This window comes from Leifsonia sp. Root112D2, from assembly GCF_001424905.1.
GTDB lineage: Bacteria > Actinomycetota > Actinomycetes > Actinomycetales > Microbacteriaceae > Root112D2.
Window position 1 is genome coordinate 113,960 of record NZ_LMCU01000002.1, and the last position, 57,671, is coordinate 171,630.

Consider the following 57,671-nt stretch of genomic DNA (forward strand, 5'->3'; position numbering starts at 1 on the left):
TCTGCACGCGGTCACGCAGAGCGAGTTTGCGCAGGATGGCGCCCACGTGCGTCTTTACCGTCGATTCGCCCAGAAAGAGCGCGGCGGCAACCTCGGAATTCGACGCCCCGCGAGCGACAGCGTCGAATATCTCCCGCTCCTTCTCCGTGAGGCTGGCGAAGACCTGCGGGACCGCCACCTGAGCCGAAAACTGGCCCTCGAGCAGGCTCGACAGGTCGTTGGGTGCCAGCACCGCGTTGCCCCCGTGCACCGTGCGGATGGCATCGGTCAGCATCGCGGGCGTCGTGTCTTTGAGAATGAATCCGCTGGCACCGTGTCTGATCGCCGTGGCCGCGCGGTCGTCGAGAACGAAGGTCGTGAGCACCAGCACGCGTACCGCATTCGATCGCCGCTCAACGCGCGCAGGAAGGAAGATCTGCCGGGTGGCCTCGACACCGTCGAGTTCGGGCATCCGTATGTCCATCAGCACGACATCGGGCGAGAGTGAGTCGACGAGCTCGACCGCCTCGGCGCCATCCCGCGCCGCACCCACCACCTGCATGCCCTCCTGCGCGTCGATGATCACGCGCACACCCTCGCGAAAGAGGTCCTGGTCGTCTGCAAGAAGCACGCGAATCGGCTCGGTCACGCGCCAACCGTTCCCACGAGGCGGCCGGCACGCAGAGGCAGAGAGGCGGATGCCACGAAGATCGCGCCCGGTTCGGCGGCAATGTGCACCCGCAGGGACCCGCCCACCGACGCCAGCCGGCGCCTCATGCCGTCGATACCATTGCCTCTCGACGGCTCTGGGTCATCCGCGCCGGGCTCGGCATGGTTGGTGACGGCAATTCGCAGCTGATCACCCCAGTCACGCGTGATGGTGATTGCCGTGTCGCGCCTGCCGTGCTTGATGGCGTTGGTGAGCATCTCCTGCAGCACGCGGAATGCCACGGTTGCCAGCTCGGGTGGAAGCGGACGAGGCGCACCGGAGTCGGTGACAGTGATGTCGTTGCCACTCGCCCGGGTGGCCTCGATGAGGGTGTCGAGGTCGGTGCGGTACTCGAGGTCGCCGTCGGGCGAGGCGAGCACGGCCCGCACCTCCTGCAGCGACGATCGCGCAGATCGTGCGATGTTGGCCATGGTCGCCTTGAGAGCCTCCGAATCCGCGCTGTCGACGAACTGGGCCGATTCCGCCTGCGCGAGGATGACCGTGAGCGAATGTCCGACGACGTCATGTACGTCTCGGGCCAGACGGGCCTGCCCCTCGCGAAGCGTCGCGATCTCTTCCATCTGCGTGCGTTCGTGGTGTGCGGCGAAGGCCTCAGCCTCAGCCTCGGCCTGCGAGAGTCGCGAGTCACGTGCGGTTCCCCAGTATCGCGCCGCCAGGCCCGCAAACCAGGGCAGGGCGAGCATGCCGGCGATCATCGGCAAGATGACAAGCGGCCACGAGATGCCGCCGTCGAGCAATGGCACTATCAGGTTGCGCGCAATACGCGTGCGCCAGATGCCACCGGCAAGCAAGCCGATGTACCCCAGCGTAAAAAAGGTGGCGATGGGAATGGACAGCCCGCTCGTCCACAGGAGCGTTTTCGAGCCCCACCTCGCCAGCCCGAACGCGACACCCACTATCGCGAGTTCCACGATCATCACATCGGTCATCGTGGTCGCCTGCACGATGAGCAGCAGCCACAGGATCGCCAGCGACCACCATCCGGCCTTGCGTACGAGGGTGACCGCCGTGGCCGTTCCGAGAACCACGATCCACGGAATGACCGTCGTGTCGAAGTCTGAGTAGAGGTTGGTTGAGGCTTCCCAGAGGCCGAACAACAGCACGACGAACCCGACGGAAAGATCGGGTATCCACGTGCGGATGATTGTCGCGTGCATCGTCATCCCTTCGACGGTACAGGCAGTGCTGCGGCCGCCGCCTCAATCAAAGGTGCCGATGGTTACACCGCGCGGATGATTTTCAGTATTGCGATTCTGCGGTAGTCAGCGTTACTATCTAGTGGTACTCAGCATAACTAAGTAGCTAAAGGAGCCTCCGTGGCCAAGCAGATGACCGAGATGCTCAAGGGCACGTTAGAGGGCATCGTTCTTGCGATAGTGGGCGCGGAGCCGGCCTACGGCTATGAGATCACGGCACGGCTGCGAGAGCAGGGCTTCTCCGACATCGTCGAGGGCACCGTCTACGCGCTCCTGATCAGAATCGAGCAGCGCGGCCTCGTGGATGTGGCGAAGGTTCCCTCCGAGAAGGGGCCGCCGCGCAAGGTCTACTCGCTGAACGCACAGGGCAGCGAGTACCTCGACGAGTTCTGGGGAACCTGGAGCTTTCTCGCCGAACGGATCGAACAGCTGCACCACACCATCGAACAGACACAGAAAGACGGAGACAACTGACATGGCCGCAAAGTGGATCGAGGCCCTCACCGGCTCGCTCGAACAGAAGAAGCAGTACAGGCAGTCCATGGCCCGGGTCGCGGCCCTCGCCGAGCCCTACCGCAGCGCCGCCAAGGCGTACAACCGGTACTTCATGTACTACGGAGGGTTCACCGACGGCGACACCCTGGTCACGATGATCGGCGATCACGTCGACCTGTGGGAACGGGCAGCCGTCGATGAGACGCCGATCCGAGACATCGTCGGGGACGACCCGGTGGAGTTCGCCGAGGAGTTCGCCCGGGCGTACTCCGGAACGCAGTGGATCGACAAGGAGCGCGCCCGCCTCACCAAGGCAATCGACGATGCGGCCCTGCAGGATACGAAGGAGACGGATGCATGACCGCCGACCAGGCCGTCGCATCCGCCATCCGGGTGCAGGGCATAGAGAAGTCCTTTAAGGACGTTCAGGTGCTCCGCGGAGTCGACTTCGACGTGAAGGCGGGCAGCATCTTCGCCCTGCTCGGCTCGAACGGCGCCGGCAAGACGACACTCGTGCGCATCCTGTCGACGCTGCTGAAGTCCGACGCCGGAACCGCAACGGTCTACGGCTTCGACGTCGCAGAGAAGCCGGGCGAGGTGCGGGAGTCGATCAGCCTGACCGGACAGTTCGCCGCCGTCGATGAGGTGCTCACGGGTCGCGAGAACCTGGTGCTGGTCGCCAGGCTGCGGCACCTGACGAGCCCCGGGCCTATCGCCGACGAGCTGCTCGCCCGGTTCTCCCTCACCGACGCCGGCAACCGCAAGGCGGCCACGTACTCGGGCGGCATGCGCCGCCGGCTCGACATCGCGATGAGCCTGATCGGCAACCCACCGGTCATCTTTCTCGACGAGCCGACCACCGGGCTGGATCCTCAGGCGCGCAACGAGGTGTGGCAGACGATCAAGACGCTCGCCGGGCAGGGCACGACGGTACTGCTCACCACGCAGTACCTCGACGAGGCCGAGCAGCTCGCCGACCGTATCGCGATCCTTCATCAGGGCACGATCATCCAGAACGGCACCCTCGCCGAGCTGAAGCAGTTGTTGCCCGCCACCCAGGTCGAATACGTAGAGAAGCAGCCCACCCTGGAGCAGGTCTTCCTGGCTCTCGTCGGTGACACCGGCGAGGCCGTTGTTGCCGCACGAAAGGAATCACGATGACCGCCCACGTACTCGGCGACACGGGCGTGCTGACCGGCCGCTCGCTGCGCCACATCCTCCGCAGCCCCGACACCATCATCACCACCGCGGTCACCCCGATCGCCCTGATGCTGTTGTTCGTGTATGTTCTCGGCGGCGCAATCCACACCGCAAGCAACGGGCCTTACGTCAACTACCTGCTCCCCGGCATCCTGCTCATCACCATCGCGTCCGGCGTCGCGTACACCTCGTACCGGCTCTTCCTCGACCTGCAGGGTGGCATCTTCGAACGCTTCCAGTCCATGCCGATCGCTCGATCGAGCGTGCTCTGGGGGCACGTGCTCACCTCGCTCGTCGCGAACATCGTGTCGGTGGCGCTCGTCGTCGGCGTGGCTCTCATCATGGGGTTCCGCACCGGGGCATCCGTGGGGGCGTGGATCGCCGTCGCCGGCATTCTGATCCTGTTCACCCTCGCACTGACCTGGCTCGCCGTGATCGCCGGGCTCTCGGCGAAAACCGTCGACGGCGCCAGCGCGTTCAGCTATCCGCTGATCTTCCTGCCCTTCATCAGCTCAGCGTTCGTGCCCACCGAATCCATGCCCGGCCCCGTCGCCTGGTTCGCCGAGAACCAACCCGTGACCTCCGTCGTGAACACCGTGCGTGCGCTGTTCACCCAGGAGCCCGTCGGCGGTGACATCTGGGTTGCCCTGGCCTGGCTCATCGGCATCCTCGTGGTCGCCTATGCCTTCGCGATCGCCATCTACCGTCGCAGGCTCAACTGAGGCGAGGCCTCGCTTCGGGTCGCGAGGGCGTCGGCGATGAGCAGATCGAGCAACTCGGCATAGGGCACGCCGGCGGCCTCGAACATGCGGGGCACCTGCGACTGCGCGGTGAAGCCCGGCGTGGTGTTCACCTCGTTCAGCACCAAGCCCTCTGGCGCGAGAAAGAAGTCGATACGCGCCACGCCGCAGCACCCGAGTGCCTCGTACATGCGCACCGCTGCACTCTCGATGATCGAGCGGGCATCATCGTCGAGCACAGCCGGTATGTGAAAGACCGCATCCCCGCCGTATTTCGCGTCATGGTCGAAGAGTCCGACTGCCTCAATCTCGAGGGCGGGTGACACGACAACCGATCCGTCGGCGCCTCGCATCACGGCAATGTCGATCTCCCGGCCGACAATCACGTCTTCGACGAGAACCTGGGTATCGGTCGCCAGCGCCTCAGCCATCGCGGCGGGCAACTGCATGGCCTCGGTCACGAGGGAAACGCCGACGCTCGAGCCGGCCGAGTTGGGCTTGACGACCACCGGATGGCTGAAGCGGTAGTCCAGCGCCGAAGCGCTATCGAGCAGCACGGCCGGCGCGGTGCGGATGCCGAGCGACTCAGCAACGAGCTTGGTCACGTGTTTGTTCATGCCGATCGCGCCTGCGCCGGCGCCCGAGCCCACATAGGGCACACCGATGAGTTCGCAGAGAGCCGCGAGAGTTCCGTCTTCCCCGTTCCGTCCGTGCACCAGGGGAATGACGAGATCGCAGCCGCGCAGCACCTCGATGACGTCGGAGATGCCGGTGACGTCGCCGGAGGCATCCTGCCAGCCGCCGTCGCGGTCGATCGTGATGCGAACGACGCAGTACCGGGAGGCATCGAGGGCTGCGGCAACGGATGCCGCCGAAGCGAGCGAGACGTCATGTTCGACAGTGCGGCCGCCGCCGATCACCGCGACGCTGAGGCGGCTCATGCGGCCGAGCTCACGCGGGAAGGGCCGCCGACCGTCGAGCGACGTACCCGCGTACCCACCCCGGCGCCCACCCTCGTAACGATCTCGTGCTCTATGGTTCCTGACCACTCTGCCCACTCCTCCACCGTCGGCTCCCCCGCCGCCCCCGGCCCGAACACAACCACAGAGTCCCCCACCGCGGCTCCCGAATCGGCGAGGTCAATCACGAATTGGTCCATCGACATGCGGCCGACGATCGCGTGCCGCCGCCCATTCACCAGCACCTCAGCCTTGCCCGAAGAACTGCGTGGAAGCCCATCGGCGTAACCGAGGCCGACGAGCCCGAGGTGCGTCGAGCGCGGCGCAACCCAGTCGTGTCCGTAGCCGACGGCGGTACCTATCGCCACCGCGCGCACACTCACGATGGGCGCCGTGAGAGTCATCGGCGCCTTCAGCGTGGCCGTTCGCGAGAGATCGATGCCGACAAGTCCGGCGCCGATGCGGGATGCCGTGAAGCGCGTGCCGGGAAGAGTGAGCGTCGCCGACGTCGCAGCGAGGTGAACGATGCTCGGATGCAGCCCGCTGAGCCGGGCAACATCGAGCCCCCACTCGAATAGCGCGAGGCCGAGACGGTTGCTTGCGGCCCCCGGATCGTCGGCGTCCCCGAGATGTCCCATCACCCCGACCACGGAAATGCGGCCGCCAAGCTCGGCCTCCCTGGCGCGTTGGCAGAGCCCGATCCATCCCGTCGGTTCGCAGCCGTCACGCGCCATTCCGGTGTCGAGGTGCAGATGCACTCGCGCGCATCCACGGGTCGCCGTGACGGCATCAAGATGCTCGATGCTCGGCACGGCAATGTCGATATCTTCATCGACGGCGCGTTGAAAGTCAGCCCCACCCGCGTGGTTCAGCCAACTGACGATCGGTGCGGCGATTCCGACACCGCGCAGGGCGAGAGCCTCGCCGATGCTCGTGACCCCGAGCCGAGTCGCCCCGTTCGCCAGTGCCGTGCGCGCGACATCGGCGGCGCCGTGACCGTAACCGTCTGCCTTCACCACGGCCATGAGTTCACCGGTTACGCGCGCGGCAAAGAATCGTGTGTTGGCCGCGACGGCGTCGAGATCGATCGTGCGCAGCGGCCCCGTCGTCGTACGCGAGGGAGAGATCAGCATCGTCATGCTTTCGACGGTATGGCCGGGCGTCCTCTCGCCGCCTCCGCCGCAAGTGCCTCCGAATACTTCTTCAGGATGATCTCAGCGGATGCTCCTTCCGCGGCCGGTCCCCCGCGTCATCTGCCGCGTTACCCGCCCCGGCGTCCCCCGAACAGCGCGGCCGCGAGAGGCACCGCCGATGCGATCATCAGCACCGTGCCCAGCACCACATCGTTTGAGCGAACCAGCGAGCCGGCAACTATCACCGCACCGAAGACGAGAGCCAGCACCATCCGTCGTAGCGTGCGATCCAGCCGGGCGATCCGCCGCTCCAGTCGCGGGGTAGACACCTCAACGGTGCCGTCCTCGATGCGGGTGGCGAGCGCATCCAGTCGTTTCGGCAGGCGCCAGGCGAGCCCGGCCATCTCCACAGCCTGCTGTGCCAGGTCTTGCACTACGTTGCCGCGCTCGTCGCGCAGCAACTGGGTCGCATACGGTTCGATGGAATCCCAGACGTTGAACTCGGCATCCAGTGCACTGCACACGCCCGACGTCAGGGACATCGCACGGATGATCAGCAAAAAATGCTCCGGCAGCTGAAACGGCAACGAGCGCACCACGTCGCCGAATTGCTGGGCGAAGTCGCGAAATTCGCGTTGATCCACCTGGCGCAGCTGGGCAAAGCCCATGCCGCCGAAGCGAGCGAAGAGCTGCGACATCGCGCGTTCCAGCTCCGCCGTTTCAGAGGAGGGCAGCAGCACGCCCACCTCGCGCATCGCGTTCACCAACCCCTTGCCGTCGCGTGACGCGGCGGCGATCAGCAGTTTGCGCAGGCCGCTGCGCGTGCCGGACAGAACCTCGCCCATCATGCCGAAGTCGATGAAGGTGAGCTTCCACCCAGGGCCTCCGGCTTCGCCCTCGCCTCCCTCGCCTCCACTGCGGACCGGCGTGACAAAAATATTGCCCGGGTGCGGGTCGGCGTGGAAGAACCCGTTCGTGAACAACTGATCGAACATCACGGATGCGAACACCGGTGCCACCTGCGCCGGGTCAATGCCCGCCGCGCGCAGCCCCTCCGCATCGGTGATCTTGATCGCCGTCACGTCCTCAAGAGTCAAAACGCGCCGGGTCGTGCGCTCCCAGACCACGGCCGGTACCGCCACCCGCTCGTCGTCGGCGAAGTCAGCCGCAAATCTCTCACAACTCGCCGCCTCGTGCAGATAATCGATCTCCTCGAGGCTCGTCTTCGCGAACTCGTCCACGAGCGCGGGCATGTTGACGCGGTGCGAGACGGGTCGTACCCTGCTGAGCCATCCGGCCACCTTGCGCAGCGCCGTCAGGTCGACGTCGACGATCTCGTCGATACCGGGTCGCTGCACCTTGATGACTACTCCATCGAGCCCGGTCTCGGCCGCATCGAACGCGGTGAGGTGGGCCCGATGCGCCTGCCCGAGGGATGCTGCGGCAACCGGTGTCTCGTCGACCGTCGTGAAAGCCCGCTCGAGCGGCACGCTCAATTCCGCCTCGGCCAAGGTGCGGATCGCCGCGAACTCGACAGGCGGCACCTCATCCTGCAGCCCCTCAAGCTCGGCGGTAATCTCGGGCGGAAGCACGTCGAGTCGCGACGACATGAATTGACCGACCTTGATCATCAGCCCGCCGAGCTCCACCGCGAGCGCGTGGAATCGCTGCGCGAAGCGTCGCATCCGCTTGGATCGCGTGCGCTCGGCAAAGCTTTCGAGGCCGATGCGCGGCAGAAAGAGCTCGTACCACCAGATCACGCTGAGATGCCAACCGGCGAATCGCAGGATGCGACGGTAGCGGGCGCGCGCGGCGCCTGCGTGCGGCGAGTCCGCCGGACCCACACGCTCTGACGACACCCGCGTCAGTCCTGGGCGAGGATCGAATAAAGCCGACGACGCGCCTCGTCGAGCACCGTTGCGGCCTGCTGAATCTGCTCGGGAGTGCCGGTGCGGCGCACCTGGGCCGCAGCGTGCGCGAGGTCGATGCCCGCCTTGGGCAGGGTGCCGAACCGCGTGCTGTCACCGGCGCCCGCAGTCTCCCACGGGGCCGTCGTGCCTGCACCGGCGACTTCCTCGCGTCCAGCATCGGTCAACGCGTAGGTTTTGCGCCCGTTCGATTCTTCGGCGATGAGGATGCCTTCGTCGGCCAACAACTGCAGCGTCGGGTATACCGAGCCGGCACTCGGCTTCCAGTGGCCACCGCTGCGCTCCTCGATTTCGTGGATGATCTGGTAGCCATGCATCGGCTTCTCGACGAGGAGCGCAAGCACCGCCGCGCGCACATCGCCACGGCCCATGCGCGTGCCCACGCGCTTCTCAAATGTGGAACGCAGCTGATCCATCGCCTGCCACATGCCCTCGGCGCTCATGCCGGTGCCGAAGCCGCCGGCGGGGAACGAACCGCCCATGATGCCCTCCTCCGTGATTTGTCAACGATACTCAACGATATAACGCTGAGGCGAGAATTGCAGACCTCTTTTTGAGAACTCTCACATGTCACGTATCCGTGCGGCAGGCCTTTCTAGCGAAGCACCCGGATACTGTCGATCTGAACATCGCCCGTTGAGTTGAGCGGGTCGAACCGCAGAGTGGCGAGCGGGCTGCTTTGCGGTGGAATGGTCACCCGGTAGGTTTTCGATGGACCCGACTCAACCGTGAACCTGGCGCTCCGTGCCTCCGCGGGGCCGGGCTCATTCGCCGTGCCCCAGAAGAGCTGCGCCTCGCTCGTGTTCGACGTTGTCATGGTGATCTCCACCACCGCCCCGGAAGACGCGTCCAGAGACATCGGCCCGGTGAACCCCATGTTCGGGTCTGACCCGGTGGATGTCGCCTTGAGCGCGCCGTCCGCCACCGTGAAGCCCGTGAGTTGGCCCGTCGCCTTCCAGCCCTCAGTATCGCCCGCCGTATCGAAGTTCCACGCCTTCATCAGCGAGGTGATGCGCACCTCGGAACGGCCGCCCACGGTCTTGGCGTCGCCATACACGGCTGCGACCTTGACAGTGCCGACTGGAAGCTTCGCGTCGGACGGCGGCGTCACCGCGGCCGTGACGCCCGCCGTGGCGCCTGCAGCGAGGTTGAACGCCACGGTCGCAGGGTCCAGGCTCCAGCCATCCGGCGCCGTGAATTCGACGACGCCGGTCAGCGGCGCCTCGGTTCGACGATTGCGGAGAGTAACCGTCACCGCCGTGGAGCCGCCTGGCTTCTCAAGCACCGCGGGATCGGCCACCGTCGAGACGATCTCGACCGGAGATACCACGTTCACTATCGCCGATACCGGAACGGTGATCGTCGCCTGTGCCCTGTGGAAGGTCACGGTGCCGGCGACAGCCACATCAGTGGCGATCGATTCGTCTGCCGCGACCGTCACCGTCAGCGGCAGCACCGCGGACTCGCCGGGCTTCACCGTCTTCGGGCTTGTACCGGGCTTTGCAGACCACCCCGCGGGCAGATCGAGCGAGACTGTTGGAGCAGTCAACGTCTGGTCACCGGTGTTCTTGATCGTCGCCTTCACGGTGGCGGGGGAACCGGGAACCACATCGGGGCCGGCGAACGACAACGACGCATTCACACCGAGCAGCAACGTACTCGTGGCCGACAGTTGGGTCTCGAGCCGCTGCAGCGACGCGATCAGCGCGGCAGCATCGGCGCTCGGAACCGACCCGTCGGCGCCCCACTCCTTCAGCAGCTCCCGCAGGCTCGTCGTCTTGGCCAGAGCCTTGCTTGCGGCATCCAGGCCGGCTCCCACCTCGCCGGCGACGATGTGATCGCGGCTCGAATCGACGGCGCGGGCGAGCACGGATGCCTGCGCAAGCAGCCGGCCACGCACGTTGCGTGCCACGTCGCCCGACTCGACAAGGTCGGCCACCTTACTGTGGAAGGCCGCAGCTTCATCCGCCGCCAGGCCGATGTGGCCGCGAACGTCGTCCGAATCGAACGCGTAGCTTCCCGATCCGACCTTGTAAACCGCGGCGCCGTCCTGCATCTTCACGAAGCTCACGCCCGGCGCATCGGCGGCGCTGATACCGCCCTCGTTCACAGCGTGTTCGCTGACCGCGGGAACGTGGATGAGGGCGGTAGTGTTCGCCGGAACCTTCACGTCGAGGGTGAGCCTGTGATCGGTCACCTGCTTCCACGAAGAGAGGATCGTGCCATAGGGCGAGTCATGGGTGATGGAGGCGTGGGTCAGGCCGCCGCCGGGTCGTGGGGCGATATCGAACGTCGAGTACCCAGGGCTGGTCGCCTTGATCCCGGCGATCGCGGAGTACATCCACTCGCCCACCGCACCGTAGGCGTAGTGATTGAATGAGTTCATGCCGGGGTCCTGGAACGAGCCGTCTGGCCGGATGGCATCCCACCGCTCCCATGTCGTGGTCGCGCCCATCGCGACCTCGTACAGCCACGACGGATAGCCCTTTTGAAGCAGCAGCCGGTAGGCCACATCGTCGCGTCCGACGGCGGACAACGCCGGCAGAAGGTGCGGCGTTCCGAGGAATCCTGTGGACAGGTGCCAGCCTTTGGCCTTGATCGCCTCGACGAAGCGGTCACCAACCGCGCTGAGGCGGTCCTGGGGAACAAGCCCCATCCCGATTGACATCGAATACGCCGCCTCCGAACCATTGTCGATCTTTCCGTCTGCGGCGATGAATCGCTTGACATAGGCGGCACGGATGCTGTCGAACAGTGCGCTGTACGTGTCGGCTTCCTGGTCGCGGCCCGTGGCCCTGGCCATCTCACTGAGCAATCGGGCATCGTAGGCGTAAAAGGCCGTGGCGATCAGGCTGTTGGAGGTGGGGTCGTCGACATTCAGCCAGTCGCCGATGCCGTGGCCGTCGGGCACGATTCCGTTGGGTGCAACCGATGTCCAGTATCCGACGAGACCGACCATCATCTTCCAGTTGTCCTCGATGACACTGGCGTCGCCGTACTGCTTCCACAGCGCATAGGGAACGGTCACCCCCGCGTCGCCCCATCCGGCCGAGACACCACTTTCACCGACCCCCGGCTCGGTACCGGGCGCGACGCCTGGCAGCGCCCCGTTGGGGGCCTGCCGGAGCCGCAAATCCCTCAGCCATTTGGTCAGGAAGGCATACGCGTCCACGTTGAAGGTCGCAGTGTTGACGATGGCGTTGAGGTCGCCGGTATACCCCAGCCGCTCGTCGCGAGCGGGGGTGTCGGTCGGGACCGAGAGAAAGTTTCCGCGCACGCTCCACTCGATATTCGACTGCAACTGGTTCAGCATCGGGTCGGACGTGTCGAACGTGGAGATCGGCTGGTTGTCTGTACCCACCACGATTCCCGTGACATCCTTGGCCGCGGGTGCGGTTTTCAGGCCGGTGATTTCAACGTACCGAAAGCCGTGAAAGACGAAGCTCGGACTGTACTCGACGGTCCCGTCTTTGCCCAGGGTCACCGTCTCGGTCGCCTTCGCGGTGCGCAGATTGGCGGTGTAGAGCGTGCCATCGGGGTTGAGAACTTCGCCGTGACGAATCGTCACCACGTCGCCGGGCTTGCCCGTCAGTCGAACCCGCACCCAGCCGACCATGTTCTGGCCCATGTCGTAGATCGTCACGCCGTCGGCCGGAGTTGTCACGGTCTCGGTGGGCCGCTCTTCCGTGATTCGCACCGGCGGATCGGTCTGCGCATGCAACTCACCGACGACGGGGGTGTACACGTGGGCGGCAGACCAGCCGTCAGCCTTTCCGGGCTCGCTCCAGCCGTCGATTGCACGCCGGAAGTCGTACGTTTCACCCATCAGAAGGTCCGACTCGATGATGGGGCCAGGTGTCGTCTTCCACGACGCGTCAGAGGCCACGACAGTGGTCGTGCCGTCGTCGTGGGTGATCTCCAGCCTGCCGAGGAAGGCTGGGTCGGTTCCATAGCGGTGCGGTCCGATCCAGGCCAGGTTGCCCGCATACCAGCCCTCGCCCAACTCCGCACCGATGGTGTTGTCGCCCTGTCGCAGCAGGTCGGTCACGTCGTAAACCTGGTACTGCACCAGCTGGCTGTAGTCGGTCCACCCGGGCGCGAGCTCCTGATTTCCCACACGCTTGCCATTGATCTCGGCGCGGTAGACGCCGAGTGCGGTGGAGTACAGCCGTGCCGAGCGCACGGGCTTGTCGACCCCGAAATCTTTGCGCAGCAGCGGAAGCGAAGAACGGGCGACGGTCGTGAACACGCCGGTCTCGACAACACCGGAGACGTTCAGGTGCCCATCGCTCACGGTGCCGATCGCGAACGGATTCACTCCGTCGGAGAAGTCCGTGTGAAAGAGCGTCTCGCCGCCCTTCGTGACCGTCACTTCGTTGACGGTGCCTGACTCCCCCTGCGCCGTCCTGAATCCAACGGTGCCTGCCGATCGCAGCGGGATGGCACGAGTGTCGATGACGTTCCCGTCGATGCTTGTGGTAGCCGTGCCCGCATCCAGTTTGATGGTGGTCTCGTGCTCGGCCGCGAAACCGCCGGGCAGATCCTTGTCGGCAATCGCGACGTCACCAAGCGCCGCCCAGCTGCCGTTGACCTTGCTGAGCGGATGCAGATTGGGCGCCCCACGCGCAGAAAGCTGCCACATGTAGGTGTTCTTCACTTCGCTGGAATCGGCGTAGAAGATGATCCCGAGGGCATCGGTGATGTTGCTGGTGCGTACTCGCAGCGTGTAGTCGCTCCACCCGATCCCGAGAGTTCCCTCGGGTGGGCCGCCGACCCACTCCGCGCCCCACAATTTGGCCGTCGTGGCGTCGGACTTGAGCGCTGTCTCGAATGTGCCCGGTTTGCTCCACTGGGTAGGAGCTCCCGCGCCATCCCAGACGCGAACACGCCACTGGTAGCTCGTTTTCGCCTGAAGATCGTCACCGGTGTATCGCACATTCACCGAATCGCTGCCCTTGACGCGTCCGCTGTCCCACACGTCGGGATTGTCGAATCCGTGGCCAGCGGTCGCGACCTGAATCTGTCGCGCCGTCTGTACTACACCGCGCTGCGGTCCCGTGAGCTGCCAGGAGAATTCCGGCGGCGCCGTGGGGATGCCCAGTGCTTTCTCGAGATGGTTCACCGTCAGCGACCCGACTGAAACGTCACTGGTCTTGACTTGGCTGGTCTTGACCTGGCCGAGGGCCACGGTGCCGTTGAGTGAGGCGATCACCAGAAGTGCGGCGATGGCCGGCCCCAGCGCGCGTCCCAGTGTTGTTCGGATACTCGAAAATCGCACAGTCGTCCCCCTTGACGAGAATTGAAACGTTTCGATTCAAACTTGTCAGAGGCTATCGTTCTCGGCTGCGTGCGTCAACCCCCTCCATGCTCCCAGCCGGGATACGCGAGGGAAGCTGCCTGTCGAGGAAGTCGACAACCGCACCCCGCATAACAGCGGCACCGAACCCGGGGCAGGTCACTGACGCTGAACCTCGCCACCGATTTACCAACCCCAGAAACCACAAAAGCTCCTCCCAAGGGAAGAGCTTTTATGAACCATGTCCCGAGACATCTATGAACGATGTCCCGAGACATGACACTGTGGGCTGTTTACGAAACCCGTCAGGACGCGGATCGGGGTTCACTCGAGACCACGTTTTCCTCCAACGCCCTCTCGATTTTCCTCTGCCCAGACGTTTCTGGCCGCTCTAAACGCTAGCCCGCAGGACTCCCAGGCGGCAGAAGAGACCACTATCCGCGATTCTCCGGGGCTCCAGGGGCTTTCTGGGCCTCATTTCAAGTCATTCGATGCATGGATCGCATGGGTCTGGTCCCCCTTTGGGTCCCCTCTTCCGCGTCTCTGAAATACGCGCTGTAGAACCCAGACACCTCGTTCTGTCCCGCCGAAGCAACTCCTCCCGAAGTCGGCTACCTGACCAGTCAAGGGGTCTGGATCGAGAACGAGCGGTGGGTCCGGGCGTGGGTTAGCGATCTTGGTCCCTGCCCAAGGTGCGGCGATGCTCACGCCGGCCGCGGAGCCGGCAGGTAACCAGGCGAGTCCGGTGGCTACGAAGTGAAGCGACTGCTCGGCTTCCTCGAGGATCGAGGGGCGTTCGACAAGCTCGTCCCGCTTCAGGCGACTCCTTGTCCGGCGTCATCGGAATTTGAGTTCTCAACTGCTGAGATGCAAAGGTCATCGTTCATCTTGATCACCAGCGCCAAGATCAGGCGCAGTGCGACGAGGTAGGTCTTGAAGTGCGCCCCCTCGCCGTCGGCGCCGGCCTGGGATCCGTGCAGGTACCGATTGCGCAGGTTCGGCCCGTCGCTGAACCCCACGCGATTGAGGAAGTAGTTGAAGTAGTCCCCCTCCGCGTCAGTCAGCAGCGTGGAGTGGCGCGTCACCCAGCCCCTTGCGACCATGGCCTCCACTTCCGCGCGTCCCATTTTCGAGAGGTGGTAGTAGTTCGCTGCTTGAGTGTTGAACAGCGACCCGAGGATGAGCAACTGCTCCACATTCGCGAACCGGACACGCTTGCCGGTGTTCTCGAGGACGCCGAGTCGGATCAGATGGTCGACGTTCGCCTTCTGGTATTCGTGGAAGTCACCGTAGGCCACTTGGTTCTTTAGGAGGAGTCCGGCTGCGTTTTCAGCACGCAGCCCCTTGTCGATGTAGTTCAGCCTCGATTGGTCGGAGAACAGAAGGTGAAGGATGCCGGCTATCTCTTGGCCTTCGGACGAGTAGACATACTTGCCCTCGAGGAGGCCGGGTATCTCCTTGTATCGAACCTGGTCCGACCCGATGGTGAGCAGATCTCGATCGAGTTCACCGTTCTCGACGAACAGGCCGAATTGGTTTGCGACGCTTTCCATCTCAGCGAAGAGATGCCGAACTTTCTGAAGGTACGACGTACCGCCGCCAGACGGAGCGAACGAGAAGTTCGAGACTCCAAATTCCTCGACAAGATACGTCTCGAAGAACCAGGAGATGACCTGCTCCAGGTCAACATCGTGCGACTCTAGGAATCGGCGATACATGAGCGTCTGAAGTAGCGAACTCGTGTCCACGTTTCGAAATGCGACGCCCACCTTGTACTCGGCATGCCCAGTGAGGCCCATCACCCGTTCCATCACACCCAAGTGCGCTGGGTATGACGGAAGCGTCAGGAGCACTTGGCGATCGGCGAATTCAAATAGGTGCTGAAAGTTGTTGAGAATGCTCGGATTGTCGGCGGTCTCCTCGAGCCAGCGGCTGCTGTACGTGTATCGCCAGACCGATCCATCTGAGGAGTCCACCTCGAGCGCGACTGGTTCATCCTGGTCGTCGGAGATGCCAACCTCGCAACCGGTCTTGAACCCCTCGTTCTGGTCGAAGATCTTCGTGTTCAATTCTTCGCTGCGTCGCTTCGCCCGCAGCTTGAGCTTGGCGTCGATGCCAGCCTGAGCATGATCATTTGCGTTCGCAATCAGCCGCACATAGTTCAGGTTCGCGTCCTCGCCGTCGATATAGCGCTCAAGCAGATTGCGGGCGTCCATCGATGTGAAGCTCCGTGGAAGATGTATCGCACCTCGCGCGTCCTTCTCCAGGTACTTGTGAACGAGGTACTCGGCACCGCGAGGTGAAGTGAGCAACTCGTCCCGTATTTCGGTGTCATAGGCCTGCACGACGCTCCTGCTCGCGAGCATCTCGCCGAGGTGCACACCTGCCGCCTTCAGCGCGGGAAGGGCTGTCGCGCTATAGCAACGCTCGAAGGCCTTGTTGCGACCGAGAAGGTCAAGTAGATCCCCGTGAAACTCGTGGTCAACCTCGGCTACAATTGCGGTGAAGTTCGAACTGTCAACCGCTGTAAAGAATCGCGCAACAGCACTGCGAATCTGCGGAGCCCGTGCCACGAGCTGATCGCGTTCTTCCTCAGTGCAGGAGTTCGGGAGCAATCGATGTTCGAGGTATTGCTGCACGTTGTGAAGCTCGAGAATGCCCATGACGTTTGTCGGAGCATTATTCGGATCGAATTGTGTGGCAAGTTCGACTACGCGCGGGGCATGCCAGCCGGCCGCCAGGTCATGCGCGCCATAGAACCGAACCCGTCGTAACTTCTCGTCCTCCTCGCTCACTTGCCTACCCCTCTTAGTCGCGCAATCTGAAGCAACTTCATCGCTGCGCACCTCTAGTTAAGTGTCACAATCACGGCGATGATCGCCACCACCATCGATGCACCGGCGATGGCGAGCGACGCGATCGCGATGCCAGTGCTAAGGCGTTGCGCACGGTCTGCGTCCTCCTTGGCATTGCGAGCGACCTCAAGGCTGGCGTTCAGCGCGAGTATGACGCGCTCGAGCTCCTGCGCTGTGCGCATAGTCGCCTTCGCAGTGTTCTTCCGATGCTTGTCTCGCGTAGCGGCAGCCCTGACGATGCCGTCGGAGATTCCAGAGAGGTCAGGCGTGTTCAACGCGCCTCCGTCGAAGAAGCTCATACGCCCATCATGGCTGCCTAGCGGGCTCTCGTCGAGGGCCGTTGGGGTACCGGCTGGGGTTTGGGGAACGCGAAAGCCCCGCTGAGAGAATCGCGACTTGGGCGATGGATTGCGTCCCTACATCGTTGCACGGCACGACCCATCAATGTGCGTACTCAAGAAGGGCCATCATTAGAGGATGTTGAAGATCAAGCCAGAGGGACGGAACCTGACCGCGACACAGGCCAAGGTTCTAGACGATGAGTTCTTTACCTCGCGGCCGTTTCAATACTTCAACTCGCGAATCAGTTCGGTGCTCGACGCCGAAGAAGGGCCAGCCCACGCCAATGCGAAGGCGGCCGAAAAGTTCTTCAGGGTCCTGAACCTGTCTGACACGAACCGCGTTCTTGAATTTGACGAGCGAGACCGCAGGCTCCAGGTCGCCGCCGATGCCTTCGCTCTTCGTCACCACGTTGCCGAGGGTCTAATCCGGTTCCTTCATGCCCTGACCGTGTTTGTGGAACCGACGGGCGACGCCCGCTGCACTTGGCGAGCGATCGCTGATGGCCCGATCAACCTTCTGGACGTGGCTAAACAACTCGTCGAGCGCATGAACACAGACCAAGGCCTGTTCGCGCCGCTCTTTCTCGCCACCGGGATTGAGGACTCGGAGGCATCGCGTGGCGCAGTGGAGAACGCACTAGCCTGGGCCAATCACGCCATCAGGTTGCTCACCGATGAGGAACTGACAACTAATACGGCCCACAACAAGTTCAAGCACGGTCTAGCCGTTAGAGGGCGAGACGATCTACGGCTGGAATTCCTACCGGCAGATGCGATCCCCGATGGTGGCGGAGATATTCCGCTGAGCGCGTTCCAAGGCTCCATTCCCGTATTCGACCGCCCTCTAGTGACGTACCTCGGCCGCCCGAACGGCAAGCCGAAGCTCGGGCTGGAGGTGACGACCCTCCGGATCGACGTCCCATCAGTTCTGGCTGAAGCTTGGATGATGGCGAATGTCTATGGAGCGCTGTTTCATGTTGCCGCCGCCAAGCACTTCGCTGGGACCGATGTCGAAATCGCGCCATACCCCACACTGCCCGCCGGGCGACGGCCCGACCAGCTCCTGAACGGTCAGGTTCTCGGGCTCCGGCAATCGGTGACAACGCCACCAGACGGGACCTCAGCCGCTCGCGACACCCGATTGTTCCGGCACGGAAGCTCGATGTCCCTAGAGATCGACTTCAACAACCAAATGAGCGGCACAATCGTTGAAGGCTGACCGGCGCTCAGGTCCGTACCCGCCCATTCCGTGAGTCGAAGTAGAAGCTGCGCCGAGGAATCTTCTGCGCCCCGCGGTGAGCCATCCTCAGCCTGCTGCAGAAAAACGTCCTCGACCGTCGCTCCTGGACCACCCGTGAGCAACTGCGGATTGCGATCGTGACCTGGGTCGAGCGAACCTACCACCCGCGGCGTCGACAAGCGGCGCTGGTCGTTTGACGCCGGTCGAGTTCGAGGCCATCATGAACACGCCAGCCGCACTGGCTGCGTGACTAGAAACTGTCACCTACCAGGGCAGCAGACCCCGGGCGCCTTTCGCCTCAGACTTGCGGAGGGCACCACGAGCGCCCTTCTTCTCACCGTCGGTGACAGCCGTGACCTCGAGAGCGACGGTTCCGTCCAGCGAGAGGTAGTCGACTCCGCCGTGGGTGTCCGCGTGCGTGAGCTCGATACCCATCACCCGCTCGACGATCTGCTTCGCGACGGCTTCGTTCGGGCGCTCCTGATTCATCGCCCCCTCTTTCGCTCGCGAATGCCCTACGGGTGTTCCTGAAGTCGTTGTGTCGAGACTTCTCGTCCGCTGCGAGAATTGGGTCCATGGCGTCCATCAACGAGAATCCTGAGTCGCGCAATGTGCCCACCGCCGAGTTGAATCCGCACCACGTGCAAATCTCACGGCGACTCTACAAGGCTGCTCAGGATGCCGCGCAGACCGCGATCAACAAATATGCCAGCGAGAATGAGCAACAGCAGCTCGAGGCAGCCTTTTCTATAGGCGCAGCTGTCGAATACCTTGGTCGCGCAGTTGTCGCATCTCACGATCCGCTACTTCTGGCGAGGCATGACTCCGTTGAGTCACAGATCATGCTCTCGCGCGCGAACACATCCGGGGCGCTTGATCCGAGGACCCTGCGGACAACTGACTCAAGCATGATCTGGGGACTGCTGCAAAAGCTCAACCCGAAGTTCGCACCTCACGCAGGGTCGCGGGGTAAGGGCAATCCTCCCTCCCTTGTGAGCATGGTCATGGGAGTCCGGAACTCCGCTGCGCACATGGCGCTCGTGGACAAGGCTTACCTCGAAGACGCGACCAGAGCGCTCATCATTATCGTTGAGTCCCTCCACCCTTTGGAGGCCAAGCAGGAGGCCGACTTCTGGCCCCCAGACCTGATGCCGACTATCCAGGTGCTGAAAGACGAGAACAGCACCGCAGTCGCACGCCGTTTCCAAGCCAAACTCGTCTACGCCCGTGCCCAACTCGAACGTCTTCTGAACGGAATGAACGCCGAGGAACAAGAACGGACTCAAGCGATGCTGGAGGCTCGGAGCCTCCCGCTTATGTCACTTGTCCGGCACAAGGACGTCGAGCAGACCTGTCCCGCCTGCGCCCGGCTTGGGGTTGCGACTTACCTAATCGAAGAAGGTGAATCGGAAGGGGGATGGCAGGAGACGCGCGGCGGGTCCTATGCCCGCTCCGGCTGGAGTCGGGCGCTCTACCCGTTCGCTTCGATGTTTCGGTGTCCGGTCTGCGGCCTGCATCTGGAAGCGGAAGAGTTCACGCCTGCGGCTATCCCAACTGAACTCGATGAAGAGTGGGAAGAGATTGACGACCCATTCATCGACTGGGAACCGGACGAGGACTACCTCCGAGGTCGGTAGTCATCGCGTTATACGGCTGAGCCGCGTGAGCCTGATGGAAGCGCAGCGCTGCGCCCATGTAAAACGTTCCGCCCTGCCCATCGATTGGTTTCCTGTGCAGAAATAACCTTCTGCGGAGTGAGAAATCGACGTCACTCAAGCGAGCGCGATCCGCGAGCCCGCTATAACGCCGACGACCGGCTTGGCTCGGAAAGCCGAGAATCTCCGCCTCCCCATCGGAGCTCCGTGCGGAACCCAGGAAACGTGAAGTGCGTGTGCGAACCGATAACCCACTCATACGTCAGTTGCGGTTTCGCAGCATCTGCTCAATCGACCGCTCAATCGACGACACCTCGTGTGGAATCCTCTTTGTCGCGAATTTAAACCAGAATCCGGCGTTGACGAGGAGCGCATGTGCGCACAGTGAATCGCCCTAAGTCTCTTGGAGGCCTTGATTCACCAGTTCGGCGTTTGCCAGTTGAATAATGGGCGTCTTCTTTGTCGGCAACTTCAGTGCGACTCCGTAGGTAGTCGCACTGTGACGCATCCACCACCGCCGAGGCCGTCGTTCGTTGCTTTCACCGAGCCCCGGTGCCGGGTAGCGACTTCTGCGACGAGCGCGAGTCCGAGTCCGTAGTGTCGGACCTCGGCGGATTCCGATAGCTGGGCGCGGGAAGTTGCGAATCGTTCGAAGACACGCGTCTCGGAGTCCACTGCGAAGCCGGCACCGTCGTCGCTCACCTGCACTACGACTTCTTTCCGGTCATGGAAGGTCTCGACGAGCACGCGAGCCTGAGCGTGATCGATGGCGTTGTCGACGAGCGCGACGATCATTCGTCGTAGTGACACTTCAGCACCGGGAAGGACGACACCTCCCGTCGATGTCGACTCAATCGCCACGCCGCGCTGCTGCGCACGCACCTGCGCTGAGGCGATCACAGCAGCTGCGATGCGACCGAGATCGACGTGTTCGGTTGCCGTCTCCTGTCGTGGATCTGCCGCCGTGAGAAGGTCTTCAACGATCTCGGTCAGAGCTTTGCTGTCGTCGACGAGTTCATCCACGCCGGTGCTCACGGCAGCGGGGATCGGGGTCGCTGTGTCACGGATGCGGCGGCGAAGCAACTGCGCCCGCATGCTGAGAAGAGTCAGCGGGGTGCGCAATTCGTGGCTGGCGTCGGCCACGAATCGTCGCTGCAATGCGAGGGCGTCAGCAAGCGGCCGCATCGCCCGTCGCGCGATAAAGACGGCGACCACCGCAGCGGCGACGGCCGCGATTATGCCCGAGACGATGAGGGCCACAAGCAGCCGGGTCAGCTCCTCATGTTGCTCACGGAGCCCGTAGGAGATCTGAACGACCTTGCCGCGCCGCTCATCGGTCTGCGTGAGGTAGCTCTGCCCGCCGGCCTCGATCGTCTCCTCTTCGGATGCCCCGCCAGCCGCCACGCGCGCGAGGGCGGCTTCGTCGGGTAGTCCATCGGGCATGTTGGGTGAGCTGTCTCTCCCCTGCTCGGATACGACTGTGATGAGCAGGTTACGCGGCGCGTCGTGTGACGAATCGACCATGGATGCGTCAGCGAGGGTTCGTTTTGCCGTCTCCGCCTGACCCGCCGCCACCACCACGTACATAACCACGCCGAGCAGAGCGAACAGAACAAGGATGATCACCGCGAACTGGGTGGCAAGCCGTCGCGCCGCCGAACGGATCTCCCGGTCGTCGCTGGATGTCACGATAGTGACCCCATCCGGTAGCCGAGGCCGCGGACAGTCTCGATCAGGCTCTTGCTGAACTTCTTGCGCAGATGGTGCACGTAGGTGTCGACGACACCGGGATCGTCGGCATCCGCGAACACCGAATCCAGTAACATGCCCCGCGAAAACACTTGGGTGGGCCGACGCGCGAGTTGTTCGAGGAGAGCGGATTCACGCTCGGAGAGGACGATGCGTGCACCGCTATCGAGGACGACCGTACGGTTATCCGCCTCGAACAGACCGCCGGTGAAGCGGATCGACGGCAGGGTGGATGTGCCTCGTCGCCGAAGCACGCGCAGCCGGGCGAGCAGTTCGTCCACGTCGAAGGGTTTCGTCAGGTAATCCTCGGCGCCACCATCGAGTCCCTCGACCCGGTCCGCCGGGTTTCCGAGCGCCGAGAGCACAAGCACGGGCACCGTCAGGCCGCCCTGTCTCAGGCGCCGGAGGACATCCAGCCCGTCCATCACGGGGAGTCCGCGATCGAGCACGAAAACATCGAACGGTTGGGTGAGGCTCAGGTGCAGTGCACGTTGGCCGTCCGGAGCAACGAGCACCTCATATCCTTCGGATTCGAGAAGCTCAGTGAGCATCGCGGCGAGGCGAGAGTCGTCTTCGGCTACCAGAACCCGGGGCTTCTCCTTCACAGTCGCAGTATAGGTGCGGGGCCCCTGCGCGTCTCCGCTTACATCGGCCACGATCATCATCGCGCTTTCCCGGGTTTGGCGAAGGTGAGCACGCCGGCGGTCAATACCTTGTCGCCGTCTGAGAGCCCGAGGACGCCTCGCGCACCGTGCTCGAGCGCCCATTCAACGCCCGTGGCGCCCAGGGCGAAAACAGCTGTCGCGAGCACATCCGCCGTGATGAGGTCATCGGCGACGACTGTCGCGCTGATCAGACCGGCGGCGGGCAATCCGGTCCTGCCGTCGACGATGTGTGCACCGCGCTCATACGCGCCGGAGGTGGCGACCGCCGCATCCGTGACCGCGAGAACGGCCAGCATCGCTGCCGGGTCATGGGGCGATCGCACCCCGACGTTCCACCGTGCGGTCCCGCCAGGGCTGCCGGAAACCACGACATCACCGCCGGCGTTGAGACAGAATTCGTGCAGGCCCTCTGCAACGAGGACGCCGGCCGCGCGGGCCGCAGCCCAGCCTTTGACGACGCCGTCAAGATCGAGTGCTCCTCCGGGCGTTCGGATGCGGAACGCGCCGCCGGATGCTGCGGCCGCGTCCTCCCCGATCCGGATGACCTCCCTCAACTCTGCGCTGTATTCGTCGACAGTGAGGCCGCCCCGGTTGGCGGCGCTGACTTCGCTGTCCTGCCGATACGTGCTGAATCGGCGATCGGCATCCCACAGCACCGAGAACGCCTGCGCCGCGACCCGGTGGTGATCCCCCGCATCTCTGATGTCGATCGACATCGGGATGCCCATGACCGTTTCGAGCACTCTCACAGCTGGTCGATCGCCGACTGCACCGACTGCTTGTAGCCATCCGAGGTGTATGTGGCGCCCGAGACGGTGTCGACGTTCGCAGACTGAGAAGAGAGCACCTCCTGCTTCAAGATCGGCGCCGCTTGCTGATTGATGGACGCACTGCGACCGTCGCCGCTGGGTGCTTGCAATTCCGCCACCGCCGCGATCTTCGAACCGTCGAACGTCACCCGCACCTGGATCGGACCATAGGGGGTCTGTTCAACCGAGCCGGTGATCACCTTCCTGGCTGATGCGGTCGACGTCGATGGCGTCGAGATGGCGGGTGGTGTCGTGTTGTTTCCGGGGGCGGTAGTTGGTGCGGGCGTCGCGGCCGACGCGGATCCCGTGCTCGAGACGCTCGTCGCCGAACTCGCGGTCACCGTCTGCCCGATGCCGTAGAGACGGAGTCCGATCGTGACGCCCATTACGACGAGGATCACGGTGAACAGGATCGTGCCGCGCCACTTCTTGCGTCTCATGACATGCTCAATTCTTCTCGGTGGATGAAGCGCCGCGGCATGCGGAGCGTTCGAAGTGTCGCCTCGACCCGCTCAGCCATCCCCTCAGGGCCGCAGATGAACGCCTCCCAGTTGTGGAGATCAGGGATGAATCGCCGCATCGCGTCCACGTCGAGCGGGTCGTATCCGAGGTCGGCTCGGCGCCCGATGACGGGTACGACAGCAAGCCCGGGCATGGCCTGCAATTCGGCGAGGAGCGCAAGGTTTTCGGCAGAATGCGCCCGGTAGAGCAGTACTGGTCGTGCGCCCCGGCCGACGAGTTCCTCCGCGAGCGCCCGGATAGGGCCGATTCCGGCGCCGCCGGCGATCAACAGGATGTGGTCGCGGCTCGCCCGGTCCGCGGTGAAGTGTCCGAACGGGCCCTCTGCAAAGACGAGAGTTCCTGGTTTGAGGTCGCGGATGAGGGTCGAGTGGTCCCCGAGCGCTCCCACCGTGATGCGCATCTGACCCCCGGCTGGAACTCGGGACACCGAATACGGGTGAGCCGTGCCCAAGTGCCCCCAGGAGAGGAAGCGGAAGATCATGAAGTTGCCGGCGCGCACTCCGAGCTCGTGGATGCGCTTGCCGGCGAACCAGACGCTCACTGTGCCTGCGTTCTCCGGCACCACCGCGACCACCCGCATCCGGTGCTGCCACGCGTCGACAGTCGGCAGCACGAACCGCCAGGTGAGCACCGCGGCTGCAGTGCCCAGGTAGAGGCCGATCCACAGCACGCGATTGATCGGGTCGTTCACAAAGTGCGTGCCCCCGCTGAGTTGATGAAGGAACGTGAGGAAGATCGCGGCGTAGGTGGAGAGGTGTATCCAGTACCAGACCTCGTATGAAAGCTTCGTGCGGATCCACCGGGCGCTGCTGAGCCCGACGGCAAGGAAGGCAATCGTGCCAATCAGAGCGGTGAGCATATCTGGATAGTTCTGAAGGAGCGACAGGAACCCGGACCACGGCAGTTTCTGGGCGAGCAGATCGACGCCGACAACCATGAACACGACGTGCGTGATGACCAAGAGAACGACGGACGCGCCGAGCGTGCGGTGCCACGCGACGAGGCGGTCGAGTCCGACAGCACGCTCGAACCATGGCACTCGTGCGATCAGCAGCACCTGCGCACACACCAGATATGCACCGAGCATTCCGCTCAGCTCACCGATTGTGGTGACCACGCTGGCCGGCGTCACGGCGAAGGATGCGGGAACGCTCGACCACCACATGGCTAGCACGCCCATGAGCCCGAAAGTCATCACGATGCGCACGACGATGGAGCTGCGCGCGCGCGTCGCTCGGGTTCCGCGGATGACCTCCCTGCGCGGGGCCGTGACTGCGCTCATCGTTCGTTCTCCATGTCACCAACGATCCCGGCTAATTCTTGACGGATTCTTACGCTGGCTGGAGAACGGCTGTGGGTTGGCCGTCAAAGGAGCGACACGAACCAACGACCTCTCACAGTGAAGCTGATGTCGCAGATACCTAGAAGCGATCGGGTTCGGGGCTAAGCGGGAACTGGCGTCCGCTTACTTCCCTGGGCGAGATCTCCACCCACACAAACTTCAGTGTCGGAATCAGCGGGCTCAATGGCAGCGCCTCGGCTTCGGCTATCTCGGACTGTTTCTCGAGCACTCGGGCGGTGCCCTTGACCATGACGCTCCAGGCTGTATCGCTTTCGACCTGGTCCGCCTCGAGCGCGATCTTGTCGTTGATCGTCAACTCGAGCAGCTTGGTGCCTTCTGAGGTACGAATGTAGATCTTCCGGCCACGGGCGATGAAATTGACCGGGTAGATCTCGGGTTGGCCCGCGACGCTCATCGCTATGCGGCCGAGGCTGGCGCCATCGAGGAGCCGCCAGCACTCGTCCTGGTCCAGAATGACAACCGGTGATTCATAGTCAGTCGACATATCTGTCATCGCCTTTCAACTCATTTTTTGTGTGGGACTTGAGGTCCATGGATGACAAGCACCGGGCAGTGCGCGTGTGCAGCGCACGCTGAGCTGACGGAGCCGAGCAGGAGGCCGACGAATCCACCATTGCCCCGACTGCCGACGATCAGCATGTCGGCGTCAGCGCTCTCCTCGATAAGTACGGCGGCTGGTGAGCCTTCTCGAACTGTCGCATCGAACCATTCAGGAGGGTTGCCGCCAAACACGGCGTCGATTGCCGCCTTGCTGATGGCTTTTGCATCCTGTTCGGGTGACCATGCGAGTGCGCCGGACCCGGCGAGCATGATCGGATAATGCCACACCGTCACCGCGTGAAGAGAACCGTTCAGTGCGGTCGCCATGGTGATGCCTCGACGCAAGGCGTCGAGCGAGGCATCGGAGCCGTCCATTCCGACCACGATGCGCGGCGACGTTGCGGGCGCGACAGCGAACGGATCGTGTTGCTCCACGGAGTGTGAGTGTGTGTCTGTCGCGTTCATGTACTCAGCCTCGCGTCACCCGTGCCGTGAAAACAGGGTCGAAAGTCACACACGATCTCCTGCTGGGGATCGGGTTCCGGCCCGTCGAGGGAGAGAAGTCGGGGTGCTGAACCGTGCCGCTCGTCTGCCGATGTGGTGAACAGCCCCCCGGCTGGGAACGCCCTTCGCCTGGACGCGAGGGCGAGCAAAGAATCGGCGCTTGGCAATCTCGACGAGAACGAGATAGACGACACTCAGTGCAAGCAATGTGAGGAAGAACGGTGCAGGCAGCGGATCGAATCCCAGAACAGACTGGAGCGGCGACAACGGGAGATACACTCCGACGGCGACCACGCCAAGCGAGGCCCATAGAAGCCCCGCTGAAGGTCTGCTGCGCAGAAAGGGAACGCGGCGGGTTCTGATGGCGAAAATAATGAGTGTCTGCGTGGCGATCGATTCGACGAACCAGCCAGCGCGGAATTCACCGGGCATCGCTTGGAAGACATAGATCATCAGAGCGAATGTGGCGAAGTCGAAAAGGGAACTGATCGGGCCGAACACGAGCATGAAACGTCGAATCAGGCTGATGTTCCAATGCGACGGAGCATAGAGCTGCTCCTTGTCGACGTTGTCTCCGGGGATCGCCAGCTGTCCGGTGTCGTAGAGAAGGTTGTTCAGCAGAATCTGGCCCGGGAGCATCGGCAGGAAGCTCAGGACCACTGAGGCGACGGATGCGCTGAACATATTCCCGAAATTGCTCGAGGTTCCCATCAGCACGTATTTCATCGTGTTCGCGAAGATTCGCCGCCCCTGCATGACTCCATCTGCCAACACGTCAAGGTCCTTGTCCATCAGAACGATGTCTGCGGCATCCTTGGCCGCATCGGTCGCGCTGTCCACGGAGATGCCGAGGTCCGCTCGATGGAGTGCAAGGGCATCATTGACTCCGTCACCCAGAAAGCCGACCGCACGGCCCCTCCCCCGCAACGCCGTGATCAGCCGCGCCTTCTGCTCGGGTGACACTCGCGCAAAGATGGTTGCTTCGTGCGCGGATACTTTCAGGTCTTCGTCCGACAGTGTGTCTATTTCCGCTCCAGTCAGGGTGCGTGTCGAAGTCATGCCTAGCTCGGCGCACACCTTCTCAGCAACGCGAGCGTTGTCGCCTGTGGCGATCTTCACTGTGATTCCCAGGCTTGCCAATTGCGCCAATGAGTCCTTGGCTTTCTCCTTCGGACGATCGACGAAGATCAGAAAGCCAGCGAGGGTGAGGTTCCGCTCGTCCGCCACATCGATCGCGGTGACGCCATGGACATCGCGCGTGGCGACCGCGATCACCCGGGCGCCGGCGCTGAACTGCTCGTCGAGGAGCTCCTGTGCGTTCGAGGGGATGCCCACGCAGCACCGAAGAACATCCTCCGGCGACCCCTTCGTCACGATGCTCGTCCTTGCGGTGTCGTCATCGCTCACCAAGACGCTGGTCATGCGGCGTTCGTGATCGAAGGGGATGACGCCCAATCGCGTGTGCCGGTGAGGATCGAAAGAGGCGGGAAGCTCAGATTCCCAAAGGGCCGCGTCAAGCGGATTCTGCCCTGCCGATGAGACCGTTGTTCGGGAGTAGTCGGCCTCGGTCGCAAGCAATCCCTGGGTAAGAAGATCCTCGGGAGTGACACTTTCCTGAACGGGGATCGCTCGGATGAAACTGATGTGACCATCGGTGAGCGTCCCCGTTTTATCCGTGACCAGGATGTCCATGTCTCCGAGATCTTCAATGCACACCAAACGCTTGACGAGCACCTTGCGCTTTGCCAGCTGGCGGGTTCCTGTAGCCAGGCTCGTGCTGACGACCGCCGGAAGCAACTGCGGTGTGATGCCGACGGCGATCGCCAGCGAGAATAGGAGCGAGTCAAGTAACGGGCGGTGCAAGAGTATGTTCGCCACGAAGATCAAGGTGGTCAGCACGACAGCGACTTGCAAGAGTAAGAGCGAGAACTTCTTCAGTCCCAGCTGGAATTCGGTCTGTGGTTGCCGGTCGCCGAGTGCGAGAGCGATATGTCCGAAGACCGCGCGACTTCCCGTCGCGACCACAACCCCGACGCCGCTACCCGACTGAACGATCGTTCCCATGAAGACACAACTCGTCTGGTCCCCCAGCGCCGCACCGGCGACCACCGTCGCGGTGTCCTTGGTCACAGGAAGCGACTCACCCGTCAGGATGCTCTCATCGCACAGCAGATTGGTGCAACTCAGCAGGCGGATATCGGCAGGAATCACCGCGCCGATGCTCAGCTGAACCACATCGCCGGGAACGAGTTCAATCACGTCCACCTGCTGCGCCACGCCGTCTCTGACAACCACCGCTCGGTGGGTCACTTGGGAGTGCAGCGCTTCGGCGGCGCGTTCGGCACGGAACTCGTTGCTGAACCCCAGGCCGATGCTGAACAGCAGAATCACACCAATGACGATCGCGTTCGTCGGATCTGTCAGAAAGAGCGAAACGGCCGCAGTCACAAAAAGCAGAATCAGAATGGGGCTGCGCAGTTGACGGAGCAACACCAGCCATCCGTTTGCCTTGTGCGTTCTAACCGCGTTGGGACCATCCGCGACCAAGCGGCGTCGGGCCTCCTGCTCAGACAAACCGTCATGGCCGGATCCCAAATTGCGCAACACCTCGTCGGCGTCGCAGCTCGCCGCAACAGAAAGACTCACGTACGCATCTACTGAAGCAGCTGCCTGCCCCTTTCGCTGGTCCAGCATCCCATCGCCCGGGTCCCTAAGCGGTTTCATCGCCATGAACAACGATCGTCGGCGTTGCCAGGTTGAGAAGAACATCGTGGCTGACAGAGCCGAGAACCATACTCTCCGGACCAGTACGGCGAGAACTGCCAATGATCAGCGCCGAGGCTTGACTCGAGGCATCCAGGAGGGCTTCGGCCGGCGCACGCTGCACATTGCGCAGCCTCACGTCGATGTCAGGGAAGACCGATCTCGCAATCTCCTCAGCGTTGGAGAGCTCGGCGAGGGCCGTCTGAGTGTCAAGCTCGCCACCGTTCGCTTCTGAATCTTCGATATCGATCGAGTGCTTCATTGGGCGCCGGGCGCGTACGAGCACCAACGGCTGACGGGTCTCGCGTGATTCCCCCGCAGCGAAGAGGAGTGCTGCGCGTCCCGCAACGGAGCTGTCGACTCCGACGACGATGCCACGGCCCTCACGTGAGGAGGCTTGCGGGATGATAGCGACGTGAGAACGCGCGGCAGCAGCAAGCTGCAGACTGCGCGATCCGAATATCCTTCCCTGGATAAAGCCCGTCTTGTGTGTACCAACCACCGTCATCATCGCGTCACCGGATGCGTCGATAAGTCTCCACATCGGATTTCCAGCAAGGATCTCCGTTTCGACGGCGACTTCCGGCGCAAGGGCGCGCGCGTACTCGGCCTCCCTCTTGACAAGCGCTTTCCCGTCCTCGCGGAGCGCGTCCATGATGCGCGTGCCCATCATGCCCCAGTCGTCATCGACGACGTGAACGAGCGTCAAAGAGCCGCCAGAGGCTGTGCCTGTCGCCACTGTCCTTTTGACAGCCCAACGCACAGCCGCACGGCTGGCATCTGAACCATCGATTCCAACCTGAATGTTCTTCTTCATCATGTTCCTCCAGCACGGTGGGCCCGGCTATGACGTCGGCGCAAGGGCTTCTTCACTCCCATGCTGGGCTTGAACGGGGCATCGCATTAGTGCCGAAAGTCCTGCGTTAAGAGCGACACGACTACACTCGTAGCAGGGAGCATCATCCGTGAGTTGACTGTGTCAGCCCGGGAAAAGGTGAAATGGACGAGAACGATCCGCTGACATTTCCCGATGCGCCACGGGCCGAGTTGGACCGGGTGCTGGCCGAGTTGGTAGAGCGTGCTCGAGGTGTCTTGGCGACGCAAGGCCGGTTGCGTGCATTACTCAGGGCCAACCAGGCGGTGGTACAGCAGCTCGACCTTCCTATCGTGCTCCAACGCATTGTCGATGTCGCCGTGGAGCTCGTCGGTGCACAATATGGTGCCCTCGGTGTGATCGCTCCGTACGGTGGTCTTGAACAATTCATCTACGTGGGTATGACGCCGCACGATGTCGAAGTCATCGGCCATCTACCTGAAGGCCACGGCTTGCTCGGCGCGGTCATCGACGACCCTCGGCCGATTCGGCTACGCCACATTACGGACGACCCCCGTTCGTCAGGCTTTCCTGCAGGCCACCCGCCCATGGACAGCTTTCTCGGTGTTCCGGTGCGGGTGCGCGACAAGGTCTTCGGCAATCTCTACCTCAGCAATCAATCGGGTGGGGAATTCAGCGCCGACGATGAAGAACTGGTGCTCGCCCTCGCCTCAACCGCCGGTTTCGCCATCGACAATGCCCGCTCGTTCGCAGAAATCAAACGTCGACAGGCCTGGGCGGTCGCATCCGGTGAGATCACTGCCGCGCTTCTCGCGGGTGGAGACACCGATCCTCTCGGCGTGCTCGCCTCGCGCATTCTCACCCTGGCAGATGCTCAGCTGGTGTGCGTTGTTCAGCCGACCGATGACCCTGCGGTGCTTCTCATCACGACTGCGTGTGGGGAAGGCGAAGAGGTGATGAGCGGGCTGCAATTTCCGGGGGAAGGCTCTATCGCCGGCAGCGTGATCGAGGGAAGACAGCCTCGGATCCTTTCCGAAGCGGCATTGCCTGAGACGCAATCGATGACGACGCTGTCTCTCGGCGCGACCATGGCTCTTCCGCTGGTTGCCGCCGGTCAGGTGCGGGGCGTTCTGATCGTTTCTCGCAGTCACGGAGGCCTACCGTTCGTTGAATCTGATCTGGAGATCGCCAGCGATCTTGCCGGTCGTGCCACCGTGGCAATGGAGCTGACAGACGCTCGAGCAGATCAGCAACGCATGCTCCTTCTGGAGGACCGCGGCCGCATCGCGCGCGACCTGCACGATCACGTCATTCAGCAGCTGTACGGCACCGGTCTTGGACTGCAGTCCGTAACGGAACTGGTACCGCGGGGACTCGCCGCAGACACCATGGAGACGGCGATCGAGAACATCGACGCAGCCATAGCGCAAATTCGTACGGCAATATTCGCTCTGTCGAATACGCGTGCCGATCGTCCGGAGGCCATCCGGCACCGCATCATCGATGTGGTCAACGAAATCGGAGGAGCTCTACCGCACACGCCGCGGATGAGTTTCTCCGGCCCGGTCGATCTCGTCGTTGACGCTGAGCTTGCACACGACGTCCTCGCCGTGGTGAGGGAAGCATTGACTAACGTGGTGAAGCACGCAAACGCCCAGCACGTTGCGCTCAGCATCGCGGCGGATGCACGTGAAATCGTTCTCGAGGTTACGGACGACGGTATCGGGCTTCCCCCGATGCACCCTCGCAGCGGCCTTCTCAATCTCGAGACCCGAGCATCCGCGCGTTCAGGGTCGTTCACGGTCGAATCCCAAAATGGGCAGACCACCGTGCGATGGTCGGTTCCGATATCCGTTGAAACGGGGCTAACCGAATGACAGCCGCAACAATACGCGTGTTCCTCGCCGATGATCATGAGATCGTTCGACGCGGCGTGGCTGAATTGCTCCAGGCCCAGCCTGACATCGAAATTGTCGGCGAAGCGGGCACGGTTGCGCAGGCGCGCGGACGCATTCTGGCGACCAAGCCCGATATCGCGATCCTCGACGTGAGGATGCCCGACGGCAGTGGTATCGACATCTGCCGGGAACTGCACGCCACGGCTCCGCATATCCGCTGTCTCATCCTGACCGCCTACGACGACGACGAGGCCATTTACTCTGCGGTCATTGCCGGTGCGGCCGGATACGTGCTGAAGGACGTCCGTGGAAGCGGTCTCCTCGAGAGCGTTCGGCGCGCAGCAGCCGGCCATTCCCTGCTGGACCCTTCGTTGAAGCGACGCGTCGAGCAGCGCATGCGCGACGTCCATAGCGACGATCCCCGTATCGACGCTCTCAGCAAGCGTGAACGTCAAGTCCTGGCCCTGATCGCCGATGGATTGACCAACCGTCAGATTGGGATCGAACTCTCCCTTGCCGAGAAGACCGTGAAGAACTACGTCTCAGGTCTTCTCAACAAGCTGGGCCTGCAACGTCGAACTCAAGCCGCCGCTGTGCAATGGGAGACGCATCCGCCCGAAAGGGCATAGGACCTTCGACCCTTCCGCAACCGCATCCGCTCAGGCATTCTCGGAATCAGCGCGCCACAATCGACGGCGCGATGGAGGAGAGCCATGAGCGAGAGAATTCTTGCGGCGGTCGACGGTAGCGGCCCAAGCGACGCCGCACTCTCGTGGGCCGTCGAGAGAGCCCGAAACACGGATGGCACGATCCGTCTTCTGCACGTCGTTGACGAGCCCATGGTGGTATTGGCACCAAGCTTCATCGCGCAACTCGAAGACAGAGCGCAGGCATTCCTCGAGCAGCAACGGCAGCGGGTACGAACGCTTGCGCCCGACGTTCCAGTAACCACCAGCCTCACCACAGGCAGCGTGCTCGAGGCGCTGAAAATAGCGTCGAAAGAAGCCGACCTTCTCGTCATCGGAACTCACCGGCACGGCGTTGTCTTGGGCGAAATTCTCGGCACATTCAGCCTGCGTGCAGCTGCCAGCGTCTACTGCTCGCTCGCGATCATCCCCGAACAGATCCCCACAGGAACGGGCGTTGTGGTCGGCGTGAACCGATCTTCGGCGTCCCTTGCCGCCTGTGACTTCGCCGCTGCAGAAGCGGCTGCCCATGACGACGAACTCTTGATCGTTTCGGCCGGATACGTCACCAACCCGCTTCTCATCGACCTTGTTCCTGCGACCATCGGGTCACTGAACCGAGAGGCGGCTCTCGCAGCAGCCTCGGCACACATTCAGTTGATGCATCCGACGATGCGGGTTCGCACCCAGGCAGTGTACGGTGCCCCGGCGGACGCCTTGGCCGAAGCGTCGAGAAACTCACGGCTTCTTGTGATCGGCCGGCCGAGAGTCTCCGGCCTATGGCGCTTCAGCCACCGCCCGGTCAGCCACGATGTGATTCTCAGCGCCTCGGTTCCCGTGATCCTCGTGCATCCAGGGGCCGCGACCGACGAACAGCAACTTGAGGCAGACGGGAACACCCCTCATGAATGATCAACAGAACCTCGCCACAGTGCGAACCATCGTCGGATTCGACGACACCTCCGAGTCGCGCGGCGCACTGAAGTGGGCGCTCGAGCGGGAGACATTTCGAGGGGGAACCGTTCTTCTTGTGCGCGCCATCGATCCGTCCTTGAGCGACTCGGAAGCGCTGGCTGCGGCACGACTGAACACAGACATCCTGCTTTCTGATCTGCGTGCTGCGCATTCCGGGGTAACGGTCGACGCGCAGTTCGTCGTCGGCGATGCGTGCGAGCAACTTGAGCAGTATTCCGGCCCATCGGCCGTGGTCGCCGTCGGGACCCACGCACGAGAAGGCTCTACAGGCCGCTTTGCATGGTCGGTGGGCGTGCGCCTGGCCGCACGATCCCACGGGCCGGTTGCCATCATCCCCGTCACCGACAGTTTGCCGGATGGTCCGATTGTGGTCGGGGTGGATGGGTCAGCCTCGGCATCGGCCGCGCTTCGTTTCGCGGCGGAGGAGGCCACACTGAGCGAGCGTGAGCTGCACCTTCTCCACGCCTGGCTGGAACCGATGGCTTGGCAGGACGTCTACGCTGCGGCAGACGAGAACGTCACGAGAATGGTGCGTGAAGCTCACGAGAATATTCTCGCGGAGGCGGTCACCCAGATCTCCGAGGCATATCCCGACCTCCACGTAGAGGGATCCCTGGTGCAAGGCGACCCCGTTCCCGCACTCCTCGGCGCCTCCGAGCAGGCGTCGATGGTGGTTGTCGGCAGCCGCGGACTGCACGGCTTCAAGCGATTCCTCCTCGGATCGGTCAGCCACACGACTGCTCTCAACGTTCAGGCACCGCTCGTCGTCGTTCCGCAGGACGCCGCGACCGATCCGGTCACGTAGCCCGGTACCGCACGACGCGGGTACTCACACGTTGTCGCTGCCGGTGTCGTCGTTGCGGAAGGTGCCCTGCCGCTCACCGGCCCACGTCCATGCGGCGACGTCGGGAATGTCCTCGCCATGCGCACGGGTGTATTCGCGGGCACGCAGCCGTGAATCCTGCATGTCCTGGCGCAGGGCGGCCTCCCTCGCGCCCAAGCCGGGAACCCGGTCAATGACATCCATCACCAAGTGGTACCGATCGAGATCGTTGAGCATCACCATGTCGAACGGCGTGGTGGTCGTTCCTTCCTCGATGTAGCCGCGCACGTGCAGATTGTCGTGGCCGTGGCGGCGATACGTCAGGCGATGAATCAGCCAGGGGTAGCCGTGATAGGCGAAGATGACCGGCTTATCCGTAGTGAAGATCGCGTCGTACTCACCGTCGCCCAGCCCGTGTGGATGCTCACCCTCGCTTTGTAACCGCATCAGGTCGACGACATTGACCACACGCACCTTCAGTGTGGGCACACGCTCCCGCAGAATGGATGCCGCGGCGAGAATCTCGAGGGTCGGAACGTCCCCGGCTGCCGCGAGTACAACATCCGGCTCCTCACCGGCCTGCTCAGTGCCGGCCCATTCCAGCAGCCCCAGCCCACGCGTGCAATGCTCCACCGCCTGCTGCATCGTGAGCCAATTCGCCGCAGGCTGCTTGCCGGCGACCACAACGTTCACGTAGTCAACCGAGCGCAGGCAGTGATCGTAGGTCGAGAGCAGGGTGTTCGCATCGAACGGCAAATAGACGCGCACCACATCTGCTTTCTTGTTCACGACATGGTCGATGAAACCCGGATCCTGGTGCGACAAACCGTTATTGTCCTGGCGCCAGACGTGCGAGCTGAGCAGGTAGTTCAGCGATGAAATCGGTCGGCGCCACGGTATCTTCCGTGTTGTCTTCAGCCATTTGGCGTGCTGGTTGAACATCGAATCGACGATGTGGACGAATGCCTCGTAGGAGTTGATCACGCCATGACGGCCGGTGAGGAGATAGCCTTCGAGCCAGCCCTGGCACTGGTGCTCGCTGAGCATCTCCATCACCCGGCCCGCTCGGGCCAGATGGTTGTCGTCGTCGATCGGCCAAGATTCCGCATTCCACTGTTTGTCGGTCACTTCGAAGACAGCATCGAGCCGGTTGGACGCGGTTTCATCCGGGCCGAAGATGCGGAAATTGTCGGGGTTCGCAACGATCACGTCGCGCAACCATCCCCCGAGCACCCGAGTCGCCTCGCTGATCGATCCGCCCGGCGCGGGCACGTCGACGGCGTAGTCGCGGAAGTCCGGCAGTCTCAGCTCCTGCCGTAGCAGGCCGCCGTTCGCCACGGGGTTCGCGCTCATGCGCAGATCGCCTTCCGGGGCGAGGGCGGTGGCGAGCGTGACCAGGGCGCCGTTCTCGTCGAAGAGTTCTTCAGGTCGATACGAACGCATCCAACTTTCGAGCAGCCGCGTGTGTTCCTCAGTGTCGCGGGCGTCCAGCAGCGGAACCTGATGCGAGCGCCAGTTGTTTTCAGCCGGGTGCCCGTCGATCTCTGCAGGGCACGTCCACCCCTTGGGCGTGCGCATGATGATCATCGGCCAGGCCGGGCGATCCGTCAGGGTGCCGGATGCGGCATCCGCCTTGATTCGCGCAATCTGGTTGAGCACCGTATCGAGGGTCGCGGCGAAGCGCTTGTGCACCTCGATCGGATCTTCGCCGTCGAATCCGCCGGACACCAGGTACGGTGTGTGACCGTAGCCGCGCATGAGGTCGAGCAGTTCGGCCTCGGGGACGCGCGCGAGCACCGTCGGATTGGCGATCTTGTAGCCATTGAGGTGCAGAATCGGGAGCACGACGCCATCGTGCAGCGGGTCGATGAACTTGTTCGAGTGCCAACTGGTCGCCAGTGGGCCGGTCTCCGCCTCGCCGTCACCGACAACCGCAGCGACAAGCAGGCCCGGGTTGTCGAATGCCGCGCCGTAGGCATGGGAGAGGGAGTAGCCGAGTTCGCCGCCCTCGTGAATCGAGCCGGGCGTCTCGGGCGCGACGTGGCTAGGAATTCCACCGGGGAACGAGAACTGTCGAAAGAGCCGGCGAACACCGTCGGTGCTGTGATCGATTGTGTTGTAGACCTCGCTGTAGGTGCCGTCGAGATAAGCGTTGGCCACCATGCCCGGGCCGCCGTGGCCAGGGCCGGCCACATAGATGGTGTTGAGGGAACGCTCCTGAATGACGCGGTTCAGATGCGCGTAGATGAAGTTGAGTCCGGGCGTGGTTCCCCAGTGACCGAGGAGGCGCGGCTTGATGTGATCCCGGCTGAGTGGCTGCCGAAGCAGTGGATTGTCCAGGAGATAGATCTGACCGATCGACAAATAGTTGGCCGCTCTCCACCACGTATTCAGCTGGTGCAAAGTCTGGGCGCTGAACTCTCGCACTTCTCGATACGGCCACGCGTCGGTCCCCAGCCGACCGGGAGAAGAATCGATCTGGTCGTTGGACGAATCAACAGTACTCATGGAGCTAGTCCATCACTCCGGGTCGGGCCTTTCTAGTGCCGAAAGTCCCACTGCCGAAGCGGCGGGCAATGACGCCCGTCGCCACAGCAGAGACCGCGACCGTGATCAGCGCTCCGAGGAGGAGCGCAGCGTCTTCGCCCGGCAGTAGCGTTCGGGTTTGGATGCCCAGGGTCACCGCTGCAACAGGCACGCCCAGCTGGCCGGCCGACGCGATCGCTTGCATCCACGGCAGGCCAACGAGCCGAGCGGAGAGATGGGCGACGACCGCCCCGAGCCCAAGTGCGACACCGAGCAGAGCCATGGCCGGATGCCCCGCGAGGGTACCAAGATCGAGCGAGGCGCCGAGCCACACGAAGAACAACGGACCGAAGAATCCCTCGGTGATGCCGAACAACTGTCGGGCGAGGCGATGGGGTTCGCCGGCGGCCGAGAGCACGAGTCCCAGTGCGAAGCCGGCGATCATGATCGACAAGTTCGCGAACTGGGATATCGCACCGAAGGCGAACAGAACGAGCAGGCTGAACCGCAACTCCAGAGCGAACTGACGGCGTTCCGAATACTCGTGAAGGGTACGCCGCGCATCCGTTCTACTCAGCCGGGTCAGGACCGCTACGAGGATTCCGGCGGCCAAAGCGATCACCAGAGCGCCGAGCGCGGCCTCGAGCGCGCGCTCCGGCGCGAGGACCAGCGGGAGGGCCACGATGCAGACGATGTCCGCGATGGCGATCTGCGCGACCAGCTGAGCGGCTGAGCTGTGCTTGAGCCCGACCGAGTGCAGCATCGGCAGCACAAGGGCAGCCGATGACGAGGCGAGGAGAACGCCGTACAGGGCGGCGTGGCCCGTACCGAACGCGACAGCCACGCCGAGCACCGCTGAGACCAAGCCAACCAGAATAGCGCCAAGAATCCCCCTCGGCAGCGCCGCGCGCACCGCGGCATCTCTCACCGGGATCTGCGAACCGACGACGACCATCGTCAGTCCGAAACCGATGTTCGCCAACAGCCGGAAGTCGCCGGCAGTTGGATCAACCAGCTGCAGCCCTGAGGTTCCGATAAGCAGGCCTCCGGCTAACTCCCCCACTGCCACCGGAATGCGCCACGATGTGCGGGCTGCGAGGAGCGGCCCGAGCAGCCCAACAAGCACCACCAGCGCCAGCAGAGAAAAGCCCACGCGGCTCACATTACAGAGGGCACGGAGCCTCAGCAGTGCGGTGTCGGCTTCCGGCATGACTCCGGTCTGAGGACGAGGATGGCATGTCGCCGCGCATCATCTCGCTGCGAAGGTGCGCCCGGTGATCGCATCCGGAATGATTCGGACGTAATTGAACTTGTCCCCGGGTTGAGCCGGAACGAGGTGCAGGATGCCGGAGACTTCGATATCGTCATCGGCGGCCAGGCGCGTCGCCGTGCCTTTCAACACAACGCTGAACCATCTGCCTTCCTGCAGGCGCTCAATCTGAATGGCGACGTGGGGATGCAACACGATGTCTTCCAGCTTTGTGCCGGGCGCGCTCCGAAAAAAGAGCTGTCGCTCGTTGACCAGGTAGTTGATGGGCATGATGTCGACGCCGACAGGCTGAGCTCGAAGGGCGAGATGGCCGATACCCGAGTCCCCGAGAATCTTCCAACACTCGACATGGGTCAATTCGCGGATGTCCGAGTCCTGTGGGGCCATGGCCGCCGCGGGTCCACCGTCTGCGTCGTGGGGTCTGCTCTGCGTGGGGTTCTCCATGAACACAGCCTCCCTCGTAAGGCGATTGCTTATCAAGGGACCAAAGTCCCTGTAAGAGCCGCGCAGCTGACGCTTGACTTGCATGAAACACCGTGAAGTCAACCTAAGGATCGCCATGTCACACGCTTCGTCAACACAACGTTTTGCCGGCAAGACCGTTATTGTCACCGGAGCCGGTTCAGGTATCGGACGCGCAACCGTCGTGCGCCTCGTGCAGGAGGGCGCCTCGGTCGTCGGCTCGGATGTTTCTCAAGAACGCCTTGACACGCTGGCAGCCGAACTCACCGCGAGCACCTTCGCGTCGGTCGTCGGAGATATCAGCAGCGAAGAGTCCATCCAACGCATTCTTGCCGCCGCAAACGGTCGAGTGGATGCATTGGCCAATGTTGCCGGCATCATGGACGGCTTCCTGCCTCCACACGAACTTGACGACGCCACCTGGGATCGGGTGATGAGCGTCAACCTCACGGCGGTCATGCGGCTCACCCGCGCAGTGCTTCCCCTGATGCGGGCGGCGAAGTCAGGCTCCATCGTCAACGTGAGTTCGGAAGCCGGCCTCCGTGGGTCTGCGGCAGGAAGCGCCTATACGACGTCGAAGCATGCGGTCATCGGATTCACCAAAAGCACGGCGTTCTTCTATTCCCCGGAAGGCATTCGTTGCAACGCGGTTGCGCCCGGAGCCGTCGCGACCAACATCGAGGCGCCCTTCCGGTCGGCGTTCGCGGGTGAGCGCCTCGGACCCTTCATGCAGGTGATGGTTCCGTCCGTTGCGACGGCGGAGCATCTTGCCGCGGCAATCACCTGGCTGTTGAGCGACGACTCGCTGAACGTCACGGGGGCGATTCTCGCCAGTGACGGCGGCTGGTCCGCTATCTAAAGCGGTGGGGCAATCGTCGCAGCGAGCACACCCCGCGCGCAAGCCGCGGTGACGAATAGTGCGTGGTCGCGAGCTGCCCCAGAGCGGTGTGGCTGTCACAAAGGACTGTTCACGGGTCCAGTTTAAGAGACGGACGGGGTACGCATCGTTTCCCCACCGCCGGCAGCTCCCGGCACGATGTGACGAGTCGGCTGTGCGCACAGCACGACCAAGACGATCGCCCCGGCGAAAGGCAGCAAGAGCCAGAAGATGTGTCCCCACGAATAAGCAGCGTCTCGCAAGCGCCGCACGGTGACGGCCAGGCTGGGGAGAAGGACTGCAATCCCCCACAATCCTGAGAGAGAGCCGGTCGAGAATCCGCCGCTCATGTTCACACCCCAAACCGGAACAGCGCTCAGCGCCATCGAGACGAGCGAGGTGAAGAGCACCCACCACCAGAATTCGCTGCGTCGAGCCATTCCATGGAAATCAGCGTATTTGGAGAAGACTGTTTGAATCGACTGACCGAATGACATTGTTCATTCCCTTCGCTGCGCTTGCCCTACCTATCAATTGGACCTCGCGCGGAATTTCGAGCACAGTGCCGAAAGTCCCCCACGAAAATATCGACGTTCAAGCGCGAGGATACTGTGGGCCGCGCATGCAAAGGGATTGCCCGAATCGTCACCTTTCATGAGCTCCGGAATATGTGCGGCGCAGAGCCCGAGCAGTCAACGGTTCCGGTAGTAGTCGCGCCAGATCAGCCTGTGGAGCGGGATCAGCCGCGGTATCGAGCGAAGGCCCGGGATGAACGGCACCAAAGTGAGAAGTGCCGAGAGCACCAGCATCAGGCCAACGACGACCAGATCGGCGTTGCCGAGGTTTCCGATCGCGGGCACCTGATACCAGAAGGAGAACAGCCAAAGCCACGACTGGCCGGGATAGTTGCCGGTCTCGTTCATCATTCCCCACTGGTCTCCGGTGAGGTGCTGGGCGGCCGCCAGGTTAGGAAAATAGGTGCCGTCGCCTAGGAAGAGAATCGTCGGCGTTGTGTTGGTGTTGAAGATGCCGCCCTCATCCTGGATCACTCCGTCGAGTGCACCGCGGTTCGCCGCGGTGAGGAGACCCTCGGTGAGCGACGGCACCGGACCATACGCACCCCCGGCGACTTTCGCAGGACTGCCTCCCGGCGCTTTGGCAAGGGCTGCAACGTATGCAGCTGTCCACTTGTCCTGCTGTGCCGGGGTTGAGGCTTGCCAGCGGCTCAGCGCTGCCGTAGCCAGACGGAGTTTCTGCAGGGGCAGAGTGACAAATTCGCGGGCGGTGTCGATCGGCAACCGGGTTCCGGACAGGCTTTGAAGATCGATTGGGCCGAGTGTCTGCGTCGCTCCCTGCGTCGTCGAATACGGTGGGCCGTACGACGCCGTGTCGGACGTACCACCGAGCTCCGCCGTTGCAGTCGCGACGAAGTCGTTTGGAGCGGCTTTCGCCCACGATTGCAGGTTCACCGTCGGCTCGTCGGGAGAGCTGGCGACCGCGGCGAACCCGATAACGATCAGGCCGACAACGACAACGCCGATCGTGAGTTCCTTGAAGAGGTCGTAGTCTCGCACAGCACCTCCCCATGGCCGCGTGGCCAAGTCGTGATCGGCCTTAGTGCGTCGTGACATCGGATGCCTCCTGTTCCGCGAGTTGCGCATCCGTCTCCGCCGCATCGAGGGGTGGAACGACCCCGTGTGCGCGAACGAGAATGACGTGCATGGCGACGATGACCAGCACCGCCGCGGGCAGCAGCAGAATGTGCCACATGAGCATCTGCCCGAAGTCGGTGACGTTGAACCAGGCGCCGATACCGGATGCGTTCAGCGCGTCCTTCGCCTGGAACGCAATCCATTCGGAATCGAAATTGGTTTGCACCAGATAACCCGTGAACGCGGCGACGATCGAGACGAGGAACGAGAACACCCCCGTGATCCAGGTGAGCACGCGATGACCTCGCCACGCGGCCATCCAGAACTTGCCCCACAGGTGGATCACCATGAAGAAGAAGAAGAATTCGACGCTCCACAGATGCACGCTGTTGACGAAGTGCCCCAGCGATGACAGGTGGTACCACATCGGCCCGTTCAGGCTGAGTACCGCCCCCGAAGCGATGATGAAGACGAGCGACGCGATGGCGCCCATGCCGAAGACGTAAATCCACGAGGCGACATAGCTGGGCTGAGTGTTGGGCAGAAGCTTCTCGGGCGGGAGTCGTTTCATCACCCAGCGTCGAGTGCGCCCCGTCCAGGACCGATCCGTTTCGGCCTCCTCGGGCGCGGTCATTTCGTGCGCCTTCCCCCAGGAAACGGCAGGATCAGCGCGAGTAGGAAGACCACCAGCATCGCGATGATCACGATCAGGTTGCCCAACTGAATTGAGAATATTCCCCAACTGAGGAAGACCCCGCTGTCGGCCGACGCTTTCAACAGTGTGAGCAACATCATGGTCGTATCCCTTCTTTCGCCGAGATTAGGCTCGACCGGCTCGCGCAGTCAGGGTCTTTGGTCCCTAACCCGCCGAAGATCATCGGAATGGCGTTCTTTCGCGCCGATTGCGCGGAGTGCATTGAGGATCGTCGCCAGGTCGACGACTTCCTGCAGTGTGGCGCCAAGGGTGGCTGGAATGATCCCGAACGCGGCGACGATCATCAGCGCGATACTCAGCGCAATTCCGAGCCAGATGCTTTGAAGGGCGATACGCATCGTGTCGATGCCGATCTCCACGGCTCGCACGGTACGGGAAAGATCATCGACCAGAATCACGGCGGCGGCCGACTCGCTTGCCGCCGTTGCGCCTTTCGCTCCCATGGCGATTCCGACCTCGGCGGACGCCAACACGGGTGCATCGTTGACTCCGTCACCCACCATGAGAACAGGGCGTTCGGTCAACCCGCGTACTGCATCGACTTTGTCGGCCGGGAGACAGTCCGATCGGATGGAGGTGATTCCCACCGCGTGCGCAACGTGTTCCGCGGTGGCACGCGCGTCCCCTGTGAGCATGACCACGTCACGAACGCCTCGATCACGAAGCTCAGCAACCGTCTGGCCGGCATTCTCGCGAATCGGATCGGATGCAATGATGCTGCCCGCGTATGCTCCATCGACCACCACATAGATCGCCAGCTCTCCACCAGCTGTCATCGTGCGGGTGACATCCGCCGCGTGCTCTCTCGCGAAGGCCAGAGTGCCCAGACTCACCTGCCTTTCACCGATCGCAGCTGTGATGCCCCGGGCTGCAATCTCCGACGTGCTCTGCACGTCAAGGAAGGTCACGTTTCGTCTCTGCGCCTCGCGCACGATAGACCCGGCGAGCACGTGCGACGAAAAGCGTTCCGCGGACGCAACGAGGGTGAGCAGCAGGTCTTCATCAAAGGGAGCCCGTGCGCTGATCCGCGCGATGGTCGGCACGCCATGGGTCAGGGTTCCGGTCTTGTCGAAGACCGCCGTGCGGATGCGGGAAAGTGCCTCGAGAACGCTGCCGCCCTTGACTATCACCCCGTTTCGGGCAGCGCGGCTCATGCCGCCCATGAATGCGACCGGAGCGGCCAAGAGCAGGGGGCACGGAGTGGCCAGCACCAGCACTTCGGCAAAGCGGATGGGTTCGCCAGAGACGATCCATGCGCCTGCGCCGATGGCGAGCGAAACGATCGTGAAAGGGATCGCGTATCGATCGGCGAGTCTGACCACGGGCGCACGATTCTGTTGCGCCTGACGAACCAGCGCGATGATGCCCTGAAACTGGCTGTCGGCTGCGGTGGCGGTGGCGGTGATCGTGACGGCATTCAACCCATTGATCGAGCCACTGAGAACGGAGTCCCCCTCAAGTCTCTGCACCGGCAGACTCTCACCAGTAAGGGAAGACTCATCGAAACTTCCGCTCGCGCTCAGGAGCGATCCATCGACAGGCACCACCTCGCCGGACCTCACCAGAATGACGTCGCCCGGCGACACCGCGCTCGCTTGGACCTCAACGAACTCACCGGTTGCCGTGTCGCTTCGGTGCACGACCTGTGGCTCCCGGTCGAGGAGTGCGCTGAGCTCACGTTGAGCTCGTGACTCGGCGAAGTCTTCGAGTGCCTGCCCGCCTGACACCATCAACACGATAATGATGCTCGCGAGGTACTCGCCGACGAGAACGGTGGCAACGATGGCGATCACCGCGAGAATATCGACCCCGAATCTCCCGTGTCGGAGTTCGTTGACCATGCGGCCGGTCAGCACCGCACCGACGGCCAACGCGTACAGGCTGAACACCACTTGGGTGGCCGGCACGTAGCCGAACGCCCACAGTATCCCCCCGCCGAGGCCGACCAGCAGAGTCACCGTGACCATCTTGAACTGAAGCGGCAATCGTATGAGGCTCTTCATGTACGACAGTGGACACCTCTCTTGGGTAAGGCCGCTAGTCGTTGGCTGGCTCCGGATCGCCCAAGGAGCCGTGATCCCGAACGATACCAAGCAGTATCAGCACGAAAATCAGTTCGAGCATGCCTAGCCCGAAACATACGGCCCGCAGGATCGAGTAGGCAAGGATGACGGCCAGCTCAACGAATAGCTCCCCTCACGGCACCTGCAAAGGATGACACAGATCCAAACAGCAGAAGCGCAATAACTAGCCCTCTGACAGCAAACCCGGGGATACGAAGCTTCACCATCGGTCCACCTGAATTTCAGGCCGTGTGACTTGCATGGGCATCGGAGACCTCACGCCCCCACTGCGCGGCCCTCTCCAATTCACCCTCCACAAGAGGGCCCTCGTAACCGTGCACATGGAAGGACTTCTGCCTGAGCGACGTGTCGAACCCCAGCGAATGCAATTCCTGTCTGGCGACCTTCGCAGCAGAGCCAGGCAGCCGCGGCGCATTGACGCGAGTGTCGAAGGCAACCGCCTTCACCGCGACCTCCGTCGGCGTCAACACGTTCAGCCACTCGCGGATACCTCGGTCGGGAGCTGAGGGCGCTCCGTTCTGACTGACGGCATTCTGGCGAGTAGACGCGCGCGTCATCGAGAACGCATGCGTCGGCCCTCCCACCACGAGAAGGTCATATCCGACAACAGAATCGGGTGCCGAGTCGACATCCGCGACATCGACCTGCAGAGTGGCTGACAACGCTGCTGCTATCGCGCGGGCAACCTTTTCGGTGTTGCCCCACAACGATTCATATACGATAAGCCCCCGCATGATTCCTCCTCGATCTATACCGCCCACACTGGCCGGGGCGGCTCATCACTTTTCATCGATACTCTGCGTCTCGGACAGTGACGACGGCCGCGCTCTTTTCCCGTACTACTTCACCGCGCGAAAGGCTATCGCGCGAGGGTCGAAAGTCCCACGTTCCGCAGGGAGCGCCCCAGCCCGACTCACCACCGCTGGGGCCAAAGACCCTACCTGGCCGTGATGTCCGTACCTACCGTTGAGAGATGGAGATTAGGGAAGGGTCAATCATGTACAAGCGAATTTTGGTACCTGTCGATGGTTCGAGATTCTCCGAGGCCGTCATGCCCTACGCCCTCGGAATCGCCAGGGAGACCGGCGCAAAAATCACCGTGCTGCGCATCGTCGAAAAGGAATCGGAGAAGGCCAAAGCCGAGAAATACATCAAGGGCCTCGCTGTGCGGTTCGGCGCCGAAGGACGCTGCGTCAGCAGCAGCGGTGACGTCGCAGAGGACATTCTCGATGAAGCACAACGCATCCCCGAGACCCTCATCACTATTACTTCGCACGGGCGCGGTGACCGTCTCAACCTGTTGATGGGCAGTGTCGCTCGCGATGTCGTGCGCGCCGGTCACTTTCCCGTTCTCGTCTACCATCCAAGCGGCAATGCCGACGAGCACCTGGATCCGATCGTGATCTCCACGGTGCTGCTGCCGATGGATGGAACTGATCTCTCTGAAACCATGCGGGCGCAGGCTGCCGGTTGGGCACGCGCACTCGGCGCAAGGCTGCTCATCGTTCAGGTGCTTCCGACAAATCTGAGGATAGATTCGCTGCTTGAATCCTTCGACGCTTTGGAGGATTCATACGTGCGTTCACAGGCCCGCGATCTTCAACGCGAATACGGCGTCGACGCGGATTGGGAGGTGCTGCACGGCGACCCAGTGACCTCGATCGTCAATTACCTCGAGGGTCGACGCGACGTGCTGGTCGTCATGGCCACACGAGGTCAGGCCACGCTCCAGGCAGCGGTACTCGGCAGCGTCACGTCGGGGTTGCTGCACCACGCCGCGTTGCCGATCATCGTCCAAGCGCCCGTGAAGACACAGAAACAGGCATCTGCGTAGCAGGCTCGCATCTCTGATTCCAACGGTCGAGCCATGGACTTAAGCCCCTATTACCCTGCCCGACAGAGAGTTATATTTCGTCCATGGCCCCTCGAAACCTGTTGCCGACAACGCAATCGCTGCTCCAGTCGTTGCAAAGCGACCGACACCGAGCAGCGGAGCGACGGTGGATCTCAAGCATGGGCGGATTCGCACGTCGGCCGATGCCGCGCGTGTTCACCGGACCATGGGTAAGTCATCAGATCTCGAGGGGCAACCCGAAGAATACTGTCTGAATTCCAGAAACTGGAGATCGGGGTGTCCATGTCTGCTGCATGTGTGGATTTGTCAGAGTTTGACGCGGTCCTCTTCGACTTGGATGGCGTTCTAACGGATACTGCACGACTTCACGAGGCGGCGTGGGCAGCGGAGTTCACCGAGATTTTCGACCAGATTGACCGGCTTTCGCCTGCAAACGCACCAATTGCCCCCTTTACCTCGGATGACTATCGTCGGCTTGTCGACGGCGAGCCCCGATACGAAGGGGTGCTCCATGTTCTAGCCGATCGGAGCTTGACACTTCCCGCCGGAGAGCCCGCCGACAGGCCGGGAAGCGGGACCATCTGGGCCGTGGCGAACGCGAAGGATGCTCGGTACCTGGAACTGCTGCATAAGTCCGACGCGCGGCCGTTCGCCTCATCGGTTGCTCTCGCGCGGGCCCTTGAAGCGGCGGGAATCCGGCTCGGGGTGGTCTCTGCCAGTCGACACTGTGCCGAGGTTCTCGAAGCCGCAGGAATCTTCGATCTCTTCGAGACCACGGTCGACGGCTGGGTTGCAGCAGCGATGCGACTGCCCGGGAAACCCGACCCTGCCATGTACGTCGAAGGTGCCGCGCGCTTGGGCGTGGATCCAGGGCGTTGCGTGGTAATCGAGGACGCGGTCTCCGGCGTTCAGGCCGGCCGGGACGGGGCGTTCGGTCTCGTTGTGGGCGTCGACCGTCGCGGTTCTGCGGCTGCCCTGAGACGCGCAGGCGCCGGGATCATAGTGCAGGATCTCGCGGAACTGCGACTAGAGGGCGAGCCGAGGGCTCCGTGGCTCGTTGAATTGTCAGGAGGTTTTGCCGACGAGACCAGTCGAACGGTCGGCACCGTGGAAGCGCTTGGCACACTCGCGAACGGCTACCTTGGCGTCCGCGGAACCAATCCGTGGTCGCGCGACGACGGCACGAACTATCCCGGATGCTATCTTGCCGGGGTCTACAACCGCTTGACTGTCGCAGTCGACGGCGAGCAGGCAGAGCGTGAAGCGATGGTCAACATTCCCAACTGGCTGCCCTTCACGTTCAGGTGTGAAACAGGCTCATGGTTGGGGAAAGCGGGTGTCACTGTCACAGATCATCGCGTCTGCCTCGATCTGCGCCGAGGTCTGCTCGTGCGCACTTTCCGGACACGCGATCAAGCCGGCCGAAAATGTATCGTGCGGGAGAAGCGTCTGGTGTCAATGGCCGAGAAGCATCTCGTGGCGCATGAATTGAGCGTCATCGCCGAAAACTGGTCGGGTAATCTGCACATTCGGTTGGGAATCGATGCGAACGTGACCAACAATCAGACGGCAGAGGAACGTCTTGACGCTGACCGGCACCTCGGAGCAATTCAGCTGAGAAGCGACAGCCCAGATATCCTCTCAACCACCGCTCGAACCGTGCAGTCGGACATACTCGTCGCGGAGTCGGCACGGATCCGCCTTGGTGTCGGTGTCGGTGTCGGCTACGGAAAAGATGAAACAACGCATCGCGCCACCACGAGGCGTCACACGGAGATCACTCAGGATCTGTCGGTGCAGATTGCCGAGAGAGGCCGCGTAAGCGTTGAGAAGGTCGTCGCTGTCTTCACCTCCCGTGACCGTGCGATATCTGAGCCGGCCCTGGCCGCGGACGCTATGGCGGCGACCGCCCCCGATTTCGCTGAACTCGCGGCCTCCCATGCGTTGGCCTGGTCTCGCTTGTGGCGACGTTCTGAACTCTCGGTCACACTGCGGAAACCTGACGAACACATCAGCGAGGATGCGCGATCGCGCCCTGGAGAAAACGTTTCCTCCATCGTGCGCTTACAGCTCTTCCACCTCCTGCAGGTCGCATCCCCTCACGTTGCCGAACTCGATGTCGGCATTCCAGCGCGAGGGCTCGGCGGCGAGGGGTATCTTGGCCACATCTTCTGGGACGAACTTTTCATTTATCCGGTGTTGAATGCGCGCTTTCCCGACAGCTCGCGTGCGATGTTGCTGTACCGACACAGAAGACTCCCCGCAGCCCGAATCGCCGCACAGGATGCGGGTCATAGCGGTGCCATGTTTCCATGGCAGAGTGGCAGCGACGGACGAGATGAGACCCCGCATCAGTTGTTGAACGTGAGGACGGGTGCCTGGATCCCCGACAATTCGGGGCGTCAACGCCACGTCGGTTTGGCTCTGGCGTATGAACTCTGGCAAAACTGGCAGACCACGGGCGATACCGCATTCTTCTTCAACGCCGGAGCGGAAGTCTTTCTGGAGTGCGCGCGATTCTTCGCCAGCCTCGCCACGTTCGACCCAGCTTTAGGCCGGTGGCGGATCACCGGAGTCATGGGCCCTGATGAGTTCCATGACTCCTATCCCCAAGTGGCAAGAGTCGGCATCGACGACAACGCCTACACCAATGTGATGATCGCGTGGCTGCTGAGCCAGGCGATCCGGCTGGTATCGATGATTCGTAACGACCACCGCACCGACGTGCTCGCCCAACTCGGCGTCGGCGACGCGGAATTGTCGCATTGGGAAGAGCTGACTCAAACCCTGTATGTTCCTTTCCACGCGGGCGTCATCAGCCAGTTCGCAGGATATGAGAAGCTGGCCGAACTCGATCTCGACGCGTATCGGGCACGCTATGGCAACATCGGCCGCTTGGACCTGATCCTGGATGCTGAAGGCGACACGGTGCGCAACTACCAGGTCACCAAACAAGCAGACGCACTCATGTTGTTCTACCTTTTTTCAGCCGAGGAACTCCGGGCCGTATTGGGACGCCTCGGTTATGCGCTGCCGCCCGAGATGATCCTGCGCACGGTCGACTACTACTCGACTCGCGCAGCTCACGGATCAAGCCTCTCGTCAGTGGTTCACGCGTGGGTGCAAGCCCGATCCGACCGGTCAGGCTCCTGGCGGCAGTTCCAGCTGGCGCTCGACACAGACTTCGCCGACATTCAAGGAGGAACGACTGCCGAAGGCCTCCACCTTGGAGCGATGGCTGGTAGCGTCGACCTTCTTCAACGCTGCTACACCGGAATCGAAGTGCGCGACGATGCGCTGTGGCTCAACCCGGCCCTGCCCGATGAAGTGGAACGACTTCGCTTCGATCTGACCTACCGAGATCACTGGGTCAATATCGATGTTGATCACCGGCAACTCGTCGTCACTGCGGCCGCGGCACAGGCAGAGCCCGCAACCATCGTGCTCTCGGGTCGACGACATCGGCTGAGTCCGGGCCATCGAATCGAACATCCCCTCAGCTGAGTCGAAGCCCTGCACGGCTCTGGAGCACTGCGGGCGACGGGACCTTCGGCACTACTGAATGCTCTCGCGCGGGTCTTGACTAGCCCTGAGCCTGCTAGCTGCAGTGAGTCTGACGGGTGGAGGGAGGCACGGGCATGGTGACAAAGTTTCGGCTGCTCGCCTTCTGGACGCTCGTTGTCGTCACAGTCTTCAACGCGCTGTCGGCGATCTCCGGGGGCATTGCGATTCTGGCGACAGGCGGGCTCGAGATGCCGCTGTCAATGCTCACACACAGCCCGTTCGGCTCGTTCACGGGGCCCGGCTGGATTCTGCTGATTGTTGTCGGCGGAACTCAAACGATTTCATTTGTCCTCCTTCTCCTTCGAAAGGAGATGGCCCTCGTGTGGACGGCGATCGCGGGGATCGGGATGACAATCTGGATCTTCATCGAGACGGGGATCATCGCGGGGATCTCCTGGCTTCAAGCGCTGTACTTTGCGACCGGTGTCGCCCAACTCGTGCTCGTTCTGGCACTTCTCGGCATCGTGCGCTGGCTACCGCGAGAGACGCTGAACGAAGCGATGCGCAGAGGTTTGCAGAACATGACCCAGGAGGCACAGAATGGCTGATCGTACGCGTTTCGTGGAGCGCAATGGAGCGTGGGGATTCTTCTTCCTCCTTGCGTATATCGGTGCGGCGATCTATTTCGTCGCTCAGTCAGATGGAAGCTTCTGGGCCGTGGTCCTCGGCTTGCTCAAAGCAATCGTGTGGCCTGTCTTTGCCGTTTACCATGGCCTCGCGGCGCTCGGCGCCTGACGGCGCCATGACGCATAACTACTCTCTCAATGGGTCCTTCGGGCCGATTCAAGTTGATGGGTCTCCGACCGAAGGAGGTGGTCACGATGAAGACGCAAGATCGGGTTGCTGGGATTGACGATGTTCACCGGGTATCAGTCCGCGTCGTGAATGCGAAGGACGAAGTGGAATCCATGAATCTGGATGTCAACAGGATCGGGCCCGGCTACTACAAGATCCAACATAACCATGTTGTCATCGGATATATTCAGCGCGCTGGCCACCTGTTCGTTGCACTCGGCGGTACTCGTTCGGATCGGGCCGAGGAGTGGGGACAATATCTGATCTGGGATCACGCTGCCGCCAAGCTGCTGCGCCAGTCCAGCCTGACCAACTCGAATCAGTGATTGGCCCCGCCAGTCATAAACGGACGACTAGGAAGCGAACTCAGCGCTGCCCTCCTTTACCGGGTATCTGCATTGACGCCACCAGGGCCTTTCGACTCTTGGCGGATGCGTCGAAACGGATCAGAATGGCCGGATCAGATGCCGATTCGTCTGAAATGAGCGTGCGACGAGCTGTGGCTCTGACGCGCGCAGATCCTGAGGAGTAGATCATGTTGAAAGCTTCATACGCCAGCTCGACCCGCAGGCCGGGCTCCGAAGGTGCGGGGCATCAGCGGCAGTCTCACCAACACGGACGTCTTCCCGGGTCGATAGAGCACAGTCTGAGCCCGGCCGGTCGCGGACTTGCCGTGGCCGTCATAGCGTGGAGCCTCGCGTGGAAGGGCGCATCCCTCTGGCGGGCGTCGAAGGAGGACAGTAAGCCGTGGTTTGTCACACTGCTGCTGACCAACACAGCCGGAGTTCTCGACGCCGTGTACCTCTTCGGTGTGAGTGGTGCGCATCGCCGAAAGAAGAATGACGAAGAGTCGATCCTTTCGACGACGGGCGAACCCGAGCAGCTTGGGCATTCCCAGGAGACATGAATCTCGGGTCCGATTCCGAGTGGTTTCTCGCCGCTGGGCCCACCCGGCACAGTCACAAAGTTCCGAGGATTTCCGTTCCGTCGGTGCCACCCATGACCGCTTCCAACCGCTCCAGGGATCCGATCAGCGCCCGGCCACCTGTCGTCGAGACAAAATCTGCCGCGGCTCTGACCTTGGGCCCGATGGATCCGTCCGGGTAGGTGTTCACCTCGATCTCATCGACGCGGAGAATGCGCAGAAGCTTCTCTGCAGGTGTTCCGAAGTCGGTCATGACTCCGCGAACGTCGGTGAGGATCACGAGTAGCTGAGCGTCGATGTCGGTCGCGATTCGGGCTGCGGCATAGTCTTTGTCGACGACCGCATCAATGCCACGCAGGCCCGTGCCATGGGGAATAACCGGGATTCCCCCGCCGCCGGCAAGGATGACCGTCGCGCCGGCATCGAGCAGGGTGATCGCGCGGGAACTTTCGAGGATGCGGATGGGGAGCGGAGAGGGGACGACCCTGCGCCAACCGGACCCATCAGCGGCGATGCTCCATCCGTGAGTCTTCGCGAGAGTACGGGCACGGGATTCGTCGTAGCTCACTCCGACGAATTTTGTCGGAGACAGCAACTGCGGATCAGTCGGATCGACCAGGGTTCGGGAGATGAGCGCAACAACGTCTTTGCGCAGGCCCGCGTCTCCCAACGCGCGTTGCAGCCAGAATCCGATGAGTCCCTGGCTTTCCGCAACCATGTCGCTCAACGGGTAGGGTGCGCTCAGCGTGGTGTCCTCGCCGTTCTCCATCGCCAGCAGGCCCACTTGAGGACCGTTGCCGTGCACAATCACGACCTCGTGTTCCGCGGCGAGTTTCGCGAGCGCCGGCCACGCATCACCGAGATGTTCAGCCTGAGTCACCGCATCGGGTTTCTCTCCCCGGCGTAGCAGTGCGTTGCCGCCAAGTGCCACCACGATGCGCGACATTCAACACCCTTCGGTCCGGCGATCCGCCGGATCAAGTGACATGGCGAGGACCGCTTTGATCGTATGCATCCGATTCTCCGCCTGCTCGAATACGAGCGAACGAGGCGAGCGGAAGACGTCGTCGCTGACTTCCACGCCATTGAGTCCGTATTGTTCGTGCAGGTGCCGCCCGAGCGTCGTCGTATCGTCGTGGACGCTCGGCAGACAATGCAGGAACTGTGTCTTCGGGTTCCCGGTGCGCGCAAGCATGTTTGCGTCGATACGGAAGGGGCGCAGTGCCTCGACCCGCGCATCCCATTCCGAATCCGGTTCGCCCATGCTCACCCAGACATCCGTGTAGAGAAAATCAGCGCCGCGAACGGCGCTGTCGATATCATCCGTCGCCATGATGTGTCCACCGGATCTGGTCGCGGCGTGCGCCGCCGCCTCGACCGCTGCAGGGTCCGGATGAAGTACGGCGGGCGCGGCGATTCTGACGTCCAGCCCGAGCAGCGCACCCGTCATCAGAAGACTCCTGGCAACGTTGTTGTGCCCGTCGCCGAGATAGCACACCGACACCTCGGTCAGCGGTTTGCCCGCGTGTTCGCGCATCGTGAGCATGTCCGCCAGCGCCTGCGTGGGATGCCAGAGGTCGGTGAGCGCGTTCCATACGGGCACTCCGGCGTATCTGGCCAGCGTCTCCACGGTCGCCTGTTGAAAGCCGCGGAAGGCGATGCCGTCGTAGAGGCGCCCGAGAACCCTCGCTGTGTCCTCGACGGATTCGCTAACACCCATGTGGCTGCTCGCCGGGTCGACGTAGGTGACGCCTGCGCCTTGGTCTTGGGCGGCGACCTCGAAGGCGCTACGGGTTCGCGTGGAAGGTTTCTCGAAGATCAACGCGATGTTGTTGCGTGACAACCGAGCGCGCTCGGTTCCCTGTTTCTTGGCGATCTTGAGTTGCGTGGCCAACTCGAGTAGTTCGAGAATGCGCGCCTGGGTCAGATCGATGTCCTTGAGCAGGTGGATCGGGTCGCGCATGTCCGTTGAACCCGTCATCGGGCTGGCTCGGATGCGACCGGGTCGCGGGAGATGGGGCAGGTCATGCATCGCGATCCGCCACGGCCTCGGCCCAATTCGCTGCCGGCAACGGTGATGACCTCGATGCCGTGCCTGCGCAGCATCGTGTTGGTTGTGACGTTGCGGTCGTAACCGACGACCACCCCGGGTTCGATGGTCAGATAGTTGTTTGCGTCGTCCCATTGTTCGCGGGCCGCGGCGCGCGGATCCTCGTCGGTGGCCAGCACGGTTACGCTGCCCACGCCGAGTACGTCCGCGAGGAGCGGGAAGAGTTCTCGTTCCTTACCGAGGTGCGAACGGTTTCGATCGCCGCCGGCATCGGGGGTGATCAGCCAGGATCTCAGACTGTGTCGATCCAGGTACGGGTAGATGACGAAGGTGTGGCGATCGATGTTGGTCAGCAAGGTGTCCAGGTGCATCATCGCGTGCGAGTGCGGGAGCTTCACCGCGATGACCTGAGAAGCCTGCTTCGAGGTGAAGAGTGCCTGGGCAAGCATCTCGACGGCCATGGGTGTGGTGCGCTCCCCCATGCCGATGAGCACCACCCCGTCTCCGAGCACGTGGATGTCTCCGCCCTCGATGCTGGCGGCCTGCGTTCGTTCTTCCTCCCGGTGGTACTGCTCGAAGGACTGGCCTTCGAACAGTGGGTGGAAGTTGTAGATGGCGCGCACATGCACCGTCTCACGTACGCGCGCAGGCTTCGCCATCACGTTGACGTTCACGCCGCCGTAGATCCATGCGGAGCTGTCTCGCGGAAAGAGCGTGTTAGGCAGCGGTGGCACGAGGAAGTCGTCGCCGCCGAGGCTCTCCCAGCGCACGCTGCGGTTCTGCGGCGCGGGCACATCTCCGGCCACGATGCCGCCGATCAGGAGTTCGGCGAGCCGCGCCGGGTCCTGGTCGTCGAGGAGGCTTCTCAGTTGTGGGGCGAGGTTTGGTCCCATCGTCTCGTCGGTGCAGAGACGGTCAAGGACGAACGCGCGACCGTCGGGAACACGAAGAGTTTCGGCCAAGAGTTCATCGAAGTGGTACACCTGAACCCCGCGCGCCTGCAGCGCGTCGGCGAAACCGTCATGCTCGGAGCGTGCTCGTGCTGCCCAGAGTACGTCGTCGAAGAGAAGCTCTTCCCGGTTCTGTGGGGTCAGTCTGGCAAGCTCGAGTCCTGGCCGGTGCACGATAACGGAGCGGAGTTTCCCGATCTCGGAGTGTACGCCCAACGGGTGTGTCCGCTCGGCGGCCGATGTGGCATCCGTCGCCATCAGCGGTTCGGCGATCGCGCTCATGACCCGATCTCCTGGCCTTCGGCAACTGCCAAGACAACATTCGATGCGACCGGCTCCTCAATGGCGATTGCCTCATCCGGCTCGGGGGCTTCCGCTGCAACCGGCATCGCATTCGGCGGACTGCCCTGATCGTTCGAGCTGTCCTGACCATTTCGTCGGCGCGAGACGGTGAGCCAGACATAGAGCGGAACGCCGAGCAGGAAGCAGAAGCCACCGTAATACGCCGCCTCGGCGCCCGTTCCGAGGAGTGCCCAGAAACTGAAGACGAGCGCCGCGATTGCGATGGTCATGTCTTTGGCGAAGTTCGGCCAGGAAGTCTTGCGGGTACCTGTGAGCAGCCAGTACAACTGCGCCGCCGCCGAGAACAGGTACGGGATCACGGCAGTGAAGACCGTGAGCAGCACGACGGTCGTGAACACCTGCGAGAAGTTCGTGTAGGCCAAGACGGTCAACAGGGTCGCAAGTATCGTTGAGACGAGGATGCCAAAGGTCGGCACGCCGCGCTTTTCGCGTGCAAAAGCTCGCGGGAACATTCCGTCTTTCGCAGCGGCATTCGGCATCTCGCCGACGATGAAGGTCCACCCGATCAGGCATCCGAGTCCGGAGACGATCGCTGCGACAGCAACGATGTCACCCGACCAGCTTCCACCGAAGATGGCATTCGCGGCGTCACTGAACGGTGCGGTCGACAACCTCAGCGCCTTGTTGCTGACGGTTCCGAACACGGCGAATGTGCCGAGAATGTAGACGACGGCGCAGGCGACGGTTCCATAGATTGTGGCCCGAGGGACGCTCGCGCCGGGGTTGCGCACTCTGCCTGCTGCTACGGACGCGGTCTCGATTCCAAGGTATGCGAACAAAGCGATGGCTCCCGCACCGGCCAGCGCGGACCACCCGTTCGTACCGGATGAGTTGAACGCACCGAAGTTCGCCGGATTGATGAAGAACAAGCCGATGATCGCGATGAAGGCGAGCGGCACGAGTTTTAGAACGGTGAAGACGATCTGGGCTCCTCCCATGTTCCGAATGCCCGAGAGGTTCACAATGACCGGAATCCAGAGTGCCACCGCCGCGATCACGATGGACCACCAGATGTTGTGCCCACGGTTGACGAAGACTTCGACGTAGCCGGTGAGAGCGACCACGATCGCTGCGTTGCCTGCCCAGGCTGTGACCCAATAGGACCAGGCGTTCAGGAACCCCGCGAAGTCACCGAATGCGGCACGCGCATACAGATAAGGTCCACCGGAACCCGGTACTTTTCTCGTCAACCGTCCGAAGACGACGGCCAGCGCAAGAGAACCGATCGTCACGAGCACGAACGCGAGCAGGCTGATGGGTCCGAATGCCGCGAGGGCGGAGGGGAGGCCGAAGACACCGGTACCAATGACCGATCCCACAACCAGGGCAGAAGCTGCCGGAAGGCCAATTGTGTGTTGCGCTTGTGTCGCCCGCGTTGATGGCGAAGAGGTTGAAGTGCTCATGCATCCCAATCTCGCAGCAGGCCAGAACGGCGAACAGGGCCATTGGTCCCCTCGAAAGACTCCGACTCCAGGGTTACAACGGGGCTACGTCAGCCGATCACCGGCAGCCGCTGTCCGACCGCGACCATTTTCCGGTCACGATGCTCGGCAATCGCACGCAATGCGAAGAGGATAGACAGAACGTGACGCCCCGCACGGCGGCCACCTTGTCTTCGGGAAGACATTCCGCCGCCACTTCGTTGCTTCATGCACCTCCGTCGCAGCTCGTAGCCCGAGCCCACGCAGTTTCGACGCGGTGACGATCGATGAGGTAAGAACGTGCCATAGGGGGCTGAGTCAATGAAATACGTCGGTGCAAAACCTTGGCCCGCGCGCTCTCAGATTTTCTAAATCGATTGCCGGTACCCGAAGAATTCGTGGTCCTCGTTGTATCCGCCGAAGCCTCCGCCGATTTCGGAGAAGTGCTCGACGAACTCGATGCCCTTGATCCATTTGACCATCTTGAAACCGAGTTGCACCTCGTTGCGCAGCCGAAGCGGCGCCCCGTGACCGTACGACAGCGGTGCCCCGTTCATGTCATAAGCGAGCATCGTGAGTTGGTAGCCCATCTGCTCGATCGGATGCGCGTCGTAGTACACACCCTCGTCCGGGCCGTCGCCCAGCGAATAGAAGACCACCCATTTGGCCTCGGGTGCCGGCTTGACCAGCTCAAGGATCGACTGCATCGAGACGCCGCCCCACTTGGCCACCCCTGACCAGCCCTGGATGCAGAAGTGCTGCGTGATCTGCTCGTGGTACGCCATCGAACGCAACTGCGCGAGGCTCAACTCCACGGGGTTCTCCACGAGCCCGTTGACGCGCAGCCGGTAATCGCGAAAGTCGTTGTCGAAAAGTGCCTTGTACTCGTCGGACTCCGGATACTGCCCGTTGTGCCACAGATACGGGGAGATATCTTTTTCCGTGTACTGGCCGGGCTTTGCGTCGATGTGCTCGAACAGTCGCTGCGCGGGCCCGATCAGCGCGTAACCGGCCTTCTGGATAAGGCGCGGATGCCGGATTGTCAGCGGGGTGGCCGCGACCCAGCCCACGATGATCACCACCATCGACGCCGCGAAGATCCAGAACCCGATCCAGGACTGGTCATCGCGCCCGGCGTACATGTGGTTGAGGTTCTTCAGTGCACCGGTGGTCAGCACGAGCGTGACGTGCACGACGATGAACAGCAGGAACCAGCACAGCACCAGAAAGTGCAGGGAGCGGGCTACCTGGATGCTGAAGACCGAGCTGATGCGGCGAAAGCGCGTGGAGAGGGCCGGCGACATGCCCAGTCCCGTGATGAGCGCGAGCGGGGCCGCGATGAATACCGTGACGAAGTAGGCGATCAGCTGCAGGCTGTTGTAGTTGGTCCAGCCGCTCTCGGTCGGCCAGTCCAGCGAAAGATACTGGATAGCAACCGAGATCGAGTTCGGGATGACGTCCCAACTCAACGGCACCAGGCGCATCCATTGGCCGGTCGCGAACAACAGCACGAAGAAGACGATGCCGTTGGCCAGCCACAGCGTGTCGATTCCCAAATGCCACCAGCGGGCCAGGCCGATGGAGTGCCGCAGCCCCGGCAGGCCGATCTGCTGCGGCAGGCTGATCGAATCCTTCTTCGCCGTCCACAGCGGGTCTTCGGGAACCGGCTTCTGCACCCGGAACCAGTCTCTACCCGGGGTCGAGTGCCGCGTCCAGTACAGGCGCGGATGATCGGTCAGGATCTGCGCACCCGAGCGGATGATGAAGATCATGAAGAACATGTTCAGGAAGTGCTGCCAGCCCAACCATGCGGGAAAGCCGACCGGGGCAGAATCTGGCAGGGTGGACGCACCGGGGTACGTCTTCATGAAGGAGGCAACGGCCGGCAGATCGCGAATACCCTTCGCGACGGCTACCGCGGTGATGAGCAACACGAAACCGATCGGAATCAGCCACAGCAGATTGAACCACCGGCTGTGCCCGATGCGGATGCGCGGAGCAATACCGCGATCCTGAGGAATGGACCCGGCAAAAGTGAGCGGGTCGATCACATCCTCACCACGCTTCAACTCGCTGCGGAAGCTGCGTACCACATCGGGTGAGATCAAGGATTCTGCGGGCGCCGGAGAACCACTGGGCGTCGGCTTCGGTGCCGTCATGCCTCTGAGCCTAGACCCGGTCGCGGTTCGAGCGAGGGATCACGGTCACCAGTCACCGTGGCGAGATCGACACTTTCCAGCTGTTCGGGGACCCGGGCGTTCCACCCGAGTTCCCGCTTGATTC

Annotated in this window: 51 protein-coding genes and 1 pseudogene (2 of these 52 running past the window's edge); 18 read left to right on the plus strand and 34 right to left on the minus strand. The window is 62.6% G+C overall.

The window, feature by feature from the left end:
• A protein-coding gene (locus tag ASC63_RS14380; protein WP_055815854.1) for a response regulator crosses the window boundary here: on the minus strand, positions 1-628 show its 5' portion. 35 nt of this gene lie to the left of the window's left edge; only the first 628 of its 663 coding nucleotides appear in the window; it begins with the start codon at positions 626-628; the stop codon falls past the left edge of the window.
• A complete protein-coding gene (locus ASC63_RS14385; RefSeq protein ID WP_055815857.1) occupies positions 625-1,872 on the minus strand; it encodes a sensor histidine kinase in 1,248 nt (415 codons plus the stop codon). The genes ASC63_RS14380 and ASC63_RS14385 overlap by 4 nt, the downstream gene beginning before the upstream one ends.
• Before the next feature lie 153 nt (positions 1,873-2,025).
• On the opposite strand from ASC63_RS14385, the gene ASC63_RS14390 reads away from it, so the two are divergent.
• Genes ASC63_RS14390 through ASC63_RS14405 form a run of 4 tightly spaced genes read left to right on the plus strand, consistent with a single transcriptional unit; the run spans position 2,026 to position 4,322 of the window.
• Positions 2,026-2,379, plus strand: a complete 354-nt coding sequence (locus tag ASC63_RS14390; RefSeq protein WP_055815860.1) for a PadR family transcriptional regulator — start codon at positions 2,026-2,028, stop codon at positions 2,377-2,379.
• A gap of 1 nt (position 2,380) precedes the next feature.
• Positions 2,381-2,761, plus strand: a complete 381-nt coding sequence (locus ASC63_RS14395) for a DUF1048 domain-containing protein (protein ID WP_055815864.1) — start codon at positions 2,381-2,383, stop codon at positions 2,759-2,761.
• A complete protein-coding gene (locus ASC63_RS14400; RefSeq protein ID WP_055815867.1) occupies positions 2,758-3,561 on the plus strand; it encodes an ABC transporter ATP-binding protein in 804 nt (267 codons plus the stop codon). The genes ASC63_RS14395 and ASC63_RS14400 overlap by 4 nt, the downstream gene beginning before the upstream one ends.
• Entirely contained in the window at positions 3,558-4,322 is a 765-nt protein-coding gene (locus ASC63_RS14405) for an ABC transporter permease (RefSeq protein WP_055815869.1), read from the plus strand. The genes ASC63_RS14400 and ASC63_RS14405 overlap by 4 nt, the downstream gene beginning before the upstream one ends.
• On the opposite strand, the gene ASC63_RS14410 is transcribed toward ASC63_RS14405, so the two are convergent.
• The 7 genes from ASC63_RS14410 to ASC63_RS14440 form a co-directional block, all read right to left on the minus strand.
• A complete protein-coding gene (locus ASC63_RS14410; protein ID WP_055815872.1) occupies positions 4,301-5,281 on the minus strand; it encodes a D-alanine--D-alanine ligase family protein in 981 nt (326 codons plus the stop codon). The genes ASC63_RS14405 and ASC63_RS14410 overlap by 22 nt on opposite strands.
• On the minus strand, positions 5,278-6,438 hold the full coding sequence (gene alr, locus ASC63_RS14415) for an alanine racemase (protein ID WP_055815875.1): 1,161 nt from the start codon (positions 6,436-6,438) through the stop codon (positions 5,278-5,280). Before alr ends, ASC63_RS14410 begins: the two co-directional genes overlap by 4 nt.
• 122 nt (positions 6,439-6,560) lie before the next feature.
• Positions 6,561-8,291, minus strand: a complete 1,731-nt coding sequence (locus ASC63_RS14420) for an ABC1 kinase family protein (protein WP_055815879.1) — start codon at positions 8,289-8,291, stop codon at positions 6,561-6,563.
• A 5-nt stretch (positions 8,292-8,296) separates the two neighbouring features.
• Entirely contained in the window at positions 8,297-8,842 is a 546-nt protein-coding gene (locus tag ASC63_RS14425) for a PadR family transcriptional regulator (protein WP_055815881.1), read from the minus strand.
• A gap of 113 nt (positions 8,843-8,955) precedes the next feature.
• Complete coding sequence (locus ASC63_RS14430; protein ID WP_055815884.1) at positions 8,956-13,638, minus strand: family 78 glycoside hydrolase catalytic domain; 4,683 nt, start codon at positions 13,636-13,638, stop codon at positions 8,956-8,958.
• 833 nt (positions 13,639-14,471) lie between these two features.
• The gene (locus tag ASC63_RS14435) at positions 14,472-16,502 is read right to left on the minus strand and encodes a hypothetical protein (RefSeq protein WP_200936942.1); all 2,031 of its coding nucleotides are present in this window, start codon (positions 16,500-16,502) and stop codon (positions 14,472-14,474) included.
• Positions 16,503-16,504: 2 nt separating this feature from the next.
• Entirely contained in the window at positions 16,505-16,810 is a 306-nt protein-coding gene (locus ASC63_RS14440) for a hypothetical protein (RefSeq protein ID WP_055815890.1), read from the minus strand.
• 178 nt (positions 16,811-16,988) lie between these two features.
• Here ASC63_RS14440 and ASC63_RS14445 point away from each other — a divergent pair, with 178 nt between their 5' ends.
• A complete protein-coding gene (locus ASC63_RS14445; RefSeq protein ID WP_055815893.1) occupies positions 16,989-18,071 on the plus strand; it encodes a hypothetical protein in 1,083 nt (360 codons plus the stop codon).
• An 80-nt stretch (positions 18,072-18,151) separates the two neighbouring features.
• A pseudogene (locus tag ASC63_RS16145) lies at positions 18,152-18,342 on the plus strand (IS3 family transposase); the annotation flags it as partial.
• 14 nt (positions 18,343-18,356) lie between these two features.
• Here ASC63_RS16145 and ASC63_RS14450 read toward each other — a convergent pair.
• Positions 18,357-18,581 (minus strand): hypothetical protein, encoded by a 225-nt coding sequence (locus ASC63_RS14450; protein ID WP_055815896.1) that lies wholly within the window; start codon positions 18,579-18,581, stop codon positions 18,357-18,359.
• An 86-nt stretch (positions 18,582-18,667) separates the two neighbouring features.
• Between ASC63_RS14450 and ASC63_RS14455 the strand changes: the two genes are divergently transcribed.
• Entirely contained in the window at positions 18,668-19,729 is a 1,062-nt protein-coding gene (locus ASC63_RS14455; RefSeq protein ID WP_055815899.1) for a hypothetical protein, read from the plus strand.
• A 489-nt stretch (positions 19,730-20,218) separates the two neighbouring features.
• Here the strand turns inward: ASC63_RS14455 and ASC63_RS14460 are convergent, their stop codons facing one another.
• From ASC63_RS14460 to ASC63_RS14500, 9 genes are all read right to left on the minus strand, one after another.
• A complete protein-coding gene (locus ASC63_RS14460; protein WP_235492347.1) occupies positions 20,219-21,436 on the minus strand; it encodes a sensor histidine kinase in 1,218 nt (405 codons plus the stop codon).
• The gene (locus ASC63_RS14465; RefSeq protein ID WP_235492348.1) at positions 21,433-22,101 is read right to left on the minus strand and encodes a response regulator transcription factor; all 669 of its coding nucleotides are present in this window, start codon (positions 22,099-22,101) and stop codon (positions 21,433-21,435) included. Before ASC63_RS14465 ends, ASC63_RS14460 begins: the two co-directional genes overlap by 4 nt.
• A gap of 56 nt (positions 22,102-22,157) precedes the next feature.
• The gene (locus tag ASC63_RS14470; protein ID WP_235492349.1) at positions 22,158-22,910 is read right to left on the minus strand and encodes an FAD:protein FMN transferase; all 753 of its coding nucleotides are present in this window, start codon (positions 22,908-22,910) and stop codon (positions 22,158-22,160) included.
• The gene (locus ASC63_RS14475; RefSeq protein ID WP_055815906.1) at positions 22,907-23,410 is read right to left on the minus strand and encodes an FMN-binding protein; all 504 of its coding nucleotides are present in this window, start codon (positions 23,408-23,410) and stop codon (positions 22,907-22,909) included. Before ASC63_RS14475 ends, ASC63_RS14470 begins: the two co-directional genes overlap by 4 nt.
• On the minus strand, positions 23,407-24,774 hold the full coding sequence (locus ASC63_RS14480) for a ferredoxin reductase family protein (protein WP_055815909.1): 1,368 nt from the start codon (positions 24,772-24,774) through the stop codon (positions 23,407-23,409). The genes ASC63_RS14475 and ASC63_RS14480 overlap by 4 nt, the downstream gene beginning before the upstream one ends.
• 139 nt (positions 24,775-24,913) lie before the next feature.
• A complete protein-coding gene (locus ASC63_RS14485; RefSeq protein ID WP_055815912.1) occupies positions 24,914-25,339 on the minus strand; it encodes a pyridoxamine 5'-phosphate oxidase family protein in 426 nt (141 codons plus the stop codon).
• Between the two features lie 20 nt (positions 25,340-25,359).
• A complete protein-coding gene (locus ASC63_RS14490) occupies positions 25,360-25,830 on the minus strand; it encodes a universal stress protein (protein WP_235492350.1) in 471 nt (156 codons plus the stop codon).
• Between the two features lie 75 nt (positions 25,831-25,905).
• Entirely contained in the window at positions 25,906-28,629 is a 2,724-nt protein-coding gene (gene mgtA, locus ASC63_RS14495; protein ID WP_235492351.1) for a magnesium-translocating P-type ATPase, read from the minus strand.
• On the minus strand, positions 28,610-29,479 hold the full coding sequence (locus ASC63_RS14500) for a universal stress protein (RefSeq protein ID WP_235492353.1): 870 nt from the start codon (positions 29,477-29,479) through the stop codon (positions 28,610-28,612). Before ASC63_RS14500 ends, mgtA begins: the two co-directional genes overlap by 20 nt.
• A gap of 182 nt (positions 29,480-29,661) precedes the next feature.
• Here ASC63_RS14500 and ASC63_RS14505 point away from each other — a divergent pair, with 182 nt between their 5' ends.
• The 4 genes from ASC63_RS14505 (at position 29,662) to ASC63_RS14520 (ending at position 33,861) form a co-directional block, all read left to right on the plus strand.
• The gene (locus tag ASC63_RS14505; protein ID WP_055815920.1) at positions 29,662-31,374 is read left to right on the plus strand and encodes a sensor histidine kinase; all 1,713 of its coding nucleotides are present in this window, start codon (positions 29,662-29,664) and stop codon (positions 31,372-31,374) included.
• The gene (locus ASC63_RS14510) at positions 31,371-32,024 is read left to right on the plus strand and encodes a response regulator (protein WP_055815923.1); all 654 of its coding nucleotides are present in this window, start codon (positions 31,371-31,373) and stop codon (positions 32,022-32,024) included. The genes ASC63_RS14505 and ASC63_RS14510 overlap by 4 nt, the downstream gene beginning before the upstream one ends.
• An 84-nt stretch (positions 32,025-32,108) precedes the next feature.
• Positions 32,109-32,993, plus strand: coding sequence for a universal stress protein (locus tag ASC63_RS14515; protein ID WP_055815926.1), 885 nt, complete (start codon positions 32,109-32,111; stop codon positions 32,991-32,993).
• A complete protein-coding gene (locus tag ASC63_RS14520) occupies positions 32,986-33,861 on the plus strand; it encodes a universal stress protein (RefSeq protein WP_055815929.1) in 876 nt (291 codons plus the stop codon). Before ASC63_RS14515 ends, ASC63_RS14520 begins: the two co-directional genes overlap by 8 nt.
• Before the next feature lie 24 nt (positions 33,862-33,885).
• Here ASC63_RS14520 and ASC63_RS14525 read toward each other — a convergent pair whose 3' ends face one another.
• The 3 genes from ASC63_RS14525 to ASC63_RS14535 form a co-directional block, all read right to left on the minus strand.
• The gene (locus ASC63_RS14525; RefSeq protein WP_082487867.1) at positions 33,886-36,387 is read right to left on the minus strand and encodes a phosphoketolase family protein; all 2,502 of its coding nucleotides are present in this window, start codon (positions 36,385-36,387) and stop codon (positions 33,886-33,888) included.
• Between the two features lie 4 nt (positions 36,388-36,391).
• Entirely contained in the window at positions 36,392-37,558 is a 1,167-nt protein-coding gene (locus ASC63_RS14530) for a cation:proton antiporter (protein WP_200936943.1), read from the minus strand.
• 96 nt (positions 37,559-37,654) lie between these two features.
• Positions 37,655-38,119 (minus strand): pyridoxamine 5'-phosphate oxidase family protein, encoded by a 465-nt coding sequence (locus ASC63_RS14535; RefSeq protein WP_162242906.1) that lies wholly within the window; start codon positions 38,117-38,119, stop codon positions 37,655-37,657.
• Between the two features lie 115 nt (positions 38,120-38,234).
• Here ASC63_RS14535 and ASC63_RS14540 point away from each other — a divergent pair, with 115 nt between their 5' ends.
• Complete coding sequence (locus ASC63_RS14540; protein WP_055815939.1) at positions 38,235-38,996, plus strand: SDR family NAD(P)-dependent oxidoreductase; 762 nt, start codon at positions 38,235-38,237, stop codon at positions 38,994-38,996.
• A 122-nt stretch (positions 38,997-39,118) separates the two neighbouring features.
• Here the strand turns inward: ASC63_RS14540 and ASC63_RS14545 are convergent, their stop codons facing one another.
• The 6 genes from ASC63_RS14545 to ASC63_RS14565 form a co-directional block, all read right to left on the minus strand.
• Positions 39,119-39,511, minus strand: a complete 393-nt coding sequence (locus ASC63_RS14545) for a DUF805 domain-containing protein (RefSeq protein WP_082487886.1) — start codon at positions 39,509-39,511, stop codon at positions 39,119-39,121.
• Between the two features lie 195 nt (positions 39,512-39,706).
• Positions 39,707-40,645: a hypothetical protein gene (locus tag ASC63_RS14550; RefSeq protein WP_055815941.1), complete on the minus strand. Its 939-nt coding sequence runs from the start codon at positions 40,643-40,645 to the stop codon at positions 39,707-39,709.
• A complete protein-coding gene (locus tag ASC63_RS14555; protein ID WP_055815945.1) occupies positions 40,629-41,300 on the minus strand; it encodes a cytochrome b N-terminal domain-containing protein in 672 nt (223 codons plus the stop codon). Before ASC63_RS14555 ends, ASC63_RS14550 begins: the two co-directional genes overlap by 17 nt.
• A complete protein-coding gene (locus tag ASC63_RS16375) occupies positions 41,297-41,461 on the minus strand; it encodes a hypothetical protein (protein WP_157487731.1) in 165 nt (54 codons plus the stop codon). Before ASC63_RS16375 ends, ASC63_RS14555 begins: the two co-directional genes overlap by 4 nt.
• Positions 41,462-41,509: 48 nt before the next feature.
• Positions 41,510-43,384 carry a heavy metal translocating P-type ATPase gene (locus ASC63_RS14560; protein ID WP_055815948.1) on the minus strand — a complete coding sequence of 625 codons (1,875 nt, stop codon included), beginning with the start codon at positions 43,382-43,384 and terminating at the stop codon, positions 41,510-41,512.
• Between the two features lie 302 nt (positions 43,385-43,686).
• Positions 43,687-44,199 carry a flavodoxin domain-containing protein gene (locus ASC63_RS14565; RefSeq protein WP_055815949.1) on the minus strand — a complete coding sequence of 171 codons (513 nt, stop codon included), beginning with the start codon at positions 44,197-44,199 and terminating at the stop codon, positions 43,687-43,689.
• Between the two features lie 263 nt (positions 44,200-44,462).
• On the opposite strand from ASC63_RS14565, the gene ASC63_RS14570 reads away from it, so the two are divergent.
• The 6 genes from ASC63_RS14570 to ASC63_RS16380 all read left to right on the plus strand — a co-directional run bounded on the left by ASC63_RS14570 (position 44,463) and on the right by ASC63_RS16380 (position 50,586).
• Positions 44,463-45,299 carry a universal stress protein gene (locus ASC63_RS14570; protein WP_055815952.1) on the plus strand — a complete coding sequence of 279 codons (837 nt, stop codon included), beginning with the start codon at positions 44,463-44,465 and terminating at the stop codon, positions 45,297-45,299.
• A gap of 318 nt (positions 45,300-45,617) precedes the next feature.
• Positions 45,618-48,824 (plus strand): HAD-IA family hydrolase, encoded by a 3,207-nt coding sequence (locus ASC63_RS14575; protein WP_162242907.1) that lies wholly within the window; start codon positions 45,618-45,620, stop codon positions 48,822-48,824.
• Between the two features lie 134 nt (positions 48,825-48,958).
• Positions 48,959-49,432, plus strand: coding sequence for a hypothetical protein (locus ASC63_RS14580; protein WP_055815957.1), 474 nt, complete (start codon positions 48,959-48,961; stop codon positions 49,430-49,432).
• Positions 49,425-49,619 (plus strand): hypothetical protein, encoded by a 195-nt coding sequence (locus ASC63_RS14585; RefSeq protein WP_055815962.1) that lies wholly within the window; start codon positions 49,425-49,427, stop codon positions 49,617-49,619. The genes ASC63_RS14580 and ASC63_RS14585 overlap by 8 nt, the downstream gene beginning before the upstream one ends.
• 86 nt (positions 49,620-49,705) lie before the next feature.
• Positions 49,706-50,005 (plus strand): hypothetical protein, encoded by a 300-nt coding sequence (locus tag ASC63_RS14590; protein ID WP_157487732.1) that lies wholly within the window; start codon positions 49,706-49,708, stop codon positions 50,003-50,005.
• A gap of 209 nt (positions 50,006-50,214) precedes the next feature.
• Complete coding sequence (locus ASC63_RS16380) at positions 50,215-50,586, plus strand: DUF5652 family protein (protein WP_157487733.1); 372 nt, start codon at positions 50,215-50,217, stop codon at positions 50,584-50,586.
• A gap of 52 nt (positions 50,587-50,638) precedes the next feature.
• Here the strand turns inward: ASC63_RS16380 and ASC63_RS14600 are convergent, their stop codons facing one another.
• The 6 genes from ASC63_RS14600 to ASC63_RS14625 all read right to left on the minus strand — a co-directional run.
• Complete coding sequence (locus ASC63_RS14600; RefSeq protein WP_055815969.1) at positions 50,639-51,550, minus strand: amino acid kinase family protein; 912 nt, start codon at positions 51,548-51,550, stop codon at positions 50,639-50,641.
• A complete protein-coding gene (argF, locus tag ASC63_RS14605) occupies positions 51,551-52,567 on the minus strand; it encodes an ornithine carbamoyltransferase (RefSeq protein ID WP_082487933.1) in 1,017 nt (338 codons plus the stop codon).
• Positions 52,568-52,581: 14 nt separating this feature from the next.
• Positions 52,582-53,886 carry an arginine deiminase gene (locus tag ASC63_RS14610; RefSeq protein ID WP_235492355.1) on the minus strand — a complete coding sequence of 435 codons (1,305 nt, stop codon included), beginning with the start codon at positions 53,884-53,886 and terminating at the stop codon, positions 52,582-52,584.
• Positions 53,883-55,370 (minus strand): amino acid permease, encoded by a 1,488-nt coding sequence (locus ASC63_RS14615; RefSeq protein WP_082487892.1) that lies wholly within the window; start codon positions 55,368-55,370, stop codon positions 53,883-53,885. The genes ASC63_RS14610 and ASC63_RS14615 overlap by 4 nt, the downstream gene beginning before the upstream one ends.
• A 386-nt stretch (positions 55,371-55,756) precedes the next feature.
• Positions 55,757-57,547 carry a molybdopterin-dependent oxidoreductase gene (locus ASC63_RS14620; RefSeq protein WP_082487894.1) on the minus strand — a complete coding sequence of 597 codons (1,791 nt, stop codon included), beginning with the start codon at positions 57,545-57,547 and terminating at the stop codon, positions 55,757-55,759.
• Positions 57,544-57,671, minus strand: the final stretch of a protein-coding gene (locus ASC63_RS14625; RefSeq protein ID WP_082487895.1) for an MBL fold metallo-hydrolase. Its footprint extends 1,330 nt past the window's final position; the window shows 128 of its 1,458 coding nt (coding positions 1,331-1,458); the start codon falls outside the window, past its right edge; its stop codon occupies positions 57,544-57,546. Before ASC63_RS14625 ends, ASC63_RS14620 begins: the two co-directional genes overlap by 4 nt.

Coding starts and splice junctions, on each gene's coding strand:
- ASC63_RS14385 (WP_055815857.1), bottom strand. CDS start 1,872: ATGACGATGCACGCGACAATCATCCGCACGTGGATACCCGATCTTTCC.
- ASC63_RS14395 (WP_055815864.1), top strand. CDS start 2,381: ATGGCCGCAAAGTGGATCGAGGCCCTCACCGGCTCGCTCGAACAGAAG.
- ASC63_RS14400 (WP_055815867.1), top strand. CDS start 2,758: ATGACCGCCGACCAGGCCGTCGCATCCGCCATCCGGGTGCAGGGCATA.
- ASC63_RS14405 (WP_055815869.1), top strand. CDS start 3,558: ATGACCGCCCACGTACTCGGCGACACGGGCGTGCTGACCGGCCGCTCG.
- ASC63_RS14410 (WP_055815872.1), bottom strand. CDS start 5,281: ATGAGCCGCCTCAGCGTCGCGGTGATCGGCGGCGGCCGCACTGTCGAA.
- alr (WP_055815875.1), bottom strand. CDS start 6,438: ATGACGATGCTGATCTCTCCCTCGCGTACGACGACGGGGCCGCTGCGC.
- ASC63_RS14425 (WP_055815881.1), bottom strand. CDS start 8,842: ATGGGCGGTTCGTTCCCCGCCGGCGGCTTCGGCACCGGCATGAGCGCC.
- ASC63_RS14440 (WP_055815890.1), bottom strand. CDS start 16,810: ATGAGCTTCTTCGACGGAGGCGCGTTGAACACGCCTGACCTCTCTGGA.
- ASC63_RS14445 (WP_055815893.1), top strand. CDS start 16,989: ATGTTGAAGATCAAGCCAGAGGGACGGAACCTGACCGCGACACAGGCC.
- ASC63_RS14450 (WP_055815896.1), bottom strand. CDS start 18,581: ATGAATCAGGAGCGCCCGAACGAAGCCGTCGCGAAGCAGATCGTCGAG.
- ASC63_RS14455 (WP_055815899.1), top strand. CDS start 18,668: ATGGCGTCCATCAACGAGAATCCTGAGTCGCGCAATGTGCCCACCGCC.
- ASC63_RS14475 (WP_055815906.1), bottom strand. CDS start 23,410: ATGAGACGCAAGAAGTGGCGCGGCACGATCCTGTTCACCGTGATCCTC.
- ASC63_RS14480 (WP_055815909.1), bottom strand. CDS start 24,774: ATGAGCGCAGTCACGGCCCCGCGCAGGGAGGTCATCCGCGGAACCCGA.
- ASC63_RS14485 (WP_055815912.1), bottom strand. CDS start 25,339: ATGTCGACTGACTATGAATCACCGGTTGTCATTCTGGACCAGGACGAG.
- mgtA (WP_235492351.1), bottom strand. CDS start 28,629: ATGGCGATGAAACCGCTTAGGGACCCGGGCGATGGGATGCTGGACCAG.
- ASC63_RS14500 (WP_235492353.1), bottom strand. CDS start 29,479: ATGAAGAAGAACATTCAGGTTGGAATCGATGGTTCAGATGCCAGCCGT.
- ASC63_RS14505 (WP_055815920.1), top strand. CDS start 29,662: ATGGACGAGAACGATCCGCTGACATTTCCCGATGCGCCACGGGCCGAG.
- ASC63_RS14510 (WP_055815923.1), top strand. CDS start 31,371: ATGACAGCCGCAACAATACGCGTGTTCCTCGCCGATGATCATGAGATC.
- ASC63_RS14515 (WP_055815926.1), top strand. CDS start 32,109: ATGAGCGAGAGAATTCTTGCGGCGGTCGACGGTAGCGGCCCAAGCGAC.
- ASC63_RS14520 (WP_055815929.1), top strand. CDS start 32,986: ATGAATGATCAACAGAACCTCGCCACAGTGCGAACCATCGTCGGATTC.
- ASC63_RS14525 (WP_082487867.1), bottom strand. CDS start 36,387: ATGAGTACTGTTGATTCGTCCAACGACCAGATCGATTCTTCTCCCGGT.
- ASC63_RS14535 (WP_162242906.1), bottom strand. CDS start 38,119: ATGGAGAACCCCACGCAGAGCAGACCCCACGACGCAGACGGTGGACCC.
- ASC63_RS14540 (WP_055815939.1), top strand. CDS start 38,235: ATGTCACACGCTTCGTCAACACAACGTTTTGCCGGCAAGACCGTTATT.
- ASC63_RS14545 (WP_082487886.1), bottom strand. CDS start 39,511: ATGTCATTCGGTCAGTCGATTCAAACAGTCTTCTCCAAATACGCTGAT.
- ASC63_RS14550 (WP_055815941.1), bottom strand. CDS start 40,645: ATGTCACGACGCACTAAGGCCGATCACGACTTGGCCACGCGGCCATGG.
- ASC63_RS14555 (WP_055815945.1), bottom strand. CDS start 41,300: ATGACCGCGCCCGAGGAGGCCGAAACGGATCGGTCCTGGACGGGGCGC.
- ASC63_RS16375 (WP_157487731.1), bottom strand. CDS start 41,461: ATGATGTTGCTCACACTGTTGAAAGCGTCGGCCGACAGCGGGGTCTTC.
- ASC63_RS14560 (WP_055815948.1), bottom strand. CDS start 43,384: ATGAAGAGCCTCATACGATTGCCGCTTCAGTTCAAGATGGTCACGGTG.
- ASC63_RS14565 (WP_055815949.1), bottom strand. CDS start 44,199: ATGCGGGGGCTTATCGTATATGAATCGTTGTGGGGCAACACCGAAAAG.
- ASC63_RS14570 (WP_055815952.1), top strand. CDS start 44,463: ATGTACAAGCGAATTTTGGTACCTGTCGATGGTTCGAGATTCTCCGAG.
- ASC63_RS14580 (WP_055815957.1), top strand. CDS start 48,959: ATGGTGACAAAGTTTCGGCTGCTCGCCTTCTGGACGCTCGTTGTCGTC.
- ASC63_RS14585 (WP_055815962.1), top strand. CDS start 49,425: ATGGCTGATCGTACGCGTTTCGTGGAGCGCAATGGAGCGTGGGGATTC.
- ASC63_RS14590 (WP_157487732.1), top strand. CDS start 49,706: ATGAAGACGCAAGATCGGGTTGCTGGGATTGACGATGTTCACCGGGTA.
- ASC63_RS16380 (WP_157487733.1), top strand. CDS start 50,215: ATGTTGAAAGCTTCATACGCCAGCTCGACCCGCAGGCCGGGCTCCGAA.
- ASC63_RS14600 (WP_055815969.1), bottom strand. CDS start 51,550: ATGTCGCGCATCGTGGTGGCACTTGGCGGCAACGCACTGCTACGCCGG.
- argF (WP_082487933.1), bottom strand. CDS start 52,567: ATGCGCGACCCGATCCACCTGCTCAAGGACATCGATCTGACCCAGGCG.
- ASC63_RS14610 (WP_235492355.1), bottom strand. CDS start 53,886: ATGAGCGCGATCGCCGAACCGCTGATGGCGACGGATGCCACATCGGCC.
- ASC63_RS14615 (WP_082487892.1), bottom strand. CDS start 55,370: ATGAGCACTTCAACCTCTTCGCCATCAACGCGGGCGACACAAGCGCAA.
- ASC63_RS14620 (WP_082487894.1), bottom strand. CDS start 57,547: ATGACGGCACCGAAGCCGACGCCCAGTGGTTCTCCGGCGCCCGCAGAA.